The organism is Actinosynnema sp. NPDC037264, from assembly GCF_055603705.1.
On record NZ_JBVJVK010000009.1, the window covers coordinates 1 to 55,075 of the forward strand.

Below are 55,075 nucleotides of genomic sequence, written 5' to 3' on the forward strand. Positions count from 1 at the left end.
GAAGCTCCTCAAACGCCCCCACCACGTCACGAAGCGCCATGCCGGCCCGCCCCACCTGCACATCTTCACCAACACCGCCTAACTAAACGGCATTGGTATCGGCGGGAGGGGTTCAAGAGCCAGCACAACACGTTCGTGCGGTCGGTCGCGGTTCTGCGGACCTCGTTGTCCTACTCGCGTTCGCAGCTCGAACCGCCGTCCGTTCGTCGGCGTCGGCGGGGCAGTCCGCGCAAGTAGCGCATCTCCATGTCACGGCAACGGCCGATCACTGCTTCCCGGTGGTCGGCCGTTGCCGTGCCTGACAGAAGGGAACGAAGTATGTCGCACACGGCTACGGGCGCGGCTCGTCGTTCAGTTGGGTGGGAGTTCCGCACGGCGCGGTGGTTCGTCCGCCATCCCGGTGCGGTGGTTGGTCCGGGCGCGCTCGGAGCCTCGGCGGTCGAGTTCGGGCCTGAGGCGACCGGTGGCGTTGTCGGCGGCCTGGCGGTGGGCACGGCGGTTTGGTACCGGGCGCATCCGGACACGTTCGACACGTGGGCCGCGCCGGTGCTGCGGGCGTGGCGGCGTCGGTGGGCCGGTGCCTACACCGGTCGCCGTTGGGTGAACCTGATGGGCTCCTGCGGCTTGACCACTGTGCACTACCGGACCGGGGAAGTCCTGGTGCCGCGCGTGCTGCGGGTGCGGTCCTGGTCCCCGTCCATTGACGTGGTGCGGGTGCGGTTGGTGCCCGGTCAGGCGTTGCGGGCGTTCACGGCGGTGTTGCCGGAGCTGGCGGCGACGCTCAAGGCCGAACGGGTCGCGGTCGAGCAAGGCAAGCCCGGTGAGGTCGTGCTGATCGTCCAGCGAGATGAGCCGTTCGACCGGGTCATCCCTGCACCTGCCATGCCGGAGTCTTCGGACGCCGTCGACCTGCGGTCGCTGTGCCTGGGGGAGACGGAGCTGGGCGGGGAGTGGCGTGAGCCGCTGACCGGGACGCATCACCTGACGGCCGGTGCCACCGGTGCGGGCAAGAACTCGGTCGTCATGGCGAAGCTGCGGGCCGTCGCACCCATGATCCGTGACGGACTGGTGCGGCCGTGGGTGTGTGACCCGAAGTTGTTCGAGTTCGTGGCGCTCAAGCCGATCCTCGATGGCCGGTACGCGGACAGCCCGGAGGACTGCGCCGAGTTGATCGAGCGATTCGTCGACAACATGCAGCGGAAGCAGAAGCGGTTGCAGCGCAAGGGGAAGCGTTCGGTTCCGGTGTCGCGTGAGCATCCGGTGGACTGGCTGATCCTCGATGAGGTCGGCTTCCTGATGTCCTACAACTCTGAGTACGCACACGAGATCACCAACGCCTGCGCCGTCATCTCCTCCATGGGCCGCGCCACCAACGACGTGTTGGACGTGTACGTACAGGAGCCGTCCAAGGACGTGCTCCCGATCCGCGACCTGCTCCCGCACCGGGTCTGCCTGCGCGTGACCTCCGAGCGGCACCCGGACATGGTGCTCGGCGAGGGTGCCCGTGAACGTGGCGCGATCGCCGACGAGATCCCAGCCGACCCCTCCAGCGCCGGTATCGGCTACCGCGTCGACCCGCGTTCCCGCACTCCCCGCCGGGTACGCGCGGCCTACACCGGCGACCACGAGATTGACGAGCTGGTCGCGTTCGTCAAGGCGGGTCCGGCTGACTCCGGGTCGGGCCTGCGCGTCGTCGCCTGACCTCATCACCTACTGACTTATGGAGCTTCGCCATGCCTTCAGATAGCTCTCGTTCGCTCGACCGGATCATCCGCACGCTGCGGTCGTTCATGCGGTCCACGGGCCTGCCGCGCCCGGACCGGGTGTTCATTTCGACCGTGACCCGTTCGGTTCAGGTCGAGTTCGACTCCGGCACCGCGCCTGACCGATTGGGCTCGCTGCTGCTGTGGGTGACCCGCCTGGACGGTGTGGCGCTTACCTGGTCCCTGTATGCGGATCGCACCCTGATCGTGAAGGCCGCAGCCCGGAACGCGGCGGGCTTGAGGTTCGATCTGACCGCCCTGGCGGCCGTCTCGGACTTCGATGGAGTCCCCGGTCGTGGCGGCTCGGTGGTTCTCGCCGGGACGTTCCACCTGACGCACTCGGTGGTCGAGCCGGTCACATTCGAAGAGGTCGCCCGCCTGGTCCACCTCGGCCGCGCGGTGGCAGCTCGTCGCCGCGTGGCCGGGGCAACGGCTGCGTGAGCGGGCGACCATGCCGCACACGATCAAGTTACGGCGCGACGTGTTCGCCAAAGCCGCTCGGCTTGCCGGTTTCCGGTCGGCGTACGCCCTCGCCAAGGCAATGGACGTCAACCGCTCCACGGTGGCCCGCGTGCTGACCGGCGAATTACAGCCCGGACCCGCGTTCATCGCTGGGGCGCTGCTGGCGCTCGCCCCGATGGAGTTTCACGACCTGTTCGACGTCGTCCTGGACCAGCGGCGGAGCCCTGAGGAGGTGAGCCGTGTTCCGCAAGCACAGGACCGATGACCAGGGCGAAACGCGCACCGTGCAGAAGCTGCGCGCCCGTCTCGCCGAGTCCCACCAGCTGCACGACCTGACCTCGGATCCTCTCCTGCACGCCGTCCGGCTGGAGCGCTTCCGCGTCTCCGTCACCCGGTCCATGTGGTTCTTCCTCGCGCTGGGCCTGGGCTTCACCACCACCGGAGTGCACGAGTTCCTAGCCGGACACCTGACGCCAGTCGACGCCCTGTGGTGGGGCGCATGGCTGGTCGAACCGGCCTTGGCGGGCATCCTCGTCACGCTGCTGCGCTGGGAAGCCGAGATGCTGACCCACGGCCTGGCCGTCGACGCCGCCCCGGTCCTCTGGCTCAAACGGCTTCTGCTCGGCGCAACCCTGATCACCAACGTGTGGTCACCACTGCGCCCGCCGTCCGGCCAGGTCGAGTACGGCGTGGTCTTCCTTCACATCGTCGTGCCGCTGGTCGTGTTCCTGATTGCCGAAGTCATGCCGGTCATCCAGCACCGCTGCAACGCCGCCCGTGACCGCGTGATGGCCACTGCGGTACCCATGCCAACCACCGGCGCTACGGCCCTCAGCGCGCCGCGTCCGGCGCTCAAGCTCCCGCCCCACCTGCAAGCCGTCCTCGGCACCAAAGCCGCTGAAGTCCGCCAACAGGGCCGCGCGATCACTCCGGCCGACGTGCAGGCCGCGGTGAACGTGCCCGACGCCTTCGCGGTCCAGCTCGCCGACCAGCTCAACGCTGCCTGACTACGGAAAGGAGGAGCCTTTGGTCCTCGCACTCGAAGATCGCATCGCCGACCGGGTCCAACGGGCCGACTACCGGGACTGGCGCGACAAGGTCACCGCCACCGGCGGATGCCTCGCACCGATCCGCCTGTTCGGAGCCTGGCAACTCCACAACCTCGACAGCACCAAAGTCCTCGCCCACCTCGGCGGCGACGTCATGGTCCCCTGCGGCAACCGCCGCGCCTCCGTCTGCCCCTCGTGCTCCGACCGGTACGCGGCCGACGCCTTCCACCTCATGCGCGCGGGCCTGTCCGGTGGCAGCAAAGGTGTACCGGAGACTGTCGCCGAGAAGCCGCGCGTGTTCGCCACCCTGACCGCCCCGTCCTTCGGCGCGGTTCACAACCGGCGTGAGACCGGCGGCGGCAAGGTACGACCGTGTACGGGGTGCGGAGCCTTTCACCATCCCGATGACCCTCGCATCGGCGGTGCGGTCGACCCGGACACCTATGACTACGTCGGTGCGGTGCTGTGGCAGGCGCACGCGGGCAAGCTGTGGCACCGGTTCACGATCGCGCTGCGGCGGGCGCTGGCTCGTGCTGCTGGGCTCACGGTGCGGGCTTTCAAGGACCATGCGCGGCTTTCGTACGCCAAGGTCGCCGAGTACCAGCGGCGCGGCCTGGTCCACTTCCACGCCGTCATCCGCATCGACGGACCCGACGGCTCACACGACCCGGCGCCCTCGTGGGCGACCGTGGACCTGGTCGACCACGCGGTTCGGGCTGCGGCTCGCTCCGTGGTGGTCGAGTCCTTCCGGCCCGATGGCACGGTGATCGACCTGGTTTGGGGTGAACAGGTCGACGTGCGCCCCATCCGGGCTGCCTCGGCGCACCAGGTCGAGGACGACGCCGGGGCGGTCAGTGACGGCAAGCTCGCCGCCTACGTCGCCAAGTACGCGACCAAGGGCACAGGAGCGCGTGACACGCCTGACCGGCCGATCCGGTCGCAGCTCGATATCGATCACCTGAGGGTCTCCGACCACCACCGACGCATGATCCAGACCGCCTGGGACCTCGGTGACCTGCACTTCTACGACGAACTGAACCTGCGGAAGTGGGCTCACATGCTCGCCTTCCGGGGCCACTTCCTGACCAAGTCCAAGCACTACTCGACCACCTTCAAGCGCATTCGCGAGGACCGGTGGGCCTTCCGGGCGGCGGAAACCCTCGAACGGCTCGGCCTGGCCGCCGAAGAGGTGATCGTCGTCAACGACTGGGCCTATGCGGGCTCCGGCTACGCCAACGACGCAGAGCGCGAACTGGCCTCCGGCATCGCCGAACGCCTCCGCGCACAACGCCAACGCCAATACACAGAGGAGGACGCAGCGTGAACGAAATCTGGGACATCGAGCAGGTGGCGGCCTACCTCCGCATCCCGGTCAACACCATCTACCAGTGGCGGACCCGGAAGTACGGCCCTCCCGGCCGACGGGTCGGCAAGCACCTGCGCTTCAACGCCGCCGACGTCAAGGCGTGGTTCGAGTCGCTGCCGACCGAGGCGGCCTGATGGGCAGAAGACCGATGCCGGTCGGCACCTACGGGAAGATCAGGGTCGAGACCCTCGGGCCGAAGCGGTACCGGGCTCGTTGTCGGTACCGAGACTTCAACGGCAAGGTCTACGACGTCGAGCGCATGGGCACCAGCCGCACGAACGCCGAGAACAACCTCAAGGCGGCTATCCGTGACTGGGTGACACCCGTCGCGGGGGCGACCGTCACAGCAAGCACCAAGTTCCGCGACGTTGCCGCGAGGTGGCTGGCCGAGCTGGTTCGCGACGCCGAACGGGAGTTCCGCTCCTGGGGCACGGTGGACACGTACCGCAACCGGCTCGAAGGGCTCGTGCTCCCGGCCGTGGGTGACCTGCGGATGAACGAGTTGTCCACGCCGATCCTCGACGCCCTGTGCAAGAAGGTCCGGGACAACTCCAGCGCAAGTTCGGCGAAGACGGTCAGGGCCGTGCTGAGCGGCGTCTGTGCCTACGCGGTGCGGCATGGGGCGCTTGAGGCCAACCCGGCGCGGGAGATCACCCGTCTGGAGAGCAAGCGGGCGAAGAACCGGCCGCAGAAGTCGCGGGCGCTGACCGCCGCCGAAGTGCTCGATCTGCTCAAGAAGCTGGACCAGGACGAGCGGGCCGTGAAGGACGATCTGCCGGACCTGGTCCGGTTCTTCCTGAGCACAGGAGAGCGGACCGGCGAGGCGTTGGGCGCGCACTGGCCGGACTTCAACGAAGAGGCACGAGAGCTGGCAATGTCCGGGAACGTCATCCGGGCCCGTGGGCGGGGCAGGATCGTGAATCGGGGCAAGACGGAGAACGCCGAACGACCGATTCCGCTCCCGGACTGGTGCGTGGCCATGCTCGTGGAAAGGCGCTCGGAGGCGGCCGACCTCGACGGTCCGATCTTCCCCAGTTCGACCGGAACGATCCGTGAGGCAACCAACGTCCGCAATCGCGCGTGGAAGCCGTTCATCGCCCGAGCGGGCTACGAATGGGTGACTTTCCGAACCTTTCGGAGGACCGTCGCGACACTGCTCGATGAGGCCGGCTTGACGGCGAGGCAGATCGCCGACCTGCTCGGTCACTCCCGGCCGTCGATGACGCAGGACGTGTACATGGGCCGCCGGTCACCCGGTCGTGCGGTGGCGGACGCGCTCGGGGCGGTCATCCGGGTAAGTGAGGGGTAAATGGGGGCTTCGAGGTTGCTCGGCCCCCGACAGATCGTCGTGACCTGCGAGTCTGGTGGGCCGCCAGGGACTCGAACCCTGAACCCGAAGATTAAAAGTCTCCTGCTCTGCCAATTGAGCTAGCAGCCCGTGGCCGACAGCTTACCGAGACCGGGGCTCCCGGTGAGCGAGGTGGTCGACCGGGTGGTGTGGGTGGCGTCACGTTCGGTCGCACGGCGTACGGAGCAGTGCAGGTCAGGGGGTTGACGCTGCGTCCCGGAGGCGCATGCGGACTACGGTGGGGGTCGTGCGGGTGGCTACTTGGAACGTGAACTCGGTCAAGCAGCGGGTGCCGCGGTTGTTGCCGTGGCTCGACCAGAGGCAGCCCGATGTCGTCTGCCTGCAGGAGACGAAACTCGCGGACGACGCGTTCGCGGCCCTGCTCGGTGACGAGTTGTCCGCCCGCGGCTACGAGGTGGCGGCGCACGGCGAGAGCCGGTGGAACGGCGTGGCGATCCTGTCGAGGGTCGGGCTGGACGACGTGGTCGACGGGCTCGCGGACGGGCCCGGGTTTCCGCACCCCGAGGCGCGGGCGGTGGCGGCCACCTGCGGTGGGGTGCGGGTGCACTCCGTCTACGTGCCCAACGGGCGGACGCCGGACTCCGACCACTACCACTACAAGCTGGCCTGGCTGGCGGCGTTGCGGGACGTGGTGGCGGCCGGGCCGGCGGACGCCCTGGTCTGCGGCGACGTCAACATCGCGCCCACCGACGCGGACGTGTTCGACCCGGCGGCCTACGTCGGCCACACGCACGTGACCGGGCCCGAGCGGGAGGCGCTGGCGGCGCTGCGGGCGGTCGGGCTGCACGACGTGGTCCGCGACCGGTGGCCGGACGAACGCGTCTTCACCTACTGGGACTACCGCGCCGGCATGTTCCACCAGGACCTCGGCATGCGCATCGACCTCGTCCTGGCGTCCGGCCCGGTCGCCGCACGGGTCGAGGCCGCCTGGGTCGACCGGCACGCCCGCAAGGGCACCGGGCCGAGCGACCACGCCCCCGTGATCGTCGACCTGGACGAGGCGCCCGACGGCGACATCGGCCCGGTCGTGCCGCCGCCGTCCGCGCCGCGCACCCGCAAGTCGGTGAAGCTCCCGCAGTCCTAGCCCGCCAACTCGTCGGGCTCCAGGTCCGCGCTCCACGACGGCTGCGGCGCCAAGGCCAGCGCCACCCGCAGACCCGCGTCGCGCACCCCGGTGAACCGGCGCATCCGGGCCAGCCGGTTGAGCTGGAGCGACCGCGCGGCCAGCCGTTGCGTCACCCGGCGGCGCTCCGAGTCGTACCGACGCAACCCCGCGTCGACGTCGTCACCCGCCAGGCACTCCGCCAGCACGACGCCGTCGACGATCGCCTGGCACGCGCCCTGCCCGAGGTCCGGTGTCATGGCGTGCGCGGCGTCACCGAGCAGCGCCACCCGCCCGGAGACGTAGCTCGGCAACGGCGACAGGAACAGCAGCTCGTGCCGCAGCACGTCGGTGGCCGAGGCGAGCACGCGCGGGATCGGGTCGTGCCAGTCCGCGAACAACGAGAGGTCGGGCCCCATCGCGTACCAGTTGGTGCGCCCGTCGGCCTGCGGCGTGAGGCCGAACTTGCCGCCACGGCCCCACGTCTCACCGCCCGCGTCGACCGGGACGTCCACCGTGCCGCGCCACCCGACCGCCCCCGACCGGCGGACCGACGCGTCGAACAGCTCGCCGCGCACCGCGCTGTGGATGCCGTCCGCCCCGATGACGACGTCGTACCCGGCGCAGTCCGCCAAGCCCGCCGCCGTGCCGAACCGGACCACCCCGTCCGGCAACGCCCCCGCGAGCACGCCCAGCAACGCCGGCCGGGTGAGCAGGTGCACCGAGCTCGCCGCGATGGTCCCGATCACCGTCCCGTCCGGCTTGCGCACCACCCCGTCCGCCTGCCGCCGCCCGACCCGCCGGGCCGCGTCGCCCACCCCCAGCCGGTCCAACGCCGCGAACGCGTCGGGCCAGATCCCGAGCCCCGTGCCGACGTCGGGCAACGCCGCCGAGCGCTCGAAGACGTCCACCGCCCACCCGTGCCGTCGCATCCCGATGGCCGCGGCCAGGCCGCCGACCCCTCCACCGATCACCGCTGCGCGCCGAAGTCCCATGCGGCACACCGTACTACAGCTGTAGTGATCAACACTACGGGTGTAGTGTCCGTGCCGATGACCAGGCAACAGCAGGTACTCGACGCCGCGATCCGCGTCCTCGGCACGGGCGGCATGCGCCAGCTCACCCACCGCGCCGTCGACACCGAAGCCGGCCTGCCGCAGGGCTCGACGTCCAACCACTTCCGCACCCGCGACGCGTTGATCGGCGCCGTCCTGGGCCGCCTGCTCGAACACGAGACCGCGCTGTGGGCGAGCGTGGCCGGCGACGTCACCACCCCCGAGGCCCTCGCCGACGCCGTCGGCGCCCTGGTCGAGCGACTGGCCGAGGACCGCGTCCTCACGCTCGCCCGCCACGCGCTGTTCGTCGAAGTCGCCCAACGCACCGAACTGCGCGGCCACGTGGACCGGGCCCACCGCGAGATCGGGTCCTGGGCGCTACCCCTGATCGCCGGCCTCGGCTCGACGAACCCTCCCGCCGACCTGGCGCTGCTCCTCGCCGTGATCGACGGTCTGCTGGCCAACGAGCTGGCGAACCCGAGCCCTCGCTTCGATCCCACCGCGGCGCTGCGCACGGTCCTCCGGGGGATGCTCGTGCACTGACCGGGGTGGTCCGACCGCGTTGCGTCATTCCCCTCAGTTCTCCGCCGAAAACGGGTTAGGGTCCCGCGAAAGGGGGGTACATGGGGGAGTTCTTCGCGGCATCGCTGGGATTCCCGGTGGCCGTGCTCAGCGTCCTGCTGGTGATCGTGGTGGCCTACTGGCTGCTCGTCGCCTTCGGCGCGGCGGACGCGGACTGGGTCGAGCTGGACATCGGCGGCGTGCCCGCGACCCTCGGCATCTCCTTGCTGATCGCGGTGTCCTGGTTCGCCTGCCTGTCCGGCGTCGTCCTCCTCGAACCGGCCTCGGTGCTCGCGGGCACCGGCGTGCTCGGCGGGTCGCTCGCCGTCGGCCTGGTGCTGACCCGGCTGGCGATGACGCCGTTGAAGCGGCTGTTCCCGGCCGACCCGCCCGCGTCGCGCCTGGACTTCATCGGTCGCACCTGCGTCATCCGCACGGGCCGCGTGACCCAGACGTTCGGCCAGGCGGAGGTCACCGCCGCGGACGGCTCCTCGGCCGTCGTGCAGGTGCGCCAACCGGGCGCGGACGCGCTCACCGCGGGCACCACCGCACTCATCTTCGACTACGACGTGGACGGCGAGTTCTTCTGGGTCGCGTCCCTCGAAATCGGACACGACCCGACTCTCACACGGGGGGACCACTGATGGACGTCATCACCACCGGCTTCGGCATTCTCGTCGCCGTCGTCCTGGTCGTCGTCATCGGCCTGCTGATCCTGATCAGCCGCCTGTTCCGCAAGATCGACCAAGGCAAGGCGCTGATCATCTCCAAGGTGCGCAAGGTGGACGTCACGTTCACCGGCGCCGTGGTGCTGCCGGTGCTGCACCGCGCGGAGATCATGGACATCTCGGTGAAGACCATCGAGATCCGCCGCGCCGGGCAGGAAGGCCTGATCTGCCAGGACAACATCCGCGCCGACATCCGGATCACGTTCTTCGTGCGGGTCAACAAGACCGTCGAGGACGTCATCAAGGTCGCCCAGGCCATCGGCACCGCGCGGGCGAGCGACGAGCAGACGCTCCAGGAGCTGTTCAACGCCAAGTTCTCCGAGGCGTTGAAGACGGTCGGCAAGCAGCTCGACTTCATCGACCTCTACACCAAGCGCGACGAGTTCCGCGACCGGATCATCCAGGTCATCGGCACCGACCTCAACGGCTACAGCCTCGAGGACGCGGCGATCGACTACCTCGAGCAGACGCCGATGGCGCAGCTCAACCCGTCGAACATCCTCGACGCGCAGGGCATCCGCAAGATCACCGAGCTGACCGCGATCGAGCACGTGCGGACCAACGAGTTCACCCGGCACGAGGAGAAGGAGATCACGCGCCAGAACGTCGAGGCGCGCGAGGCGATCCTGGAGCTGGAGCGCCGCCAGGCGGACGCGGAGATCAAGCAGAAGCGCGAAGTGGAGACGATGCGGGCCCGCGAGGAGGCGGAGATCGCCAAGGTGCAGGCCGAGGAGCGCCTCAAGTCGAACACCGCGCACATCCGCACGGACGAGCAGCTGGGCATCCAGAGCGAGAACAAGGCGCGCGAGATCGCGGTGGCGGAGAAGAACCGCGAGCGCGTGATCGCGATCGAGACCGAGCGCATCGAGAAGGACCGGATGCTGGAGGTCATCGGCCGGGAGCGGGAGACCGAGCTGTCCCGCATCGCCGCGGACAAGGAGCTGGAGGCCGAGAAGCGGTCCATCGCCGAGGTGGTGCGCGAGCGCATCGCGGTGGAGAAGACCGTGGCCGAGCAGGAGGAGATCATCAAGCGGCTGCGCGCGGTCGAGGAGGCCGAGCGGCACCGCCAGACCGTGGTGATCCGGGCCGAGGCCGAGGCGCAGGAGGGCCTGGTCAAGGACATCAAGGCGGCCGAGGCCGCGGAGCAGGCCGCGAAGTTCAAGGCCCGCGAGGAACTGCTGCTCGCCGAGACGCGGCAGCAGGCCGCCGAGCTGGACACCCGCGCCATGATCCGGCTCGCCGAGGGCAAGCAGGCGGAGGCGGCCGCGGTTGGCCTCGCCGACGTGCAGGTGCGCGAGCGCGACGCGGAGGCGATCGAGAAGGTCGGCCGCGCCGAGGCCGTGGTGGGCAAGGAGAAGGCGCTGGTCGAGGCGCTCGCGATCCGCGAGAAGCTGAAGGGCGAGGCCGAGGGCCTGGCCGACAAGGCGGGCGCGATGGCCGCGCTGGACGACGCCACCCGCGAGCACGAGGAGTACCGGCTGCGGCTGGAGACGGAGAAGGAAGTCCGGCTCGCCGGGATCGATGTGCAGCGGCAGGTGGCCGAGTCGCAGGCGCTGGTGCTGGCGGCGGGCCTGGAGAAGGCCGACATCGACATCGTCGGCGGCGACAGCATGTTCTTCGACCGGATCGTCGGCGCCATCACGATGGGCAAGCAGGTCGACGGGTTCGTGGAGCACTCCGACGTCGCGCAGACCCTCGCCGGGCCGTGGCTGAACGGGACGGCGAGCTTCACCGACGACATCGGCAGGCTGCTCGGCTCGATCAGCACCGGTGACGTGAAGAACCTGACGGTGTCCGCGCTGCTGCTCAAGCTCATCAACTCCGGTGGGCCCGACGAGGGCAAGCTGCGCGAGCTGCTGGCCGCCGCGCAGCGCCTGGGCGTGGCCGAGCGGCCGGTCGCCTCGCTGTCGTGACCGCGCCAGTGGAGGCGTCGCCGGCGCCGGTGACGTTGGAGGCGGGCACCTACGAGGTGCTGCGGGCCCGGCTGGCCGAGCAGGCGGCCGGGCTCGCCCGCCGGGCGCAAGCGCTCAACGCGCGCCGGCTGGAGGCGTTCGGCAGCGCCGAGCTGACGTTGCTCGGCACCGAGCGCATCCGCACCGAGCACAACTGCGTGCCGCGCGACGTGGTGCAGGTGGCCGGGCTGATGCTGTTCGGCTACAACGTCTTCATCGGCCTCAAGCCGGAGACGACGGTCGACGACGTGTTCTCGCTGCACCGCTTCACCCGCGACGGCGACGCGTTCCGGTTCGAGGACGCGGGTGACGACGAGCTGCCCGGCCTGCTGCGCGACCCGCGGTTCGAGCGCGACTTCGCCGAGCTGTACCGGTACTACCGCGACACCAGGCTGATCCAGCTGCGCCGGGTCGAGGGCCGGTTGCTCGCGGTGTTCCAGACCGGCGCCCGCATCGGGGACATCCGGGTGCTGCGCTGGCAGGTCGGCGTCGACGGCACGGTCGAGTACCTGGACAACCGGGGCGAGCGCGACCACGTGTTCCCGCCCTCGCACGACTTCGAGTGGGTCGTGACCGGCCGCGAGCACCACGTGCTCGGCAGGCACCCGCACATCTCGATCGAGGACGAGGTGTTCGTCGAGACCATCGGCGGCGACCTCACGATCAAGGTGGAGAACAACACCGAGACCGGCGAGGGCGTCTACACCGAGCCGGTGGACGAGCCGCTGCAGTCGCTGGCCGACGGCGAGGTGCAGTACGCGCGGGTCGGCTCGCTGATCCTGCTGCGCATCCGCCCGTACAACGAGACCGCGTGGCGTCACCTGGTGTTCAACACGCGCACCCGGTCCGTGGTGCGGCTCGACGGCATCGGCCAGGCGTGCCAGCGGCTGCCCGAGGACCAGGGCCTGATCTTCCCGGGCGGCTACTACCTGGCCACGGGCGTGAACAAGACCTTCGACACCCCGGTGGACGAGCTGGAGTTCGAGCGGGTCATCCGCTCCACCAACGGCGAGGACGTGCTCTACGTCTTCCACGCCCGCCGCGACGGCCGGTCGCTGCTGCTGCCGTACAACGTGATCCGCAAGGAAGTGGCGAACCCGCTGTCGTGCCACGGGTACTCGCTGTTCGACGACGGCACGCTGGTCGTCTTCCGCGCGATGAGCGACGAGCCGACCCGCGTGCACCCCATGCAGGTGTGGCAGACGCCGTACGTGTCCGACGCCTACGCCGCCGCGCAGCCGGTCGGCACGGGACCGCTGGAGCGGGTCGGGAACGCCGACCTGGTGCGCGGCATCTCCGACTGCCTGTCGGTGAGCCGGATGGTCGGCGAGATGGCGCCGTCCGTGCCGGTGTTCGAGGACCTGATCTCCTCGTGCACCAGGGTGTTCGACGCCTACCACTGGCTGGGCGACGCGGAGCTGGAGGACCTGCGCACGCCGTTGACGCAGGTCCGGGCGACGGCCGAGCAGGTGCTGGACGAGTTCGAGGCCGTGCAGGAGCTGACCGACCAGGCGGCGACGGCGGTGGCCGAGGCGGACGCGGGGATCGCGTCGATCCTGCGCCGGGTGCGCGGCGAGGTGCCGACGACCGCCGACGCCTGGGTGCGGCAGCTGGCCGACCTGCGGCAGGCGCAGGGGCACCTGGTGACGTTGAAGGAGATGCGGTACGCCGACGTGGCGCGCATCGACGCCCTGGTGTCGTCGCTGGACGACGAGCTGGGCGGCACGGCGCGGCGCGCGGTCGAGCACCTGCGGCGCGACGACGCGTTCACCGGCTACCACGAGCAGGTCGAAGCGCTGGTCGGCGCGGCGGACGCGATCGGCACGGTCGCCGAGGCCGAGCCGGTGGTCGAGGAGCTGGCGCAGCGGCAGCGCGGCCTGGAGGTGCTGACCGAGGTCGTCGGCTCGCTCGACATCGCCGACGCCACCGTGCGCACGTCGATCCTGGAGCGCATCGGCGAGGTGCTCGGCGGGCTGAACCGGGCACGGGCCACTGTGGACGGTCGCAGGCGCGCCCTGCTGGCCACCGAGGGCCGGGCCGAGTTCGCCGCCGAGTTCGCGCTGCTCGGCCAGGCGATCACCGGCGCGCTGGCGGTGGCGGACACGCCGCAGCGGTGCGACGAGCAGCTGGGCCGGCTGCTGCTGCAGCTGGAGAACCTGGAGTCGCGGTTCGGCGAGTTCGACGACTTCCTGACCCGGCTCGGCGACAAGCGGACCGACGTCTACGAGGCGTTCTCCTCGCGCAAGCAGGCGTTGCTGGACGACCGGGCCCGGCGCGCCGACCGGCTCGCCTCCTCCGCCGACCGGATCCTCGTCAGCGTCACGAGGCGGGTGGCGTCACTGGGGTCGTTGGACGAGGTCAACACGTACTTCGCGTCCGACCCGATGGTGGCGAAGGTCCGCTCGGTGGCCGAGGAGCTGCGCTCGCTCGGCGACCAGGTGCGGGCCGAGGAGCTGGACGGCCGGGTGCTGGCCGCGCGGCAGGAGGCGGGCCGCTCGCTGCGCGACCGGCTGGACCTGTTCGACGGCGAGACGATCCGGCTCGGCAGGCACCGGTTCGCGGTGAACACCCAGCCGGTGGACCTGACCCTGGTGCCGAAGGACGGCGAGCTCGCGTTCGCCATCACCGGCACCGACTTCCGCTCGCCCGTGCGCGATCCCGCGTTCGCGGACACCAGGCCGTTCTGGGACCAGCTGCTGGTGTCGGAGACGGCCGAGGTGTACCGGGCCGAGCACCTGGCCACCTCGATCCTGGCCACGCACCCGTTGGACGGGCTGCACGCCGCCGTCACCGAGGACCGGTTGCCCGACCTCGTGCGGCAGGTGGCGGAGTCGCGGTTGGACGAGGGCTACGAGCGCGGCGTGCACGACCACGACGCGGCGCGGATCCTCGACGTGGTGCTGCGGCTGCACGCGGGCGCGGGCGTGCTCCGGTACCCGCCGTCCGCGCGTGCGGCGGCGCAGCTGTTCTGGGCTTCGGCGGACGAGGCCGACCGGGCCCTGTTCGAGCGGCGTGCGGCGTCGCTGGGCCGGGCGCGGGCGGCGTTCGGGCACACGGCGGCGATCGACGAGCTGTGCGCCGAGCTGTCCGAGGCGGCCGGTGACCCGTTGGCGGGCGAGTACCTCTTCGAGGAGCTGTGCAGCGCGCCGTTCGGGTTCGCGACGAGCGCCGGAGCGCGCGCTCTGGTGGACGCGTTCCACCGGGCGCTGGGCGGGCGCAAGGAGTTCGACGAAGACCTGCGCGCGGTCGGCGACCTGGACGTGCGGCGGCGGTTGGTGCAGGGCTGGTACGAGGCGTTCCTCGGCGGCCGCGTCGAACCCGACCTGCCAGAGGCGGTGGCGCTGGAGCTGTGCCGGGACCTGCCGCGGCACGAGTCGTCTGCGCAGCTGACGGCCACCGCGGACGGCCTGCTCGGCACGCACCCGCGGATCGCCGACCGCGCGCTGGAGATCCGGCTGGACGAGCTGCTGACCCGCACGCGCCGGTTCCGCGAGGAGCGCGTGCCCGCCTACCGGGCCTACCAGCGCCGGCGCAACGAGGTCGTGGCCGCCGAGCGCGCGCGCCTGCGCCTGGACGAGTTCCAGCCGAAGGTGATGAGCGCGTTCGTGCGCAACCGGTTGCTGGACGAGGTGTACCTGCCCCTGATCGGCGACAACCTGGCCAAGCAGCTCGGCGCGGCGGGCGACGGCAAGCGCACCGACCAGATGGGCCTGCTGCTGCTCATCTCACCGCCCGGCTACGGCAAGACGACGTTGATGGAGTACGTGGCCAACCGGCTCGGGCTGGTGTTCGTCAAGGTCAACGGCCCGTCGCTGGGCCACGACGTGACGTCGGTCGACCCGGCGGACGCGCCGAACGCCACCGCGCGGCAGGAGGTCGAGAAGATCTCGTTCGCGCTGGAGGCGGGCAACAACGTGCTGCTGTACCTGGACGACATCCAGCACACGTCGCCGGAGCTGCTGCAGAAGTTCATCTCGCTGTGCGACGCGCAGCGGCGGATGGAAGGCGTGTGGGACGGCGGCACGCGCACCTACGACCTGCGCGGCAAGCGGTTCGCGGTGTGCATGGCCGGCAACCCCTACACCGAGTCGGGGCAGCGGTTCCGGATCCCCGACATGCTCGCCAACCGCGCCGACGTGTGGAACCTGGGCGACGTGCTGTCCGGGCGCGAGGACCTGTTCGCGTTGAGCTACATCGAGAACGCGCTGACGTCGAACCCGGTGCTCGCGCCGCTGTCCACCCGCGACCGCGGTGACGTGGAGCTGCTCGTGCGGATGGCGCGCGGCGAGGACGTGCGGGCCGACCGGCTCGCGCACCCGTACTCGTCGGTCGAGCTGGAGCAGGTGCTTTCGGTGCTGCGCAAGCTGGTGCGCGTGCAGGAGGTCGTGCTGGCGAACAACCAGGCCTACATCGCCTCGGCCGCCCAGTCCGACGCCTCGCGCGTCGAGCCGCCGTTCCAGCTCCAGGGCTCCTACCGGAACATGAACAAGCTGGCGGAGAAGGTCGTGCCGGTGATGAACGACGCCGAGCTGGCCGCCGTGATCGACGACCACTACGCGGGCGAGGCCCAGACGCTGACCTCGGGCGCCGAGGCGAACCTGCTGAAGCTGGCCGAACTGCGCGGCACCCTGACGCCGGCCCAGGCCACCCGCTGGTCGGAGGTCAAGCAGTCCTACGTCCGCGCCCAAGCCCTGGGAGGCTCCACCGACGACCCGACCACCCGCACGGTCGGCGCCCTCTCGCTCCTGACGGACCGCGTCGGCACCGCCCTCGACCGCCTGGCCGACCGCTGAACGCGCGTGTCCCACGTCCAGGTCCCTTGAGTTCAACGCCCAGGTCGGCGCGGACCGTCAGTCGGCACGTTCGCAGGCGATGCCGTCCCGGTCCCGGTCGAGGTAGTGGCGGTCCCAGCCGATGACCTCGATCCGCGTGATGCCCTGCTCGTACAGCCACTCGCACGGCCGCGACACACCGCGCGGGAACCGCCACGGCACGCACGGGCCGTCGGTCACGTACGAGTGGTCGCAGTTGTCGCCCCACGACGGACGCGTGGACGTCGTGCTCGACGTCGTGCTGGACGACGGAGGCGGCTCGGACGTCGTCGTCACGGGGACGGTGCTGACCGTGGTGATCGGCGGCGCGGGCCGCTGCGCGGGCGGCGGGACCACCACGGGGACCGTCGTCGGCCGCGCGATCTCCAGCGTGGTCGTGTAAGTGGCGCTGAGCACACCGGGCTCCACCGGGCTCAGGTGCACCTGGCGCGCGTCGACCGGTCGGGGCTCGTTCACCGTGAGCGCCAGCGTCACGAGAGCGCCGGTCGCCAGTAACAGCGCCACGCCGGCGAAGGCGACACTCCTGCCACTGCTCATCCCAACACCCGTTCCAGGCTCCACGGTGTCACGTGGAATCGTCCACGCCGCGGAAGGCGTTACGCCCCAGCCTGTTCCGGCAGGTCGCGAGGGGTGACGAGAACGGCCTGGCGTGACACGATCGGGTGGTGGACGTCGGGATGCTCGGACCGGGAACCGTCACCTGGCAGCTGCACGCCGACCCCGCGATGTGGGTCGCCGGCATCACCAGCCTCTACCTCCAGGCGCTGCACCCGCGCGCCGTCGCGGCCGTCGTGCAGAACTCCACCTTCCAGCAGGACCCGCTCGGCCGCCTCCTGCGGACCGCGGACTTCGTCGGCACGGTCAGCTACGGCTCCACCGAAGAGGTCGAACGGGCCGCGGCACGCGTCCGGGGCGTGCACCGCACCCTGCGCGCGAAGGACGCCACCGGCAAGAGCTTCCGCATCGACGACCCCGAACTGCTGCTCTGGGTGCACTGCGCCGAGGTGCACAGCTTCCTCACCGTCCTGCGGCGCGCCGGCTACCGCCTCACCGACGCCCAGGCCGACCGCTACTACACCGAGCAACGCCGCACCGCCGCCCTCGTCGGCCTGCACGAGGACGAGGTGCCCGGCAGCGCCGCGGAGATGGCCGACTACTTCGCCGCCACGCTGCCCGAGCTGAAGCGCACGTCGGACTCCGAAGTCGTGTACCGGTTCCTGCACCGCCCGCCCCTGGACGGCGTGCTGCGGCTCAGCCTGGACGCCTACGAGCCGCTGCTCGGCCACCTCGCGTACTCCGTGCTGCCGCCGTGGGCCATCGCCCTGCACGGCCACCGCTCGTACGCCGAACCCGCCGCCACGGCCTTGCTGCGGGCCGTCCGGGCCGCCGCGCTCATGGTGCCCGCGCCGATCCGCTGGGGCGTGCCCGAAGGCCACGTGAACAAAGCGATACGGCGGCTCGGCCTGCGGGTTGCGCCCCGGCGCGCGCTCCTCCCGTCCTAGCCAGGAGTAGGCGGACTCACAGCGCCGATTGCTCCGTACGGCGTAGTGGCATGGACCACTGCGACTTTTATCGCATCTAGAGGACCGCTCGGTTTGCTTAGCATGGCCAACGTCCGGCGCGTCGATCCGCGCCGCTTCCCGAGCACCCCGAGAGGTTCGCACCTCATGCTGTTCCGACGACTGCTGCCCGCGACCGCCCTGGTCACGGCCCTCTCCCTGATCGCCGCGTGCGGCGGCGCGAGCGACGACACCCTGGCCGGCAAGGCCGACGACGGCGAGCTGACCATCGGCATCCGGTTCGACCAGCCGGGCCTCGGTCAGCGCAGGCTCGACGGCAAGTTCGTCGGCTTCGACGTGGACGTCGCCAAGTACGTCGCCGCCCAGCTCGGCGTCGACGAATCCGGCATCACCTGGCGCGAAGCGCGCTCCGCCGACCGCGAGAAGCTGATCGAGAACGGCGAGGTGGACTTCGTCGTCGCCACCTACTCGATCACCGACAAGCGCAAGGAGCACGTGTCCTTCGCCGGCCCGTACTTCGAGACCGGCCAGGGCGTGCTCGTCCGCTTCAGCGACGACGAGATCAGCGGCCCCGAGACGCTCAACGGCAAGAAGCTGTGCTCGGTCACCGGCTCGACGTCCGCGCAGAAGGTGAAGGAGCAGTTCGCCCAGGACGTGCAGCTGGTGGAGTACGGCCAGTACTCCGACTGCGTCGTCGCCCTGCTCGCGGCCAACGTCGACGCGGTCACCACCGACGAGGTGATCCTCGCCGGGTACGTGGCGGAGAACCCCGAGCTGCTCAAGCTGGTCGGCACCCCGTTCACCACCGAGCGCTACGGCATCGGCCTGGCCAAGGACGACGCCAAGGGCCGGTCGGACGTCAGCGCGGCCATCGAGAAGATGGTCGGCTCCGGCGAGTGGCGGTCCGCGTTGGAGCGCAACATCGGGCAGGCCGACGTGCAGCTGCCGGAACCACCCAAGGTGACGGAGAAGTAGCTGTCCGGTGGACCAATGACTTCGGGGGTGTAGTGCTGGGCGTCACCAACCGATACGCTCAGCCACGCAGGCCGTGGTTTCTGTGTTCGTGTCTCACGCTCGCGGAACGACACGCGGGCGTGCCGTCCCCACCCTGAGCGGTGGGGGAAACGCCCCGGGACGGCCGGGGCTGCACGGTGCAGCCCCAAGCTTTCCTGCGATGGAGGCAGGTACATGGCACTGGGCACTGTCAAGTGGTTCAACTCCGAGAAGGGCTTCGGCTTCATCGCCCAGGAGAACGGCGGGCCGGACGTCTTCGTGCACTACTCGGAAATCCAGGGCCAGGGGTTCCGCACCCTGGAGGAGAACCAGCGGGTCGAGTTCGAGATCGGCCAGGGCACCAAGGGTCCGCAGGCCCAGAACGTGCGCAAGGTCTGATCGCGGCAGATCGTTTCCGATCCACGTCTTTTCGCACCAACGGCGCAGGCCCCCGACCGGGACGGTCGGGGGCCTGTTCGCGTTCGGGCCCGGCTTCGGGTGCCGGGGCGTTCGGTGTCGGCGGGCGGTGCTAGTAGCCGCGCTGGCGGGCTTCCCACTCCAACCGCTGCATGACCCACTCGGTGGCCAGCGCCTGGGGGGACGTCTGCCGCTCGGCGGCCAGTTCCTTCAGCTGCTCGTTCGCCATCAGCTGGAGGCGGAGCTGGTAGACCTGCGCGGTCCCGAAGCTCGTGCCGGCCGTCGTCTCCGCGTCCGTCGTCTCCGGGGCGAGGGCGGCCAGGTACGACTCCAGCTCCTCGTCGGCGGGCACGGCTTCTTCCTGTTCACGCGCGGGCGGGCGATGCCGGCCCGACTTCGACCGTCCAAGGGATCCAAGAGGCACGGCGACACGATAACGGTTGGATTGCGGAACCGGCGACACTGTGGCCTGGGTCACAGATGTGTGCATGGAGAGGCCCCCGCGCCAGGGGGAGGAACGCGGGGGCCGGAGGGGATCTCCACAGGCGCTGACCGGGGGTGTGTCAGCAATTCGGATTGTTGCACGCGCACGTGGGCCTGGGGAGTGGGTTGGACCGAAATCTTCAGGTAGTCGATGCGTCGAACCCTGTGCTCAGCCCGTTTTCGTCCGTTGGGCGCGCCCGGGGTGCTACCCCTTGGGGGTATCGGACTCGTCCGGTGGCGGCTCGAGGTTGGTGATCTCGCCCTCCAGCCGGTGCACCAGGTCCTCCAGGCCCGCGAGCATCCCGTCGAGCTGCTTCATCTTGTCGCTCATCAGCCGGTCGATGTCCGCCTCGATCGCGGACAGCGACAGGCTGCCGAACAGTTCCTGCGGGTTCGCCGCCGGTGGCGGCCCGGCGGCTGCGGCGGTGTCGGCGTTCTGGGCGGTTTCGGGCTCGGCCGCCGCGGTGGGCTCCGGCGCCGTGGCCTCGGGCTCTGCGGTCTGGGGCTCTGCGGTTTGGGGCTCTGCGGTTTCGGGCTCGCCTGCGGGCGGCGGCGTGGCGGTCGCGTCGTCCGCCACCGCTGGTTCCGGCGTCTGCCCCGGTACCGGTTCAGTCATGGGTTGCACCCTCCTCGTTCGCGACAAGCACATCACGCGCCGCTTGACACCAAGTGGCCTACACGGAAAGTGACGCTGCGTCGCCCCTGAATCACTCTCCGGGGGGCTGCGGTGGTTCGATGGGCTCGCTTAGCCTCGCGCCAACCTCAAGTCGGGGAGGCGTCATGAGCGGGTCTCTAGAAGTGCGTCAGTTCCTGTGGAACCAGGACGAGACGATGTCCAGGCCGGGCGGCGGTGGGGTGCCTGCCCAGCGAACCGGTGAGCCGTCGAGGATCTCGGACGAGCAGGTGCACCGGGCTCGGCTGTCGGTGGCGCGCGGCGCCACCAGCGCCGAGGACTGCCGGTTGCTGCTCGACATGCTCGGGCTGTCGCCGGGCGAGGACGGGGGCGTGCCGCCCGTGCAGCGGTAGGACGCCGAAGTCGCGGCCCCTTCGGGACTCGTCCACGAAGGGGCCGCCGTCACCTGGACACCCTCGAAACCCGGCCTCATCGCGGCGCCGAACCGAAGCCGCGCACTTCGCGCTGCCCGCGCATTGCCGGCCGCCGGAGTTTTGTGACAGTGTTACAAAATGCTCTCCACCGCTCGGCTGACCAGGGAACCGCTGGTCGAGATCGCCGGCTCGTTCATGACCTCGCCCGAACTCGCCGCCCGCGAGGAAGCCGCCGGCCTGCCGCCGCGCACCCTCTACTTCCGCGGCCGCACGGCGGTGCTCGGCAACCCGTCGCCCGGCGTGGTGGCCTCCGTGCTCGGCATCTTCCCCGAGTGGCTGGTCGAGAAGGCGCTCGTGCGCGCGTTCCCCGCCGACCGCGCGATCGAGGCCTACCTCGGCGGGTGCTGGGACTGGTCCCGCAACCACCTCGCCGGGACGCCCGAGCCCGCCCGCTTCGCCGAGCTCGCGTTCGCGGTGGTCGACGGCGTGGAGGCGTCCGCCTTGCCGCTGTTCCGCGGCTGGCGCGAGGCAGCACGTCCCGACGACGGCCCGGCCGCGCTCGGTCACGCCCTGATGGTGCTGCGCGAGCTGCGCGGCGGGCTGCACTTCGCCGCGCTGCGCGCCGTCGGGCTCGACGTGACCCAGGCCGTCGCGCTGGACCCCGGTGGCGGTCGCGGGCGGCTCCTGCGCACGGGGTGGCGCCCGGAGGACGCGGAGGCGCTGCTGGCGTCCGTGGCGGACCGGCCGGACCTCGCGGCGCGGTGGCGGCGGGCCGAGCAGCTGACCGACGACCGGTTCGACGACGCGCTGGCCGTGCTGTCCGACGCGGAACGGGCGGAGTTCGCCGACCGACTGCTCGCCCCGGTGACCCCGACGCGCGGGTGAACCGCCGCGAACGGGGGTGGAATCGCAGGTCAACACCGTGTGCCACCCCCGTTTTGGAGGTGTGGACCCTCGTGCCCTATGCTTACGATGCTTCCACCGGACAGCGTGGAGGGCCTGGGAAAGAAGGTGGCCCAAGGGCTGCCGGAGGAACTAGGTCCCCATCGTCTAGCGGCCTAGGACCCCGCCCTTTCAAGGCGGTAGCGCGGGTTCGAATCCCGTTGGGGGCACGCAGTACCGCAAGTGGAGTACAGTGACGATCGACAAGATGAAGTAGTGCGCAAGGCCCAGTGGCGCAGTTGGTTAGCGCGTCGCCCTGTCACGGCGAAGGTCGCGGGTTCGAGTCCCGTCTGGGTCGCAAGGCAGTTCGGCCGGTTGGTCGATCCGCTACCTGGCCAGGTAGCTCAGTTGGTACGAGCGACCGCCTGAAAAGCGGTAGGTCGGCGGTTCGACCCCGCCCCTGGCCACCAGAACGTCAGAGAAAAGCCCCTCCGCTCTCCGCGAGGGGCTTTTCTCATTTCCCGGTGTCGAATCGGATGACCGCCAGCGCCTGATCGTCGTGCACTTTCGGCCGGGGCCACTTCGTGCGATCCGCGTCACCCTCTTCGGCCGCGCGGATCTCGTCCAGCACGGCTTCCGGCCCCAATTCCGACGTGATGTGCAACACGGTTTGCCAGTCCGCGAACAAGCCGTAGTCGTCCACGCCGCAGGACACGCCGTCGGTCGCCATCAGCACCGCGCGGACCCGGTCACGCGGCCACCTCGCCCGCACGGCCCGGTGCGCGGCGGCCGGGTCCGCCTCCGCCACCCACCAGCCGTGCTCGCGGTTGCGCCAGTCGGTGATCCGGTCGACCCGGCCGCGCAGGTCGCGCAGCCGGTGGTCGGCGACGACCTCGACGCCGGCGTCGGTGAACACCACGACCGGGCTGTCCGCGAGCACCAGGACGTCGACGGCGGTGGCGGTCCAGCGCGTGATCGCGACCGTGCTGGACGGTGAGTCCCCCGGCGTGAGGCCGTGCGTGGCCGCCAGTCGTGCGATGGCGCGGGCGAGCTGGTCGGCCAGGTCTTGGTCATCGGTGACGTGGGTCAGCTCGGCGGCCAGGTGGCGGGAGTGCCAGCCGCCGTCGCGCTCACGAGGGGTCGGCGAGGTCGCGCCGTCCAGCAGCACCACGGCGTTCGGCAGTCGGACGATCCGGTCCTCGGTCGGGCGCGGCAGGCCGTCGCGGCCCACTCCGGCCCGTTCGGCGGTGGTGATCTCCGGCATCGTCACCGAGCCTAGTGTGTCAACCTGGGTTGACAACCCGGCCCGTGTCAACCAAAGTTGACGGCATGACGGAAGCGACCGAGCTCGCCTCGGCGGCGGGCGACCAAGACCCCAGGGTCGGGCTGCGAGCGGTCAGCGCGCTGCGCCGCCTACTGGAAACACTCGAAGCCGTGCAGGTGCGCAACGCCCGCGCCCGCGGCTGGTCCTGGCAGGAGATCGCGGCCGAACTCGGGGTCACCCGACAGGCCGTCCACAAGAAGCACGGGGGAGACCGATGATCGGGGAACGGTTCACCAGGGCCGCCCGCCAAGCCGTCCACGACGCCGTCGTGCAGGCCGAACGCCTCGACGCGCCGGAGATCGGGCCCGAGCACCTGGCGCTGGCGCTGCTCGACGCGCCGGTCCTGGCCGAGTTCGAGCTCGCACGTGACGAGGTGGTCGACGCGTTCGCCGCCGCGCGCCGCAAGGGCGGGCTCAGCGACGCCGACACCGAGGCGTTGCGGCGGCTCGGCATCGACGTCGACCAGATCGTGGCGTCGGTCGAGCGCAGCCACGGCGAAGGCGCGCTGGCCGGGGCGCCGACCCGTCGGCGGCGGCGGTTCTTCGGCAACCACCTGCCGTTCACCGCGGCGGCCAAGAAGACGTTGGAGCGCAGCCTGGTCGAAGCGCGCGACCTCGGCCACGGCACGCTCGGCCAGGAGCACCTGCTGCTGGCGCTGCTGGCGCAGGGAGGGCTGGTGGCCGAGGTGCTGGAGGCGCGTGGCGTGAACTACGTGGAGGTCAGGAAGCGGGTCGCTCGCTCACCCAGGTGACCAGCGGGAGGAACAGTTGCGTCAGCGGGCCGATGGTGAAGGCGTACAGGACGGTGCCGACGCCGATCGTGCCGCCGAGCAGCCAGCCGATGCCGAGCACGGCCACCTCGACCACCGTGCGCACCAGGCGCAACGAGATCCCGGTCCGCGCGCAGAAACCGGTCGTCAGGCCGTCGCGCGGGCCGGGGCCGAGGCGGGCGCCGATGTAGGTGGCGGCGGCCAGGCCGTTCAGCACGATGCCGGCGGTGAGGAACAGGATGCGGGGCAGGAGCCCGGTCGGGGTCGGCAGGAGGAACAGCGTGACGTCCACCGCCAGGCCGATGACGACCACGTTGGCGACCGTGCCGACGCCCGGCTTCTGCCTGAGCGGGATCCAGCAGAGCAGGACCACGGCGCCGACGATGGCGGTGATCAGGCCGAAGGACAGCCCGGTGATCTTGGTCAGGCCCTCGTGCAGCACGTCCCACGGGTCGAGGCCGAGGGTGGCGCGGATCTGCAGCGCCATGCTCGCGCCGTAGAGCCACAGCCCCACCAGCAGTTGCGGGACGCGGCGGACGGGCGAGACGGAGACCGGGACCTGGGTGAGTGCGGCGAGCATGTGGCCATCCTTCGTCCAGATTGGCCTTGTATTCCAGAGCCAATCCGCAATAATTGGCCTCATGAACTCCGACGTCCCACCAGGTGGACGTATATCCGGCTTCCGCCTGGCCCGACTGCTCGGCGAGTGGCGCCGCCGTGGTGCACGTCACGGCTCGGCGGACCTGGCGGCGGCGATCCGGATGCTGGTGCTGGACGGCCGGCTGCCCGCCGGTACCCGGCTGCCCGCGGAACGCGAGCTGGCCGAGGTGCTGCCGGTGAGCCGGACGATGATCACGGCGGCGTTGGACCAGCTGCGGTCGGAAGGACTGGTCGCGAGCCGGCGCGGGGCGGGGTCGTGGATCAGCCTGCCGACGGGGACGTTGGGCGTCACGCCGGACACCCCGTTGGTGGGGCACAGCATGGTCGACTTCGCGCGGGCCGCTCCGCCGGCGCTGCCGGGCGTGCTGGCGGCGTTCGACCAGGTCCGGCGATACCTGCCCGAGCACCTCGCGGATCACGGGTACTACGAGCACGGGGTGCCCGGGCTGCGGGAGCGCATCGCGGCCCGGTACGCGGCGCGGGGTCTGCCGACGTCGCCGGAGCAGATCGTGGTGACCAGCGGCGCGCAGCACGCGTTGGCGTTGACCCTGCGCCTGTTCACCGGTCCGGGTGACCGGGTGCTGGTGGAGCAGCCGAGCTACCCAAACGCGCTGGACGCGATCAAGGCTGTCTCCGCGATCCCGGTGCCGGTCGCGATGACGGAGACCGGCTGGGACCTGCCCGGGATCGCCGCCGCCCTCCGCCAAGCCGCACCGCGCATGGCGTACGTCGTGGTGGACTTCCACAACCCCACCGCGCACCGCCTGGACGCCGAGGGTCGCGCCGAACTGGCCGACACCGCCCGCCGGGCGCGCACGCCGTTGGTGGTGGACGAGACCGTCGTCGAACTGGACCTGGACGGCGACCCACTGGCCGGCCCGCCGCCGCTGGCGAAGTTCGCGGACGACCTGGTCGTGACCCTGGGCTCGGCCAGCAAGTCCCACTGGGGCGGCCTGCGGATCGGCTGGATCCGCGCGTCGACCGAAGTGGTCCACCGCCTGATCTCGACGCGGACCGCCCTCGACCTGGGCTCGGCGGTGGTCGACCAGCTGGTGCTGGCCGAGCTGCTGGCCGATCCCGAACCCGCGCTGCGCGACCGGCGGGCCCAGCTGGCGGCCCAGCGCGACGTGCTCATGGAGGGCCTGCGCGAACACTGCCCGACCTGGCGTTTCCGCAGGCCGGAGGGCGGTCTCAGCGTGTGGTGCGAACTGGACGCGCCGGTGAGCACGCGCATCGCCGTCGTGGCCCAGAACCACGGCATCCGCCTCGCACCGGGCTCGCGCTTCGGCGCCCACGGCGGCTTCGAACGCTGGCTGCGCCTGCCGTTCGTGCAATCACCGGACGTCCTGCGCGACGCCGCCCGCCGCCTGGGCCTGGTCGCCGCCTCCGTCACGGGCTCCACGATGCCGACCGACGCCGACCTCGCCGTGCCGGTCGCCTAGCGGGCCAGGGGTTGCCGGGCAACGGATCTGCGGTTCGGCAGGGGCGGCGGGCCAGAGGGGCGGCGGGCCACTCGTTCCGCGACCTCCGATCCCGGATCCGCGGATCCGCGGATCCGGGGGTTCGGGGGTTCGGGGTGGGGCGGTGGTGGTCGGTGGCGGGGCGGGGGGTGGGGATGGTTGAGCGGTGGTTGGGGTGGCTGCGGGGACGTGGTGGGTGGTTGGCGGGGGTCCTCATGGTTTAACCGAGGGGCGGTAACGGTGTTTCCGTACATTTTCTGGTGGTGATCACTCGATCGTGTTAGGCGGCCGTCGGCCGTCGGGCTCCGGCGCAGCCCCTCGTTGAGCCGGAGCCCGACGGCGGTTCGTGGACCTGCGGCGGGGACGCTCCAGGGATTGGCGTCCCCTGCCGCAGGTTCCCGTTCGGTCCCAGCGCTCGCGGGGGCAGCGCGGCGACGGGACCTGGCCCGTCCTGCCAGGGCGCGGTTGGCAGGACGGGAACCCTTGGGTGTGGTGCGACAGCCGTCGACAAACGTGATGTGCGCGAAATGACCAGGTCAGGCAGTGTGTGGTCGCGCGTGCTCAGGGCACACGGATCCCGTCTGACCTCAGTCGGGTGATGTGCTGGGCAGCCCCGGGACGCTGCCCGGCGACCTGCCGTCGTCCCACCGCTCGGCCGACCACGCGACCAACGGCTTCAGGTCCGCCTGCCCGGTCAACGACGCGTTCACGCCGCCCCGGTGGCCACCGCCGCCGCTGTCCGCGCCGCCCGAGGACGCCGTCGGCGCGCTCGGCGCGGGCGCCTGCTTCGGCGTCGGCGCGGGAGCGCTCGGCTCCGGCACCTCCCAGATCACCTCGGCGTTCGGGGTGACCGGGGAGACGTCCGGTGACGGTTCGGCGGTCGGTGCGAGCAGGACGTTCACGCGGACCGGTGCGGCCAGCGCGACGGGCTGCGGCGCCGGCGACACCGGGGCCTCGACGACCGCCGCACGCGCGGCGGCCTTCTGGGCGATCTTCGCCTCGTACAGCGGCGCGGGCATCGTGTTCGACGCCGTGCCCGAGTGGCTGTAGCCACTCGCGTAACCGCTCGAGTAGCTGTAACCGCCGGTGCTGGACGACTCCGGGTACGGCTCCTGGTCGGCTTCCGGTTCCGGCGCGGGCCCGTCGGTCATCACGGCCAGGGGTCGGGACTCGACCGCGGCCAGTTCCACCCCACCGAGGGACGGTGACGCGAGCGACGATGACCCGGACGACGGTGACCCGAAAGGCTGAGCCGCGACCCCGACGGCCGCGAACGGCGCGACGCCGGCGGGCACGACCGACGTGACCAGGTCGGCGGCTGCGGTCTGCTGCTCGTCGATCGCCACGTTCACCGCGTCGAGCGTCTTCGCCGCCTCGTCCGGGTGGTCTTCGCCCGCCGCCGCGACCCCGCCGCACACGAGCCACGCCGCGGCCGCCAACCCGCTCACGGCGAGCGTCCGGAGCAGCAGGGATCCACCCCGGCGCACCGCGTTGGGAGCTGCCACTGTGGATCACCACCGTTCCGGGTACGGCGAACGGGACGGACCGTTCGAGGTCGACGTTCTGCTATGTCTAGCACTGGGAACCGCATTTTCGAACGTTCTCCGGCGGAACCCACTCGGAAGGGCGGTGCCGTGCGGCTGTCCGTGTCGCCCCACCCATCCGTGAACACAGTCCGTCGTGTCCACCTGATGGTGTGATGGCGTGAATTGTCCGTTGTGGACGCCCGCGCGGTGTCCCTTGTGGACCGGTCATGAAGGGCCTGACCGGCGACTTCAGTACCACGGGTCCAAATCACCTATTCGGGCGTCACTCAAATAGGTGACACAAGGCCATGCGGTCACCCCGCGCCAACGCAGACGAAGCCGAGGTCACCGTGCCGGACCTGCGCATCGGCAAGCGCTTGCGCCGGGTGGGCCAGGTTCGCGTGCAGGTCGACCATCAGGTCCACCACCCGCTCGTCCGCGACCGGCCGCACGCTCTCCACGACGACCCGCGCGCCCCGCCTCAACAACACCCGCGCCAATCCCGACCCGCACGCCGAGAGCACCACCACCGAAGGCGCACGCGCCAAGCCGTCGAGATCGTGCCCGTGCAACGGCCCGTCACCCAATTGCAGATACGAAAACAATTCGTCTTGACGCACGCCGTCCGCCGCGAAGTGCACGACGTCCGCCTCCGCCATTCCCCGCAACGCCTCGTCCACAGTGGACCGGACCGGCCCGCCGTGCGCCCGCCGCAACGCCTCGACCTCCCGACGCGCGTGCGGACGCGACGGCCCGACCACCCACAGCCGGTTCGCCAGTGCCAACGGCCGCGCGTGGGCCCTGAACCAGCAACTCACCGACGGCGCGACCGACAGCGCCCGCCCCCGGGCCGACGGCAGCGCCGCCCACGGCACCCGCGCCAGCTCCGGACTGGGCACCACGACCAGCGGACGGTCGCCCGCCGGCCGCAGGAGGCGGTCCAGCCCCGCCACCGCGTCCGCCGACGGCAGCGAGCGGACGTGCCGCGCGGCGGTCCGGGCCTCGCCGAAGTCGTGCAGCCCGACCCGCCGACCGGTGACGGACACGCCGACCAACCGCTCCCGGTGGCTGATGAAGACCAGCAGCGCCCGGTCGCCCAACGCGTCGACCACGTCGTTGAGCGGCACGGCCGGCCGACCCACCGCCGCCGAACGCGACAGCACGCGGATCTCCCGTTCCAGCCGCGTGATCCGGTCCCGGTCCATCATGCGACGAACCACGGCGTGGCGTGATCACGGCCCGAGGCGTCCACGCCGCGCAGCACGAACCTGACCGGCCCGAACGGCACCCGTTCGAGGTGGAACCGGCCCGCCTGGTCGACCACCGCCGTCACCCGACCTCCCGGCCACCGCGCGACCACGACGGCCCCCGCCCGCGCCGACCCGGTGACCCGCAGACCACCGGCCACCCGGTCCAGCCGCAGGTCGAGCCCGGCGAACACCACCCGGCGGGGCAGCCCGGGATCGACGTGCACCGAGTCGGACAACAACCGCGAGGTGACCGCGTCGGCGCGTTCGACCAGCGCGGACCGCGCCCGGGCGAGCAGGGGGCCCGGCATCGGGTCGAGGTCGTCCACCACCAGGGCGAGGGCGTCCAGCAGCTCCCGGTCGGTCATCGTGAGCGTCGGTCCGGTCACCGCGGCACCTCCGCCCCGAGTCGGCGCCGCAGCACGGCCAGGCACCGGCCGCGGGTGGCGCCCAGGCTGTTGACCGGGATCCCGACCGCCTCGGCGACCTGCGTGAACGACAGCTCCGGCGCGAACGCCGCCAACCGCAGGATCTCCCGGCAACGGTCGGTCAACGTCGCGTACGCGCGCCACAGCCCGGCGTCACGGGCCAGCGCGCGCTCCTCCGGCGTCGGCCCGGCGTCGGCCGCTTCCCACCGGTCGAGCGGCACCTCCCGGCCGCGCAGCCGCAGCACGGTCAGCGTCTCGCGCCGGGTGGTCGTGACCAGCCACGCGCCCAGCCGCTCGGGGTGTCGGATGCCCGACAGGTTCTCGGCCAGCGCGAGCCAGGTGGCCTGGCAGACGTCGGCCGCGTCCTCGGGGCTCAGCCGGTGCGACCGCGGCACGGCCCACACCAGGCGCGCGTACCGGCGGACGATCTCGTGCCACGCGTCGGCGTCGCCGAAGCGGGCGCGCAGGAGCAGCTCACTGTTGTTCCGATCATGCATGCTCCTTGAGAGCACCCGGTCTGACCTGGGGATACCGCCGCCGCTCGATGGTGTGGCAAGCGGAACCGAGGATCGCTCGCGTGCGTCGCTACTCGGTTCGCAGGCCGGCCGGGCGGATCGCCGAGCGCAGCGCGGGCAACGTGCACAGCGACACCACGAGCACGACGACCGCCGCGGCGGCGACCGTGGTGGCGATCTCGGTCCAGTCGACCCGGAACCGCCCGCCCGGCGCGACGAGCCATGCCGTGCCCAGGCCGATCGGGATGGCCAGCGCGATGCCGAGCGCCGCGGGTATCGCCGACTGCCACAGCGCGGACACCGCCAGGACCTTCGGCGGCACGCCGTTCGCGGCCAGCACCGCGGTGGGACGGCGGCGTTCGAAGACCTGGTCGACGGCCGCCGCCGCGAGGCCGATCACGGCCAGCAGCGTGAGCAGCACCGACCCGCCGATGACGCCGCTGCGCAGGGACGCGAACAGCTCGACCTGCCCGGCCTCGAACTGGCGGCGCAGCGTGACGCCCCGGTCGGCGCGGCCGGTGGCGGCCATCAGGCGGTCGCCGAACGACTCGTCCGGGTCGCCGCGCACGACGAGCTCGGTCGGTGGCACGGAGGCCAGCACGGGATCGGCGCCGCCCGCCACGACCAGCCCCCACAGGTCGCCGTCGACCTTCTCGTACTGCGGCACGACCCATTCCTGCCCGTTGATCCTGAGCCTGGCGCCGGGTTCCGGGCCGTCACCGACCAGGTACGCGGCGCCGTTCACGCAGTCCGCGACGTCGAGGCGCTCGGCGATCTCGACGCAGTCGGTGCTGGTGACGGTGCCGCCGCCGGCGGTCGGGTGCGCGCGCACCTCGCTGACCTGCCGCACGCCGCCGACCAGCGCGATCGCCTCTTCCAGCGACCGGACCGAGGCGTGCGGGGGCAGGTCGAGCACCCAGCGGTCCGGGGTGTCCGTCGGCGGTCCGGCGGTGAACTGGGCCGCCACGCCGAGCAGGACCTGCAACGTCAGCGAGCCGGTCAGCACCACCACGACGCCGGACAGCACGCGTGGCGTGCCCGCGTCGAAGCGGAGGGTCCGCAGGGCGAGCAGCGGGGCGACGCCGTCCGGTTCGAGGCGGTGGGCGACCTGGCCGACCAGCCACGGCAGCACCGCGCCCGTGCCCGCGAGGACCAGCGCGATGCCGACGCCGAGCCCGACGGCCAGGCGCGCGTCGGCCACCACCTGCCAGTAGCTGCCGATCGCCGAGATCACCACGATCAGCGCGGCGCCCGCGCCGATCAGCCCGAACCGCCACCACGCGCGGTGCCGCGGCAGTTCGACGGCGCGGGACAGGCCGAGCGGCCCGACGTCCTCCGTGCGCAGGGCGAGCAGCGCCGACACGACGGCCACCACCGGCACGCCCAGCGCGATCAGGGCGCCGAGCAGCGGGTCGGGCAGCAGGTCGGTCGGGAAGAAGCCCACCCCTTCCACCTCGATGAACCGGGCGAGCGGCCGTGCGGCGAAGAACAGCGCCACGCCGACGAACAGCCCGAGCACCGCGCCGGTCAACGTCTCGCCGCTCGCGATCCAGCGGATCTGCGTGCGCGACGCGCCGACCAGCCGGATCGCGGCCAGGCGCTGGGCGCGGCCGGTCGTGCCGAGGCGGGTGGCGACCAGGACGAAGATGCCGAGCGGGACGAGCAGCGCGCTGATCGCGGCGACCATCAGCAGCCGGTAGATCGGCAGCAGGGTGGCGGGCGGCTGGTCGCTGCCGAAGCCCGCGGCCGGGTGGGCGCTGTCGTGGTGGGCTTCGGGCAGGCCCGCGTAGAAGATCAGGGACTTCGGCCTCGGCAGGCCCGCGTCGGCGATCACGCCGATCACGCTCTCCGGGAACCGGGCGCGGACCGAGTCGTCGGTGCGCATGAGGTCGAGCAGTTCGGGTGAGACGACCAGCTCGCCCGGGCCCGGGATGCGGCCGACACCGGGCGGCACGGGCGCGTCGGGCGCGGTGGCGGCCAGTTCCACGCCGGTGATGAGCCGCCCTTGCCAGGAAACGCTGACGTGGCGGGCTTTCAGCTTCGCGTCACCCGTCGTGGAGTCGACCGACGCGGCCTGCACGCGGTGCGACTTGGCCTCCCGCGCGGGGCCGATCGAGGCGGCCAGCAGCAGGACGGTGACGCCGAGGCCGACGCCGGCGGCGGTGAGCGCCAACCTCGCCCAGGACGTCCGGCTGCCCCCGACGGCCAGTCGGATGCCGAGGACGAGGTCGGCGGCCCACCTCATCGGAGCACGCTCCGACCGCCCGCGTCGGAGAGCTGGTGGGGGTGCTGGGGAATGAGGGTCACATCTCCTCAGACGTCCCGGAGCGCCGGAACGTGGCTTCGGTGTGCCGACCGAGTTGGCGTCGCCGCCCCGGGCTTGGGGGGCGTCAGGGGCGGCGACGCCCGCCTCGGACCTACTCGGAGCGCAGGCCGAGGGCGCCGGTGGCCCGCCGCAGCGACGGCAGCGATAGCAGCGTCACGACGACGACCAGCAGTGCGGCGGCGGCGCTGAGCACCCCGATCCCGGACCAGTCGAGCAGGATCGGCTGGGAGATGATCCGCAGCAGCAGGACCGCCAGACCGCTGCCCACGCTCACGGCCACGACCAGCGCCAACAGCAGCGGCACGGCGTTCTGCCAGAGCAGGGACCGGCTCAGCGCGCCGCGCGGCACACCGCTCGCGGCAAGCACGGCCAGCGGCCGCCTGCGCTCGCGGACCTGCTCCAGCGCCAGCACGAGCAGGCTCGCGCCCGCCAGCAGCAACGTGACCAGCGAACCGGCCAGCAGGGCTTGGCGGATGCTCTGGAACTCCTTCACGCGTTCGGCCACGTCCACCTGGCCGAAGTACGACGTGTAGGCGCGCCACGTCAGCGGGGCCAGGGCGTTGCGGACGTGCTCGGCGATGTCCGGCCGGTCCGGGTCCACCTGCACCAGCACGCTGGAGTCGTCGGGGTCGGCGGGGAGCTCCCGCGCCGCCGACGGCGTGACCAGCAGGCCCGCCCGGTACATGCCGGTGTCGTCCGGTGGCTGGACCACGGTGAACGGGGGAACCGTCCACTCCTGTCCCGGCACCGGGTTGCCCTCGGAGTCCACGCGCGTCGAAACCCGTTGGCCCGCCACGAGCTTCTCGTAGCCGGAACGGTGCGAGGAGCCGGGGTCGACGTAGAAGGTGTCGCCGTCCTGGCAGTCGGGCAGCACCGCCTGCGTCCGCAACGCCTCGCAGCTGCCGATCGTCGCCATGTGGTACTGGTCCGCGCCCGACCTGAGCGACGCGCTCCGCATCGGGTGCGCCTGCCGCACGCCGGCCGACCGGGCCAGCTCCACGGCGATCTTCTCGGTCGCCTCGGGCGGCGAGTCCTGCAGGCTGACCACCATCTTGCCCTTGTCCGCCTCGGGGGTCGGCCGCTCCACGATCCTGGTCTCCGCGCTGGCCATCACGGACTGCAAAGCGATCCCGCCCGCCAGGACCACGGCCACGCCGCCGACCACGCGCGCCGCCGTGCCGCTCTCCAGCTGGAGCCTGCGGATCGCCAGCTGCCACGACGGCGCGCCGCCGCGCATCCGGCCCACCGCGCGTTCGACCACCCACGGCAGCAGCACCGGGATGCCGAGCAGCAGCAGGATGATCCCGCCGATCACGATCACGTCGGAACCCTGGACCGCCTCGCCGCCGAACGCGCCCGCCTGGCTGAGCAGCGCGGCCACGCCGAGGGCGATCGGCACCACGCGCCACCACAGCACCCGTCGCACGGGCTTCGTGCGGCGCACCACGCCCAGCGGCTCGACCACCGTGCGGCGCATGGCGACCACCGACGTCACCACCGCCATCACGGGCACCAGCACCGCGATCAGCGCCGCCAGCGGCGGCCACGGCGTCAGGTCGCCGACGAACACGCTGATCCCGAGCAGCCGGACGTCCTCGACGAACTGGCGTGCGGTGAAGAACAGCGCCGCGCCGACGGCCAGCCCGACGACCGCGCCGAGCAACGCCTCGCCGGCCGCGATCCGGCGGACCCGGTGCGCGCCCGCGCCGACCAGCCGCAAGGCCGCCAGCCTGCGGTCCCGTTCGGCGCCCGCCAGGCGGGTGGTGATGCCGACGAACACCAGCACCGGGAACAGCAGCGCGACCGAGCCGACCATGACCAGCAGGATCAGCACCGGCTCGAGCTCGCGCTCGGTCACCTCGCCGCCGAAGCCGGTGATCGCGTTCTCCCCGTCCGCCCCGACGGACGCGTCACCCGCGTAGAACTTCAGGTCGTGCGGCGCGACGAGACCGGCCTGGCCGATCGTGCCGACGACCTCCTGCGGGAACCGCGCCCGCAGCAGCTCGCCGTCCGGCGCGGCCAGCAGGTCCGCCAACGCGGGCGACACGAGGATCTCGCCGTCGCCGGGCACCCTCGACGTGCCCGGCGGCACCGGCGCGCCGGGCCCGGTGCCGCGGACGAAGTGCCCGGTGATCGCCACGCCGCGGTAGTCGGTGTTCCAGAACGTCATGTAGAGCACGTCGCCCGACACCGCCTCGGCGTACACGGGCCCGGCCGCGGACTGCCGCTCGGCGCGTTCGGTCAGCACGCTCGTCACCGACGACGCGGCCAGCAGCACGGCCACGCCGAGGCCGATGCCCGCGCCGGTCAGCGCCAGCCGGACCCACGACGTGCGCCCGCCGCCGAGGGCCAGCCGGACGCCGAGCGCGAGGTCGGCGAACCACTGCTTCACGTGACGGGCTCCATCTCGCGGGACTTGCCGTCGCGCACCACGACCTCGCGGTCGGAGTAGGCGGCCACCCGCGCCTCGTGCGTCACCAGCACCACCGCCGCGTTGGTCTCCTTCGCCGCGGTGACCAGCAGCTGCATCACGCGCTCGCCGTTGAGCGAGTCCAGCGCGCCGGTCGGCTCGTCGGCGAACACCACGCGCGGTCCGGTGACCAGGGCGCGTGCCACGGCGACCCGCTGGCCCTGGCCGCCGGAGGTCTCGCCGGGGCGCTTGTCCGCGACGTCGGCGACCTCCAGCCGCTCCAGCCACTCGCGGGCGCGGGACTCGGCCTCCTTGCGCTTCACCGAACCCAGCCGCAGGGGCAGCGCCACGTTCTCCAGGCAGGTCAGCTCCGGCACCAGCTGGCCGAACTGGAACACGAACCCGAAGTCGGTGCGCCGCAACTCGCTGCGCGGGCCGTCGCCCATCGCGCTGAGCTCCACGTCGCGGTAGCGCACGGTGCCCTTGTCGGGCGTGAGGATGCCGGCCAGGCAGTGCAGCAGGGTGGACTTGCCGGAGCCGGACGGGCCCATCACGGCCACCACCTCGCCCGCGCGCACGCTCAGGCCGGCGCCGTCCAACGCGGGCGTGGGGCCGAACGACTTGTGCAGGTCCACGGCCTCCAGCAGGGTCCGCGCGCCCGCGCCGTCGATCAGGTCGCCGCCCGTCGGGCCGCCGTTGGTCGGGTCGACGCTCATGTGGTCACCGCCGTCTTGAGCTTGCCGAGGCGCGCGGCGGTGAGCTCCAGCCAGCGCAGGTCGGCTTCGAGGTGGAACAGGGCGTGGTCGCAGATCAGCTGGTCGGCGAGGTCGCCCTCGGCCTTGCGCTTGGTCAGCTCGCGCATCGTGGTCAGGTGGGCGGCGCGCTGGACGTCGAGCACGTCGTCCGCGCTGCGACCGGACAGCAGGGCCAGCACGACCTTCGCGTAGAGCGTGTTCTGCAGGTAGGGCTCCGGGCTCTCGGGCGTGCCCAGCCAGTGCTCCACGTCCGTCACGCCGGCGTCCGTGATCGCGTACCGCTTGCGGTCGGGGCCGTCGCCCGACTCGACGCCCGCCTCCTCGACCAGGCCGTTGCGGAGCAGGCGCGAGAGCGTGGTGTAGACCTGCCCGTAGTGCAGCGGCCGGCCTTGCCCGAAGCGCTCGTCGTAGGCCTTCTTGAGGTCGTAGCCGTGCCGTGGACCCTTTTCGAGCAGCCCCAGCAGGGTGTGTCCGATCGACATGGCAGGCACTATACACACGATGTATACACACGGTTCATAGCCCGATCGGCGCAGGGTGGCCGCTGGTCCGACCGGGCTGTGGGAGTAACCGATCGTGATGGTTTGACGGTTACTTCGCCACATCGCGTGGCTCCGACGCCTACAGTGGAGGGGTGACTGGTCTGGCGGCCGGCTGGGACCACGCGGCTTTCACGCAGGGTCGAGCCGGCGATGCGGAACACGATGTGGAGCTGCTGCTCGCTTTCCTGAACACCCGAGACCTCGAACTCGGCACGGACGTGCTGGACAGCGCCGCCGCCTGGCGCGCGTGGGTCACCGAACGCGGCCTCGGCCGGGCGGGTGATCCGCACGAGGTCCGCGCCGTCCGCGCCTCGCTGCGGGCCTCGTTGGGTGAACGGCACGACGGCCCCGATCCGACCCCCGTCGCGGGCTTGATCCGCGTCGACCTCAGCCACGGCGTGCCGACCATGTCCAGCACCGACGCGCTCGGCGCGGTGCTCGGGGCGGCGGCGCGGCTGGCCGTGCTCGGGTCGTGGGAGCGGTTCAAGATCTGCCAGGCGGACGACTGCCGGTGGGCGTTCTTCGACCGCTCGCGCAACCGCTCGCGCACCTGGTGCTCGATGCAGACGTGCGGCAACCGGGAGAAGGCCCGCAACTGGCGGGAACGGCGCGCCCTGAGCGTGACCTGAAACGGGGAACCCGGGGTGCCGGAACGCGCGTGTCCCGCGTCCAGGTACCCCGGGTCGAACGCTCAGGTCACGTCACCAGTTGGCTGACGGTGTAGATCGCCAGGCCCGCGAGCGCGCCGACGACCGTGCCGTTGATCCGGATGAACTGCAGGTCGCGGCCGACCTGCAGCTCGATCTTGCGCGAGGTCTCCTCGGCGTCCCAGCGCTCGACGGTGTCGGTGATCAGCGTGGTGATCTCGTCGCGGTAGTTGGTCACCACGTACCCCGCCGCGCCCTCGAGCCACCCGTCGACCTTCTCGCGCAGCGACTCGTCCTCCACCATCCGGCGGCCGAAGGTCATCAGGCCCTCGCGCACGCGCTTGCGCAGCTCCGACGACGGGTCCTCGGCCGCGTCGAGCAGCATCTTCTTCGCCGTGCCCCAGGCCGACCCGATGAGCCGCTGCACGTCCGGGTGCGTCACGAGCTGCTGCTTGACCTGCTCGGCCCGCTGCATGGTCGCCGGGTCGGTCCGCAGGTCGCCCGCGAACTCGATCAGGAACTGGTCCACCGCCAGCCGCATCGGGTGGTTGACGTCGGTCTTCACCGCCCACGCGAAGTTCAGCAGCTCGTTGTAGACCTTGTCGCCGAGCAGCGAGTCGACGAACTTCGGCGACCACGTCGGCGCCCGGTCCGACACCACGCCCATGACCTTGTCGTAGTTGTCGCGCACCCAGTCGTACGCCCGGTCGCACACCAGGTCCACGAGCTTGTGGTGCGCGCCGTCGGTGAGCACCTGGCCGAGCAGCCTGCCGAGCGGCGGACCCCACGGCTGGTCGACCAACCGCCGCACCAGCGCCTGCTCGACCACGGCCTGCACGTCGTCGTCGCGCAGCACGGTCACGGCGCCCTTCACGACGTTGGCCAGCTCGGACGTGACCCGCTCGGCGTGCTCGGGCCGCGCGACCCACTCGCCGAGCCGCCGGCCGATGCCCGCCCGCCGCAGCTTGTCCCGCACCACCGCCTCGGACAGGAAGTTCGTCCCGACGAACGACCCCAGCGCGTCGCCGAAGCTGTCCTTGCGGGTCGGGATGATCGCGGTGTGCGGGATCGGCAGTCCGAGCGGCCTGCGGAACAGCGCGGTCACGGCGAACCAGTCGGCCAGCGCGCCGACCATGCCCGCCTCGGCCGCCGCGCGGACGTAGCCGAGCCACGCCGGGCCGCCGTCCTCGAACAGCAGTGCCACGACGAAGATCAGGGTCGCGGCCAGGAAGAAGCCGGTCGCGACGAGCTTCATCCGGCGCAGGCCCTGGCGCTTGAGCTGGTCAGCGGGGGTCAGTTGCTCCACGGCGCCATTGTCCGTGAAGATTCGGCCTTGTGCGGGCACCAGCGCTAGTCACCAGGATGAGGCCGTTCACCTCGACGATCTTCGCCGAGATGACGGCGTTGGCCACGCGGACCGGGGCGGTGAACCTCGGGCAGGGCTTCCCGGACACCGACGGCCCGGCCGGGATGCTCGCGGCCGCCAAGGCCGCCATCGACGGCGGTCTCAACCAGTACCCGCCCGGTCCGGGCATGCCGGAGCTGCGCCAGGCGATCGCCGAGCACCGCGCGCGCTACGGCACGCACTACGACCCCGACACCGAGATCCTGGTGACGGTCGGCGCCACGGAGGCCATCGCGGCGACGTTGCTGGCGCTGGTGGAGCCCGGTGACGAGGTCGTGCTCATCGAGCCCTACTACGACTCCTACGCGGCGTCCGTGGCGCTGGCCGGCGCGACCCGCCGCACGGTGGGGCTGGTCGAGGAGCCGGGCACGGGCCGGCTCGGGCTCGACGTCGACGCGCTGCGCGCCGCCATCGGCCCGAAGACCAGGGCGTTGCTGCTCAACTCGCCGCACAACCCGACCGGGACCGTGCTCAACTACGTGGAGCTGGCCGCCGTCGCCGCGCTGTGCGTCGAGCACGACCTCGTGGCGATCACCGACGAGGTGTACGAGCACCTGGTGTTCGACGGCCTCGCGCACGTGCCGCTGGCCACGTTCCCCGGCATGGCCGAGCGGACCGTGACGATCTCCGGCGCGGGCAAGTCGTTCAACTGCACGGGCTGGAAGATCGGCTGGGCGTGCGGCCCCGCCGAGCTGGTCGGCGCGGCGCGCGCGGCCAAGCAGTTCCTGACCTTCGTCGGCGGCGCGCCGTTCCAGCCGGCCGTGGCGCACGCGCTGCGGCACGAGCTGGAGTGGGTCGAGGGCCTGCGCACGTCGCTGCAGGACAAGCGGTCGCGGCTGTCCGCCGGCCTGGCCGACGCCGGGTTCGCGGTGCGGCCCAGCGAGGGCACCTACTTCATCACCGCGGACGTCCGGCCGCTCGGCTTCACCGACGGCGCGCAGCTGTGCCGCGAGCTGCCGGGCCGGATCGGCGTGGCGGCCGTGCCGGTGCAGGTGTTCACCGACCACCCGGACGACTGGCGGCACCTGGTGCGGTTCGCGTTCTGCAAGCGTGACGAGGTGCTGGACGAGGCGATCGGCCGGCTGCGGAAGCTAAGCGTCTGACGTGACCTGGGAGGGGCGCGCGCCCGCCAGCCGGTCCTGCACCAGCGCGTGCCGGAACTGGTAGACGGCGCCCGCCTGGCGCAGCACGCCGAGCTTGCGCGCGTCCTCCAGGAACACCATCAGCTCCCACGGCAGCTTGCCGCGCGCCGCCAGCCAGATCCGCGCCACGGTGAACCACCACCAGCGCAGGTGCAGCACGGACAGCGTGAAGCCGAGCATCAGCCCGCACGCCAGGCCCAGCCCGACCATGCCCGACTGGGCCGGCCCGAACACCAGCCCGGCGGCCGCGCCGAACACCACGGCCAGCACCAGCGACCCGGTCCACACCGCGACCCGGTCCCGCGCCATCGTCCACTTCGGACTGGACGGGTGGCTCAGCTCGGCCGTGCTGCCCAACCCGAACCGCAGCGCCACCGCCACCGCGATGCCGAGGCCGACGACCAGGCCCGCGGACAGCCCGTACAGCGCGCCGAACACCAGGCCCGCCGCCGTGCCCAGCACACCGCTGACCACGACCAGGCTGCGCCACACGCCGAGCCGGGGTTTCGGCGCGCGGTGCCCGGACGCGTACAGCGCGGCCACCGCGACCGCGAGCCCAGCGGCCAGCCCGGTGATCGGCGCCAGCTTCGGCGTGCTCGCGTAGGCCATCAGCCAGGCGACGCCGAAGCCGCCGATCAGGCCGAGCGCGACCGCGCCGAGCAGCGCCAGCCACGTGCCGGCGACCGAGCGGCGCAGGTCCCACCAGCCGAGCTCGCGCACGCCGCGCCGCCGCATCTCGCCGGCCAGGAACGCCAGCCAGCGGGCCGCCTTGTCCTTGGGCCAGACCTGGCTGGCCCTGACCTGGTGCGCCACCCCGCGGTCGCCGAACGCGCCGTCGACCAGCAGGTCCGCCAGGTGGTTCTCGATGGCGGCGCGGTCGGGGAACCGGACCCGGTCCAGCAGCTCGCTCGGCTCGCCGTACCCGTAGACGACGCCCGCCAGCCACACCGCCAGCGGCGTGGAGAGCGCGTCGGCCAGCCGGCCGTCCGGCTCGTCGCGCAGGTGCAGGAAGACCGGCTCCCAGCGGGCGGCGGACACCGGGTCCGCCACCGACCGCAGGTAGCCCGCGACCTCCTCCAGGTCCAACGGCTGCAACTGCACGACCTGCGCGCCGGCCACGGTGCCGTTCACCTCGGCGAACTCCTCGGTGCGGCTGGTCAGCACCAGCGGGTGCGAGCCGGGGAACGCGCGGTTGATGCGGTCCAGCGCGTCGGCGCGGCGCGCGGGCGGGAGCTGGTCGAGGCCGTCGAGGACCGGGAACACGCGGCGTTGCTCGACCAGCAGGTCGCCCGCGTAGCTGCCGTACAGCTCGGTGTTGCGCAGCGCCGGGTGGTCCTCGTACAGCCGCCGGGTCATCCAGGTGCGGACGTCCTCCGCCTCCGGGTTCCACGTGGACAGGGGCAGCAGGACCGGCACCGGACCGTCCACGTGGCGGTCGAGCAGGCCGATCGCGAGCAGCATCGCGGTCGTGCTCTTGCCCGCGCCGGGCTCGCCGAGGAACACCATGCGCCGGTTGCGCTGGAACGCGCGGACGACGGCGTCGCTGTGCCCGGGTTCGCCCTGCGTGGCGCTCCAGTGCAGGTCGAGGGCTTGATCGTCCAGGCCGCGGGCGCGGCACTCCTCGTTCCACTGGGCGTGCAGGGCGCGGGCCAGGGCGCTCGTGGCGGCGTCGAGGTTGTCGTCGGTGGACAGGCCGGCGGCCCGCCTGCGGTGCAGCCACGGGTCCAGCGCCGCGAGCAGCGCGAGGAAGCCGAGGGCGAGGCCGGACAGCCACAGCTCGGGGTCGATGCCGTAGTCGGTGACGAACAGGCCGGCCGCGGCGAGCACGGCGGCCAGCACGCACCCCGTGAGCACGGCCCGTTGGCGGAATCTGGACACCAACGCATCATGACTGAACGATCACGGATGGTGGTGACGCGGTGACCCTTGTGTCGTGCGTACCCTCAAAGGCGTGATCTGTCCGAAATGCCAGGACCTCATGCGGACCATCAGCCGTGGCTCCGTGCACATCGAGCAGTGCGAGAACTGCAAGGGCGTTTTCCTGGACGGCGGCGAGCTGGAGCAGATCATCGCCGCCGAGCGGGCGCACTACGCGCAGCCGTACCGGCCGGAGGGCGTGCCCGTGTCGGTACCCGTGCCCGTCCCGGTGGCGGCGCCGGCCGCCGAGCCGACGGCGGTCGTGCCGATCGAGGGGACGTTGCCGGCCGACGGCGACGTCCCGGTCGAGGGCGGGCAGCAGCCGGCCGCCGTGCCGCCCGCGCCCGCCGCCGGTCCACCGCCGCCCTACCAGCCGCCTCCCGGCACGCCGACCGGTCCACCCCCGCCGTACCAGCCGCCGCCGGGCACCGCGCCCGCCGTGCCGCCGCCCGCCGCCTACCCGGGCGGGTACTACGCGCCGCAGCCGCACTACCCGCGCCGCAAGCGCAGCTTCCTGGAGGAACTGCTCGACTGAACGGCCCGCCGGCCCGGTCCGGGCGTCGACTCCGGGTGTTCCGAACGCGGGACGCGCGGGTGGGCTTACGGGAGTGGCCAGGTCAGGTCGGTGCCGTCCAGGGCGAAGTACTGGGAGGTCGGCGTCGCGGTGAAGGTGAACTGGTGGCGGCGCGGCCTGCCCAGCGCGCGCCACTGCCGGTAGGCGGCTTCGGCGACGTCCCACAGCGCCCGCGGACCGCCCTGGTCCACGACGGCGCCGCGGTGCCGGACCCACGAGCCGTCGGGGTGCACGAGGCGGATCGGGTCGGCCGCCACCGCCACCTCGGCCAGCGCCAGCCCGGCGAAGAACTCGAAGCCGCCGGCCGGGTCCAGCACGCTGCGCGAGGACAGCAGGGTCGTGCGGGACGTCGTCGGCTCCTCGGTCAGGGCCTCCAGCAGCGCCTCGTCCGCCCACTCCTGCCGGTGCGCGCGCAACGGCATGAACCGGCCGTCCTCCGGCAGCACGCGACCGGTGGCTTGCCCGTCGCGCACGGTCAGCCGCACCAGACCGGCGCCGATGGCCCGGTTGAACGTGGTCACGATCGCCCCGCCGGGCGCGGTCTGCTCCAGCCACGCCGTCGGGATGCGGGACACGGCGCACGTGCCGAGGATCCGGTCGTAGGGAGCGCGCGGCGCGTGCCCCTGCTCGCCGTCGCCCAGCACGCACGTCGGGTGGTAGCCGGCGGCGGCCAGCCGGGCCTCGGCGCGCACCAGCACGCCGGGGTCGACGTCGATCGAGGTCACCCGGTCCCCGCCGAGCACGTGGCAGAGCAGGGCGGCGTTGTAGCCGGTGCCGGTGCCGATCTCCAGCACCCGGTCGCCCGGCGCGACGGCCAGGGCCTCCAGCATGACCGCCATGATCGTCGGCATGCTCGACGAACTGGTGGGTACCCCCGTCACGGCTCCGGTGACGAGTGCTTGCTCCCACGCCCGGTCGTCGTTGTCGAGCTGGGTCACGCACACGTCGTTGCGGTAGGCGAGCGCGAGGTGGTCGGGGTGCTCCGCGGTCACCGGCTCCCACGCGCCGTCGGGGCGCTGGACGAAGAACCCCGGCAGGAACGCGTGCCTCGGGACCTGGCGAAACGCCTCCGCCCACCGCCGGTCGCGCAACACGCCCGCGGCCAGCAGCGAGTCGGTCAGCCGGGCTCGCAGGTTCGCCGCAACGTCCACGCGCTCCACCGTAGCGCTGTGGGCGAGCACACGTCCCGATCGCTAGCAGAGCGCTTGCAGCAGCTAGCACCTCCGCGTACCGTCGACGGTGGATCGAGGAGGTGCCGCGAAGTTGGACAAGTCCATCGACGAGGCGGTGGCCGATCTCGGCCGCGACATCGGCGAGTACATCCGCCAGCAGCGCAACACGGCCAAGATCTCGTTGCGGCAGCTGGCCAAGCTCGCCGGGGTCTCCAACCCGTACCTGAGCCAGATCGAACGCGGCCTGCGCAAGCCGAGCGCGGAGATCCTGCAGCAGATCGCCAAGGGGCTGAGGATCTCGGCGGAGGCGCTGTACGTCGAGGCCGGGATCCTGGAGCAGCGCGAGGGCGGGGCCCTCGCGGACGCCATCGTCACCGCCCCCGACCTGACCGAGCGGCAGAAACAGGTGTTGCTCGACGTCTACGAGTCGTTCCGGCGGGAGAACGCCGCCGGCCGAGCCGGCAATCAGATGACTGCCGGTCGAGCCGGTGACCAGACGACTGCCGGTCGCGGAGGCGATCGGACGACTGCCGGTCGAGCCGGCGATCAGACCACCGGCGGTCGCGCCGGCGACCAGGCGACCGCCGAGGCGGAGAACACCGCAGGCGGAGCCGGCGCACCGGCCACCGCCACCCAGACCAACGAGGAGTGATCTCCATGCCGAACCTGCCCACCACCGAAGAGCTCCGCAAGGCCGGCGAGCAGGCCGTCGCCGCCGCCCGCACGCCGCTGCTGGCCGCCCTCGGCGCCGGCGACCTGGCCGCGAAGGCGGTCATCGACGCGTTGAACAAGGCCCGCGAGCGCGCCGAGTCGGCGAAGACCGCGGCCGAGTCCGCCGACCTGAAGAAGGACCTGCGCGACCGGCTGGACCCGGCCGAGCTGCGCAAGGTCGTGGACGCCTACACGCAGTCCGCGCTGAACCTCTACCAGTTCTTCGCCCAGCACGGCGAGGAGGCGCTGGAGAAGCTGAAGACCCAGCCGGGCCTGCAGAAGGCGCTGCACCAGGTCGAGGAGGCCGTCGGCACCGCGCAGAAGCGCACCGAGGCCGCCGCCGCGGACGCCCGCGTGCTGGCCGACGACGTGCTCGGCAAGGTGTCCCGCCGCACCCGCGCGGTCGGCGAGAAGGTCGCCGACGACCTGGACGACGCGAGCGAGAAGCTGGCCGAGACCGTGGTCGAGGTCGGCGGTGACGTCGCCGCCGAGGTGCGCGAGACGAGCCGCAAGGCCGCGCCGCGCAAGCCGGCCGCGACGAAGCCGGTCACCACGACCAAGCCCGCGGGCGTCGCGAAGCCCGCGAGCCCGACCAAGACCGCGGCCACCCGCTCGACCACGGCGAAGAAGCCGACCGACAGCGGCAAGTGACCCGACCGTGACGGGGCGTCCCACCAAGGGCGCCCCGTTTCGGCTGTACCACGACAGCGCCACGCACGTAGGCTGGAGACGTGTTGCCACCATTCCCGCCGTTCAGTCCTCTCTTCCTGGACTTCTGGGTCATGTTCGCGGCGTACTACGCCGCGTTGGTCATGGGCGTGTTCGCCTTCGCGCACGCGCTCTCGCAGCGGGCCGACGCCTTCACGGCGGCCGAGCGCATGACCAAGCCCGCGTGGCTCGGCATCACCGGCGGTGGCGCGTTCGCGCTGCTGCTGTTCCACCCGTTCTCCGCCGGCGGCATGTTCTGGCTCGCCGGGCTGGTCGCGGTCACGGTGTACGTGGTCGACGTCCGGCCCCGGCTGATCGAGGTCCAGCGCGGCCCGCGGTGGTGACGCACCGGAGCTTCGGCTCCGGCGCGCCCGTCACGCTCGTCGGCCACGGCCTGGGCGCGACACCCGGCGAAGCCCGCCTGCCCACCTCCGGGCTGCCGGGCACGAAAGTGGTGGTCACCCTCCCCTCGCACGGCGACGCGCCGGACGCGCCCGAGGGCTACTGGACCTACCGGCGCATCGCCGCCGACCTGCGTGGAGCGGCACGGGAGACCGGCGCGACCCGGGCGGTCGGCGTGTCGTTGACCGCGGGCGCGCTGCTGGCCCTGCTCGCCGACGAACCCGACGCGTTCGACCGCGTCGCCCTCCTGCTGCCCGCCGTGCTGGACGAGCCGAGGCGCCTGCTCGACCGCGAGGAGGCGATCACCGCCGTCGGCGGACCACCCGGCTACCAGGCCGAACGGCGACAGGCGTTCGCGCGGCTCGACGGCGCGCTGGCCGAGCTGCCCGGCCAGGTCGCGGTCACCGACCGCGCGGCGCTGGCCCGCGTCACGGCCCCCGTGCTGGTGGTCGGCGCGACGGACGACCCGCTGCACCCCGAGGACGTGGCGAAGCAGGTGGCCGCCGCGTTCCCGAACGGCCGGGTGGAGCTCGTGCCGTCGTGGTCGACCCACCGCGCCGACGTCCGCGGGTGGTTGGTCGACTTCCTGCGGGGGTAGCCGAACCGCATGGCCGAACAGAAGAGGATCGCATTCCTGGTCGACACGGAGGGCATCGAGCAGGTCGAGCTGACCGAGCCCTGGCAGCACGTGGAGAAGGCCGGTGCCGTGCCGAGGCTGCTCGCGCCCAAGCTCGGCACGGTGCAGGCGTACGACCACCTCACGCCCGCCGACACGTTCGACGTGGACGTGCCGTTCGCGCACGCGGACCCGATGGACTACGACGCCGTGGTGATCCCGGGTGGCGTGGCCAACGCCGACAACCTCAGGCTCGACCGCGACGCGGTGAAGTTCGTCAAGCAGCACGTCGCCGCGGGCAAGCCGGTCGCGGCGATCTGCCACGGGCCGTGGCTGCTGGTCGAGGCGGACGTGGTGCGCGGCAAGCAGCTGACCTCGTTCCCGAGCCTGGCCACCGACCTCCGCAACGCGGGCGCCGACTGGGCGGACGTGGAGGTGCGGGTCTGCGACGTGGCCGGGTGGACCCTGGTCACCAGCCGCAAGCCCGACGACCTGCCGGCGTTCAACCGCGAGGCGCTCAAGGCCTTCGGGCTCCAGGACCTCTGACGCGCCCCGGACCGGGTCCACGGGGATGTGCACCTCCCCGTGGCCGGGCTAGAGCCTGGCCGTCGCGTACACCGCGATCGCGTCGCGGACGTACTCGGCGAAGCCCTCGGCGTGCGCGTCGAACTGCGCCTTGAACTCCGGCGAGTCCACGTACAGCTCACCGAGCCCGGTGTAGGACTCCCGGTTCGGCGTCCAGCTCAGGCAGATCCACCGGTAGTGCCGGTCGGTCACGTCCAGCGCGCGCGGCGCGTCGGCCGGGACGCCGGCGTCGAACAGCTCGGCGTAGGCCTTCCCGATGGCCTGCCACTCCGCCTTGAACCCCTCGGCGTCGGCCTTGGTCCAGCCCTTCATCCGGCGCTTGCTCTCGTCGACGTGCTCCTGGACGCCCTCGCCGTAGCGCTCCACCAGTTCCGCCTCGTAGCGGGCCTGGCGGTCGGCGTCGAAGCCGTCGAACAGCTCTTCCAGTGCCACTTCGTCACCCCCTTCCAGTTCCTCGATCGTGCGGGAGACGGTCCGGGCCAGCTTCGCCAGCCGCTCCTGCTCGGTGGCCAGCCACCGCGCGTGGTTGCGCAGCACGTCGACCGCCCGGTGCCGCCCGTCCAGGACCTCGGCCACGGTGTCGAGGCCGAGTCCCAGGTCGCGCAGCAGCAGGATGCGCTGGAGCCGGTGCAACTGCTCGCGCTCGTAGTAGCGGTAGCCGTTGTCGCCGACCCACGCCGGTTCGAGCAGGCCGATCGCGTCGTAGTGCCGCAACGTCCGCGAAGTCACCTTCGACATCCGCGCGACCTGTGCGATCGACCAGGCCATGACCGTGCTCCCTCCCTGTGCCGACCACGGTAGGGGTTGACGTAGCGTCAACGTCAAGCGCGGCCGGCAGGATGGCCGGTGTGTGGACCATCGCGGGAACCCTGACCCCCTTGCCCGTGCTCGACCGGCTCGACCTGGTCGCGGACCCGGTCGCCGCGGCGTTGAGGTCGATGGCGGACGGCGCGCGGCTCGCGGTCGCGGAGATCGACCCCGGGCTGGCGGACACGGCCGAGTTCTGCGCGCACTACGGCTCGCCGTTGGCGGCGTCGGCGAACTGCGTCGTCGTCGCGGGCAAGCGCGGCGAGACCGTCCGGTACGCGGCGTGCGTCGTGCTCGCGACCACCCGCGCGGACGTGAACGGCGTCGTCCGGCGGCGGCTGGACGCGCGCAAGGCGTCGTTCGCGCCGATGGACGACGCGGTGTCGCTCAGCGGCATGGAGTACGGCGGCATCACGCCGATCGGCCTGCCCGAGGACTGGCCCGTGCTGCTGTCGCCCGAGGTGGCGGCGGCGCCGGAACTGGTCATCGGCAGCGGCATCCGGGGCAGCAAGGTCCTGGTGCCGGGCGAGGTGCTGGCCAAGCTGCCGAACGCCGAGGTCGTCGAGGGCCTGGCCCGCTAGCCCGCCAGGTGCCGGTCGAGCACTTCGCGCGCCTGGTCGTGCGTGAGGTGCCCGATGAGCACGTGCGTGGTGAGGCCGTCGGCCAGCGCCAGCACCGTGCGCGCCCGCCAGCGGTCGCCGAGGAGCCTGGTGAACATGTCCTCGAGGTCGGCGTAGCTCGCGCGCAGGACGGGCGCGAGCGCCGGGCTGACGGCCGCCTGCGCGACGAACGCGAGCCACACCCTGGCTTCGGCGCGCTCGGGCAGCGCGACGGCACGTGCCGCCTCGGCCGCGGTGCCGCCGGCCCGGCCCAGGACGCGCTTGCCGACCTCTTCCAGCGCGAACCGCAGCATCTCGTCCTTGGTGCGGAAACACCGCTGCACCGCCCCCATCGAGACGTCAGCGCGCGCTGCGACGTCCCTCAGGGTCACGCCTTCGAGGCCGCGTTCGTCGGCGAGCAGGAACACCGCGTCGGTGATCTGCCGGCGCCGGGATTCGTATTCGACCTGCTTGGGCACCCGTGGATACTATTCGATGCACTTGCATCGGAACAGGGGGCGTCATGTGGGACTGGACGGCGGCGGAGCAGGCCGCCGCGGTGCGCTCGGGCCGCGTCACGGCGGTCGCGCTGGTGGAGAGCCACCTGGAGCGGATCGCGGCGGTGAACCCGGTGGTCAACGCGATCACGCGGCTGGTGGCCGAGCAGGCGCTGGCCGAGGCGGCGGAGCTCGACCGGGACGGTGCGCGCGGGCCGCTGGCCGGTGTGCCGTTCACGGTGAAGGAGAGCATCGCGATCGGCGGCGTGCCGACGACCCACGGCGCGGTGCGGTTCAAGGACTTCGTGACGCCGCTGGACGCGCCGCCGGTGGCGCGGCTGCGCGCGGCGGGCGCGATCCCGATCGGGCACTCGAACATGCCGACGCTCACGTTGGCCGGCGTGCACACGCGCAGCGAGCTGTTCGGCGACACGGTCAACCCGTGGGACCCGGCCGTCACGCCCGGCGGGTCCAGCGGCGGCGACGGGGTGGCGGTGGCGACCGGGATGGCGGGGTTGGGGCTGGGCAACGACGCCGGCGGCTCGGTGCGCATCCCGGCGGCGTTCTGCGGCGTGGCCGGGTTGAAGCCGACCTACGGGCGGTTCCCGGCCGACCACCGGCTCGGTCCGGACGACCCGCCGCTGGGCGCGCAGCTGTTCGTGGTGGACGGGCCGCTCGCCCGCACCGTCGGTGACCTGCGGCTCGCGTTCGAGGCGTTGGCCGGCACGTCGCCGCGCGACCCGAGGGCGGTGCCCGTGCCGCTGACCGGGCCGCCGGTGCCGCGTCGGGTCGCGGTGGTCGCCGATCCCGGCGGCACGGGGGTCGACCCGGTGGTGCGGGCCGCGGTCGAGGACGCCGCGGGCGTGCTGTCGGACGCCGGGTACGAGGTGGTCGAGGCGGACGTGCCGGTGCTGGACGAGGCGCTGGCGGCGTACGGGGGCATGCTGATGACGGAGTTCGCGCCGAGCTGGCCGGTGGTGCGGACGTTGCTCGGCGCGGAAGGCCACCGGTACATCGAGATGTCGATGGCGAAGACCGCGCCGGTGGACGTCGCGGAGTACGTGCGGCTCACGGGCGTGCTGCTGGGCGTGAAGCGGGCGTGGGCGCAGTTCCTGGACCGGTTCCCGCTGGTGCTCGGGCCGGTGTTCACCGCCCGTCCGCCCGAGCCCGGGGTGGAGTCGCGCTCGATCGAGGGGCACGACCTGGTGACCGGCGCGATGCGGCTGTGCACCGCGACGACCTTCGTCGGCCTGCCGGCGGTGGCCGTGCCGACCGGGGTGGTCGACGGGCTGCCCGTCGGCGTGCAGCTGGTCGGTCGGGCCTACCGCGAGGACGTGTGCCTGGACGCGGCCGAGGTGGTGCAGCGGGTGATCACCCCGCGTACTCCCGCAGGAAGCTGACGGCCTCGTCCGCGTCGTCGGTGACGAGGATCCAGCGCTCGGCCTCCCGGCCGCGGGCCAGGCGTCGCACCAGCGGCGCGGCCGGCACCTCGTCGACCCAGAAGTCCTCGCCCAGGAACACCATCGGCGCGGCCGGGCCGACCGAGCCGTAGTGGTTCTGGCAGTAGTCCTGGAAGACCTCCTGCACGGTGCCCGCGCTGCCCGGCGTGTAGATGATGCCGCCGGTGGCGACGGTGAGCAGGCCCTCCTCGCGGACGGAGTTGGCGAAGTACTTGGCGTGCAGCTCGCACGCCGGGTTCGGCGGCTCGTGGCCGTAGAACCAGGTCGGGATGCCGATCGTGCGCGGTCGGTCGGAGGTGGGCAGGTCGGTGGGGCACGCGGCGATCCAGCGGCCGATGGACTCCGCGTCCCCGCCGAACGCGGGCGCCTTCGACAGGTCCTTCAACGTCGGCTCGTCCACGCCGACCCGCACGCCCAGCGGCACGGCCTCCATCACGCCCGGACCGCCGCCGGTCAGCACGGTGAACCCGGCGTCGCCGAGCGCCGCGCCCAGCCCGACGGCCCGCCGGTAGCCGTCGGTGTCGCGGCCGAGCGCGTGCCCGCCCATCACGGCGACCGGGCGTTCGGCGAGCGCGTCGTCCAGCGCCTCGGTGATCGCGTGGTCGTGCAGGCGTTCGGCGAGGGCGTGCAGCGGGTCCGGGTTGTGGCCCCTGGCGCGGGTGTGCCGGTAGATGACGGCGTCCGGGGTGTCGGCGTAGGACAGCGGGTCGCCCGGGTCGAAACCGGCGAACAGCTCGGCCGGCGTGTAGAGCCGCGACCGGTACACGTCGTAGGGCAGGTCGGGGATGGTCGGGAACACCAGCGCCCCGGCCGCCGCCGCGCGCCGTTGGGCGAGCGGCGAGAGCGTGCAGCCGAGGAACAGCGCGCCGTCCATCGGCACGCGCAGCTCTTCCCCGCTCAGGTCGAGCCCGACGAGGACGGCGTTCCGCAGCTCGGACGCCGCGCGGACCTGGTCGAGGTCGGTGTACTCGGTGCGCACCGGCGCAGCCTACGTGCGGGCCGCCACCCCGGATCGGGGTTTCCTCAGAAGATGACGGTCTGGTTGCCGTGCACCAGGACGCGGTCCTCCAGGTGCCACCGCAGACCGCGCGACAGCACGACCTTCTCGATGTCGCGCCCCTTGCGCACCATGTCGTTGACGGAGTCGGTGTGGTCCACCCGGATCACGTCCTGCTCCACGATCGGGCCCTGGTCGAGGTCCGCGGTCACGTAGTGGCACGTGGCGCCGACCAGCTTCACGCCCCGGCTGTGCGCCTGGTGGTACGGCCGCGCCCCGATGAACGACGGCAGGAAGCTGTGGTGGATGTTCAACGCCCGCCCGGCCCAGTCCGCGCACAGCTCGGCGGGCAGGATCTGCATGAACCGCGCCAGCACCACCGCGTGCGGCCGGTGGGCGTCGACGAGCTGCCGCAGCTGCGCGAACGCTGCCGCCTTGCCCTCCGGGTCGTTCGCCGGGAACGGCACGTGGTGGAACGGGATGCCGTGCGCCCTGGTGATCCCGGCCAGGTCGGCGTGGTTGCCGATGACCGCGGACACGTCGACGTCCAGCTCGTGCGACGCCACCCGGCCCAGCAGGTCGTACAGGCAGTGGCCCTCCTTGGACACCAGGATCACCACCCGCCTGCGCTCGCCGGAGTCGGCGACCCGCCACGAGCCGGGGTGCGCACCCAGCTCGCGGGCCACTTCCGCGAACCGGACCCGCAGCTCCTCCACGTCGAACGGCAGCGAGTCGGCCCGGACCTCCTGGCGGGTGAAGAACCAGTTGGTGGTCGGGTCGGTGTGGTAGGCCGCCTCGACGATCCAGCCACCGTGCTCGGCCAGGAACGAGGAGATCCGGGCCACGATGCCGGTGCGGTCGGGGCAGCCGAAGGTGATCACGTAGCGTCGTTCAGGCAGAGGCACGACCGGAAGTATCTACGGTCGCGGCAGCCCGTCCAGCAGTGACCTGTCACCCGATGTGATGGCGCCGCTCGGCCTGCCCCACGCCGCCCGGTAGACCGCGTCGGCGGTGCCGGCCACGGTGGCGTCCTCGTCGGTGCCGGAGTCGGTGATCGGACCCACCTCGGGCGGCTGACCGGGCGTGAGCCGCACCTCCCAGGCACGGCTCGCGTCGGCGGCGTGGAACAGCACCCGCCCCGTCCGCGCGATCGGCCTGCGCCGGGCGCCGGTCAGCAGCATCCGGGTGAGGAACTCGTCCACCCCGTCGGCCGCGAACTCGACGTCGAACAGCAGGGACGGCACGTCCGCGCCGTGCCGGGCGTGCTCGGCGTCGAGCCGGTGGATCGCGGTCTCGTGCGCCTGCCGGCGTGACCAGAAGCCGAAGGTCTTGGGCCCGACGAACGTCCACGCGGGCGTGTTCGACGTGGAGCCGAGCAGGGTGTCGGTCAGCTCGGTGACCTTCTTGTCCCACCAGGCGAACAGCTCGTCCCAGTCGGCGGGGCGCTCTTCGGGCTTGACCCAGTCCGCGTCCACCGGCGTGTGCAGCGCCCGCAGCGCCCAGGAGTGGACCATCGCCACGTGGTCGACGAGCCCGCGCACCGTCCAGCCGGGGCAGGTGGACACCTGCGCCTCCGGCCCGGCGGCCAGGGCGGCGGCACGCAGTGCGGCGTACTGGGTCCTGATGTGCTGGACGAAATCGGCGTGGTCCACTCCGCACAGCCTAGGGACTCACCACGTCCCAGGACAGGGTGATCTCGCCGAGCCGCCAGCGCTTCCGGTCGTCCAGCACCGGCCAGCCGCGGTCGGCCAGCAGCCGCACGGACTCCACCCACCGCGCCCGCGGGCCGTAGGGCGCGAACGGCGCGCACGTCGCCCAGCACGCGTCCAGTTCGCAGAGCAGGGCGTGCACCTTCTCGCCGGGCACGTTGTGGTGGATCAACGCCTTCGGCAGCCGCTCGGCGAGGTCACCAGGGGTCTCCAGGTCGGCGGGCAGGCAGGACAGCGTGAACGTTTGCGGCCCGTCCGCGGTCAACGCGACCCAGCAGCAACGGCGGCCGATCTCGTCGCACGTGCCCTCGACCAGCACGCCGCCGGGCGCGAGGCGGCCGACCATGGTGTCCCACGCCTCGGCCGCCTGCTCCTCGGTGTACTGCCGGAGCACGTTGAACGCGCGCAGCAGCAGCGGGCGCGCGCCGGCCAGCTCGAACCCGCCGCGCCGGAAGTCGAGGCCGGGCGGGTCGGCGACCTCCTTGCCCGCGGCGACCCGGTCGGCGTCGAGCTCCAGGCCGAGCACGCGGACGGCCGGGTTCACGGCGCGCAGCCGTGCCGCCATCTCGACGGTGGTGATCGGCGAGGAGCCGTAGCCGAGGTCGACCACCAGCGGTTCGGGCGCGGAGAGCAGGTCGCGGTAGGTGTGCGCGACCCACCGGTCGACCCGGCGCAGGCGGTTCGGGTTGGTGGTGCCCCTCGTGGGCAGGCCGAGCGCGCGCGCCCGGCCCGCGGCTAGGCGCGGCGTGCGAGCCATTCGGCGGTGAACTCGGATTCCTTGTCGAGCAGCAGCGAGACCTGTTCGGCGATCATCGCCTCCAACTTGCCGCCCATGATCGGGATGCCCACCTTGACCTGACCCGTGAGGGTGAGTTCGCTCCCACTCGCGGTGTCGGCGAGCGTGATCGTGCCGTCCAGCCGGCCCGGGACGCCGTTCAGCGTCACCTCGACCGTGCCCGCGTAACCGGCCTCGGTCCACGACTCGGCGCGGTCGATGACGAGGTCGCCGCCGAGCAGGCCGCGGGCCACCGACGGCAGCTTGTCGGCGGGCACACCCTGCTTGAGCTGGTAGGACGTGCTCTGGTCGGTGGTGGTGAAGGCGACCAGCTCCGGGTTCGTGCCACCCAGTTCGGCGAGCCGGTCGCGCAGGTACGTCTGGTCGACCAACGCTGCGTACACGTCCCGTGCCGGCCAGCGGGACGTGGTTCGGTGCTCGATGCGGCGTGCCATGTCGCGGAGGCTACCGTTCACGGTCGTGACCACCCCGCCCTCCAGTGCCCGTGTGCCGCTGGCCGAGTGCACCACGCTGCGGCTCGGTGGCCCTGCGACGAGGTTCACGCGCGCCGCCACAGCCGCCGAGCTGGTCGAGACCGTCCGCGCGCTGGACGCGGCCGGCGAGCCGTTGTTGCTGCTCGGCGGCGGTTCGAACCTGGTGGTGTCCGATGCCGGGTTCGCCGGCACGGTGGTGGCCGTCGGCACGTCCGGCCGTCGGCTCGACCCGTTGGGCGACGGCCTCGTGCAGCTGACCGTGGAGGCGGGCGAGGACTGGGACTCGGTCGTCGCGGAGGCCGTGGCGCAGGGGTTGGGCGGGCTGGAGTGCCTGTCCGGCATCCCGGGCCTGGTCGGCGCGACGCCTGTGCAGAACGTCGGCGCGTACGGCGTCGAGGTGGCGCAGGTGCTGACCTCGGTGGACCTGCTGGACCGGCGCACGGGTCGCGTGCACCAGGTGCCGGCGGACGGCCTGGGCCTGGCCTACCGGACCAGCGTGCTGAAGGGCACCGACCACGCGGTGGTGCTGCGGGCGAGGTTCGCGCTGACCGCGGGCGGGCAGTCCGCGCCCATCCGGTACGGCGAGCTGGCCAGGGTGCTCGGCGTCGCGCCGGGCGACCGGGTGCCCGCCGACGCGGCCCGCAAGGCGGTGCTGGAGCTGCGGCGCGGCAAGGGCATGGTCCTGGACGCGACGGATCACGACACGTGGAGCGCGGGCTCGTTCTTCACCAACCCGCTGCTGGACGACTCGACGTTGGCCGGGGTGCTGATCCGGATCGCCGAGCGGCTCGGGCCGCAGGTGGAGGTGCCGACGTACCCGGCGGGGGCCGGGTACTCGAAGCTGTCGGCGGCGTGGCTGATCGAGCGGGCCGGGTTCGGGCGCGGGCACCGCGGGCCGGGTGGCCGGGTGGCGTTGTCGGGCAAGCACACGCTGGCGCTGACCAACCGGGGCGGCGCGTCGACGGAGGACCTGCTGGACCTGGCGCGCGAGGTGCGGGACGGGGTGCGGGCGGCGTTCGGGGTGGAGCTGCTCCCGGAGCCGGTGTTGGTGGGCTGCGAGCTCGGGTGAGGCGGGCCGGCCGTCGGCTCCGGCACGCCCTCGGGCGGCGTGGGCGTCGCCGGGCGGTGGACGGGTGTGGCTCTGCGTCGCCGGACGCCGCCGACCGTTGAACCGCCGAACGGGTGACTGGGTGTGACGAATCCTCACTCCACGCGTTTCATGGAGGTAGGGGCACCTGTTGGAGGTCGTCATGGCCTACCCCGACGATCGCGCGAACGTCAGGCCGATCAAGAAGCTGGTTGAGGACGATTTCCTGAGCCGGCCCGGCGTGGTGGGTGTCGACCTCGGCGAGAAGACCGTCGGCGGCCGGGCGACCGGCCGGCTGGCGATCGTCGTGTTCGTCCGCCGCAAGGGCGACGCCGCGCAGTTCGCCATCCCGCCGGACGTGCTGGGCGTGCCGACGGACGTGGTCGAGGACACGTTCTGGCCGCACCACACCATCGCGTCGCCCGAGGGCGTGAGCGGTGCGGAGCGGCACGAGTCGCTGGCCGGTGGCATCGGGATCGGGCCGAGCCGGGCGATCCGGTTCGTGCCGCCGGACGTGCCGGAGGTGGACGACTACGTGGTGGCCGGGACGCTGGGCGCGCTGGTCACGCCGAGGTGCCGGAACACCGTGATGGCGTTGACGTCGTTCCACGTGGCCTGCGTGGACGACGCCTGGGCGGTCGGCGACCCGATGGTGCACCCGTCCCGGGTCGACGGCGGGCACCCGGTGCACGACCGGGTCGGCGTGCTGGCGCGGGCGGCGTTGTCGGCGCGCGTGGACGCCGCCGCGATCACGTTGACGACACCCCGCGTGCGGCCCGAGGTGGTGGGGTTGGGCGCGGTGACAGGTGGTGCGCGGGCGCGGGTCGGCGACCGGGTGCGCAAGCGCGGCCGGACGACGGCGGTCACGGAGGGCGTGGTGGCGTCGACGGACGCGGCGATCACGCTCGACTTCGGGGTGCAGCTGGGCGTGCGGACGCTGTACGACCAGATCCGGATCGAGACGCCCCGGTTCGCCGATCACGGCGACTCGGGCGCGGTGCTGCTCGACGACGCGAACCGCGTGGTCGGGTTGTACTGCGGCGGGAGCCCGGACCGGGGGTTCGCGAACCCCATCGGTCCGGTGCTCGACCAGCTGGACGTGGAGCTGCTGACGTCGGGGTGATGCCGTTCGACGCCGTTCGGTGGTCCTGTGCGGTTTGGTCGGGTCTGATCCGGTCAGGCCCGGTGCACCCGCGAAGCGGAGGCCTGTGCGCGGGGCTTGAGGACG

Annotated in this window: 56 protein-coding genes, 4 tRNA genes and 1 pseudogene (1 of these 61 cut by a window edge); 35 read left to right on the top strand and 26 right to left on the bottom strand. The window is 72.2% G+C overall.

Annotated elements, in window-relative coordinates; all coding sequences use genetic code 11:
• Positions 1-318 precede the first annotated feature (318 nt).
• From ACZ7GX_RS13160 to ACZ7GX_RS13190, 7 genes are read left to right on the top strand one after another with little or no spacing between them, the layout of a single operon-like run.
• Positions 319-1,701, top strand: a complete 1,383-nt coding sequence (locus tag ACZ7GX_RS13160; RefSeq protein WP_498776585.1) for an FtsK/SpoIIIE domain-containing protein — start codon at positions 319-321, stop codon at positions 1,699-1,701.
• Between the two features lie 32 nt (positions 1,702-1,733).
• Positions 1,734-2,204, top strand: a complete 471-nt coding sequence (locus tag ACZ7GX_RS13165; protein ID WP_498776143.1) for a hypothetical protein — start codon at positions 1,734-1,736, stop codon at positions 2,202-2,204.
• Between the two features lie 10 nt (positions 2,205-2,214).
• On the top strand, positions 2,215-2,490 hold the full coding sequence (locus ACZ7GX_RS13170; RefSeq protein WP_498776145.1) for a transcriptional regulator: 276 nt from the start codon (positions 2,215-2,217) through the stop codon (positions 2,488-2,490).
• Entirely contained in the window at positions 2,465-3,232 is a 768-nt protein-coding gene (locus ACZ7GX_RS13175) for a hypothetical protein (protein WP_498776147.1), read from the top strand. The genes ACZ7GX_RS13170 and ACZ7GX_RS13175 overlap by 26 nt, the downstream gene beginning before the upstream one ends.
• Positions 3,233-3,251: 19 nt before the next feature.
• Positions 3,252-4,598, top strand: a complete 1,347-nt coding sequence (locus ACZ7GX_RS13180) for a replication initiator (protein ID WP_498776151.1) — start codon at positions 3,252-3,254, stop codon at positions 4,596-4,598.
• Positions 4,595-4,774 carry a helix-turn-helix domain-containing protein gene (locus tag ACZ7GX_RS13185; RefSeq protein WP_360791443.1) on the top strand — a complete coding sequence of 60 codons (180 nt, stop codon included), beginning with the start codon at positions 4,595-4,597 and terminating at the stop codon, positions 4,772-4,774. Before ACZ7GX_RS13180 ends, ACZ7GX_RS13185 begins: the two co-directional genes overlap by 4 nt.
• A gap of 14 nt (positions 4,775-4,788) precedes the next feature.
• Entirely contained in the window at positions 4,789-5,949 is a 1,161-nt protein-coding gene (locus ACZ7GX_RS13190) for a tyrosine-type recombinase/integrase (protein WP_498776155.1), read from the top strand.
• 53 nt (positions 5,950-6,002) lie between these two features.
• Here the strand turns inward: ACZ7GX_RS13190 and ACZ7GX_RS13195 are convergent.
• A tRNA-Lys gene (locus tag ACZ7GX_RS13195) sits at positions 6,003-6,078 on the bottom strand.
• 148 nt (positions 6,079-6,226) lie between these two features.
• Here ACZ7GX_RS13195 and ACZ7GX_RS13200 point away from each other — a divergent pair.
• Positions 6,227-7,093, top strand: a complete 867-nt coding sequence (locus ACZ7GX_RS13200; protein ID WP_498776587.1) for an exodeoxyribonuclease III — start codon at positions 6,227-6,229, stop codon at positions 7,091-7,093.
• On the opposite strand, the gene ACZ7GX_RS13205 is transcribed toward ACZ7GX_RS13200, so the two are convergent.
• A complete protein-coding gene (locus tag ACZ7GX_RS13205) occupies positions 7,090-8,106 on the bottom strand; it encodes an FAD-dependent monooxygenase (protein ID WP_498776157.1) in 1,017 nt (338 codons plus the stop codon). The two genes, ACZ7GX_RS13200 and ACZ7GX_RS13205, sit on opposite strands and share 4 nt — an antisense overlap.
• A 57-nt stretch (positions 8,107-8,163) precedes the next feature.
• Between ACZ7GX_RS13205 and ACZ7GX_RS13210 the strand changes: the two genes are divergently transcribed.
• The 4 genes from ACZ7GX_RS13210 (at position 8,164) to ACZ7GX_RS13225 (ending at position 16,200) form a co-directional block, all read left to right on the top strand.
• Positions 8,164-8,709: a TetR/AcrR family transcriptional regulator gene (locus ACZ7GX_RS13210; protein ID WP_498776161.1), complete on the top strand. Its 546-nt coding sequence runs from the start codon at positions 8,164-8,166 to the stop codon at positions 8,707-8,709.
• Positions 8,710-8,789: 80 nt separating this feature from the next.
• Entirely contained in the window at positions 8,790-9,371 is a 582-nt protein-coding gene (locus ACZ7GX_RS13215; protein ID WP_498776163.1) for a hypothetical protein, read from the top strand.
• Entirely contained in the window at positions 9,371-11,368 is a 1,998-nt protein-coding gene (locus tag ACZ7GX_RS13220) for a flotillin family protein (protein ID WP_498776165.1), read from the top strand. The genes ACZ7GX_RS13215 and ACZ7GX_RS13220 overlap by 1 nt, the downstream gene beginning before the upstream one ends.
• The gene (locus ACZ7GX_RS13225; RefSeq protein ID WP_498776168.1) at positions 11,365-16,200 is read left to right on the top strand and encodes a DNA repair ATPase; all 4,836 of its coding nucleotides are present in this window, start codon (positions 11,365-11,367) and stop codon (positions 16,198-16,200) included. The genes ACZ7GX_RS13220 and ACZ7GX_RS13225 overlap by 4 nt, the downstream gene beginning before the upstream one ends.
• A 57-nt stretch (positions 16,201-16,257) precedes the next feature.
• Here ACZ7GX_RS13225 and ACZ7GX_RS13230 read toward each other — a convergent pair whose 3' ends face one another.
• Positions 16,258-16,776, bottom strand: coding sequence for an excalibur calcium-binding domain-containing protein (locus ACZ7GX_RS13230; RefSeq protein WP_498776170.1), 519 nt, complete (start codon positions 16,774-16,776; stop codon positions 16,258-16,260).
• A gap of 128 nt (positions 16,777-16,904) precedes the next feature.
• Here ACZ7GX_RS13230 and ACZ7GX_RS13235 point away from each other — a divergent pair, with 128 nt between their 5' ends.
• From ACZ7GX_RS13235 to ACZ7GX_RS13245, 3 genes are all read left to right on the top strand, one after another.
• Entirely contained in the window at positions 16,905-17,741 is an 837-nt protein-coding gene (locus ACZ7GX_RS13235; protein ID WP_498776173.1) for an oxygenase MpaB family protein, read from the top strand.
• 165 nt (positions 17,742-17,906) lie between these two features.
• Positions 17,907-18,734, top strand: coding sequence for a glutamate ABC transporter substrate-binding protein (locus ACZ7GX_RS13240; RefSeq protein WP_498776177.1), 828 nt, complete (start codon positions 17,907-17,909; stop codon positions 18,732-18,734).
• 213 nt (positions 18,735-18,947) lie between these two features.
• On the top strand, positions 18,948-19,151 hold the full coding sequence (locus ACZ7GX_RS13245) for a cold-shock protein (RefSeq protein WP_015105489.1): 204 nt from the start codon (positions 18,948-18,950) through the stop codon (positions 19,149-19,151).
• 130 nt (positions 19,152-19,281) lie between these two features.
• Here the strand turns inward: ACZ7GX_RS13245 and ACZ7GX_RS13250 are convergent, their stop codons facing one another.
• Both ACZ7GX_RS13250 and ACZ7GX_RS13255 read right to left on the bottom strand, forming a co-directional pair.
• Positions 19,282-19,521 (bottom strand): hypothetical protein, encoded by a 240-nt coding sequence (locus ACZ7GX_RS13250; protein WP_498776179.1) that lies wholly within the window; start codon positions 19,519-19,521, stop codon positions 19,282-19,284.
• Between the two features lie 336 nt (positions 19,522-19,857).
• Positions 19,858-20,268: a hypothetical protein gene (locus ACZ7GX_RS13255; RefSeq protein WP_498776181.1), complete on the bottom strand. Its 411-nt coding sequence runs from the start codon at positions 20,266-20,268 to the stop codon at positions 19,858-19,860.
• A gap of 164 nt (positions 20,269-20,432) precedes the next feature.
• Between ACZ7GX_RS13255 and ACZ7GX_RS13260 the strand changes: the two genes are divergently transcribed.
• From ACZ7GX_RS13260 to ACZ7GX_RS13280, 5 genes are all read left to right on the top strand, one after another.
• Entirely contained in the window at positions 20,433-20,678 is a 246-nt protein-coding gene (locus ACZ7GX_RS13260) for a hypothetical protein (protein ID WP_123745109.1), read from the top strand.
• 159 nt (positions 20,679-20,837) lie between these two features.
• Positions 20,838-21,584 carry an SCO6745 family protein gene (locus ACZ7GX_RS13265; protein ID WP_498776183.1) on the top strand — a complete coding sequence of 249 codons (747 nt, stop codon included), beginning with the start codon at positions 20,838-20,840 and terminating at the stop codon, positions 21,582-21,584.
• Positions 21,585-21,738: 154 nt separating this feature from the next.
• Positions 21,739-21,811: transfer RNA gene (locus ACZ7GX_RS13270), tRNA-Glu, on the top strand.
• Positions 21,812-21,865: 54 nt separating this feature from the next.
• Positions 21,866-21,939: transfer RNA gene (locus ACZ7GX_RS13275), tRNA-Asp, on the top strand.
• 35 nt (positions 21,940-21,974) lie between these two features.
• Positions 21,975-22,051, top strand: a tRNA-Phe gene (locus tag ACZ7GX_RS13280).
• Between the two features lie 44 nt (positions 22,052-22,095).
• Here the strand turns inward: ACZ7GX_RS13280 and ACZ7GX_RS13285 are convergent.
• A complete protein-coding gene (locus tag ACZ7GX_RS13285) occupies positions 22,096-22,845 on the bottom strand; it encodes a protein phosphatase 2C domain-containing protein (protein ID WP_498776589.1) in 750 nt (249 codons plus the stop codon).
• 65 nt (positions 22,846-22,910) lie between these two features.
• On the opposite strand from ACZ7GX_RS13285, the gene ACZ7GX_RS13290 reads away from it, so the two are divergent.
• Complete coding sequence (locus ACZ7GX_RS13290) at positions 22,911-23,123, top strand: helix-turn-helix domain-containing protein (protein ID WP_077010893.1); 213 nt, start codon at positions 22,911-22,913, stop codon at positions 23,121-23,123.
• On the top strand, positions 23,120-23,656 hold the full coding sequence (locus ACZ7GX_RS13295; protein WP_498776185.1) for a Clp protease N-terminal domain-containing protein: 537 nt from the start codon (positions 23,120-23,122) through the stop codon (positions 23,654-23,656). The genes ACZ7GX_RS13290 and ACZ7GX_RS13295 overlap by 4 nt, the downstream gene beginning before the upstream one ends.
• Here ACZ7GX_RS13295 and yczE read toward each other — a convergent pair.
• Positions 23,625-24,254, bottom strand: a complete 630-nt coding sequence (yczE, locus tag ACZ7GX_RS13300; protein WP_498776187.1) for a membrane protein YczE — start codon at positions 24,252-24,254, stop codon at positions 23,625-23,627. The two genes, ACZ7GX_RS13295 and yczE, sit on opposite strands and share 32 nt — an antisense overlap.
• Positions 24,255-24,315: 61 nt before the next feature.
• Between yczE and yczR the strand changes: the two genes are divergently transcribed.
• Positions 24,316-25,776, top strand: a complete 1,461-nt coding sequence (gene yczR, locus ACZ7GX_RS13305) for a MocR-like transcription factor YczR (RefSeq protein ID WP_498776189.1) — start codon at positions 24,316-24,318, stop codon at positions 25,774-25,776.
• 605 nt (positions 25,777-26,381) lie between these two features.
• On the opposite strand, the gene ACZ7GX_RS13310 is transcribed toward yczR, so the two are convergent.
• From ACZ7GX_RS13310 to ACZ7GX_RS13345, 8 genes are all read right to left on the bottom strand, one after another.
• The gene (locus tag ACZ7GX_RS13310; protein ID WP_498776191.1) at positions 26,382-27,299 is read right to left on the bottom strand and encodes a hypothetical protein; all 918 of its coding nucleotides are present in this window, start codon (positions 27,297-27,299) and stop codon (positions 26,382-26,384) included.
• 335 nt (positions 27,300-27,634) lie between these two features.
• Positions 27,635-28,528: a CHAT domain-containing protein gene (locus tag ACZ7GX_RS13315; protein WP_498776194.1), complete on the bottom strand. Its 894-nt coding sequence runs from the start codon at positions 28,526-28,528 to the stop codon at positions 27,635-27,637.
• Positions 28,525-28,956, bottom strand: coding sequence for an Ig-like domain-containing protein (locus ACZ7GX_RS13320; protein WP_498776197.1), 432 nt, complete (start codon positions 28,954-28,956; stop codon positions 28,525-28,527). The genes ACZ7GX_RS13315 and ACZ7GX_RS13320 overlap by 4 nt, the downstream gene beginning before the upstream one ends.
• A complete protein-coding gene (locus ACZ7GX_RS13325) occupies positions 28,953-29,492 on the bottom strand; it encodes an RNA polymerase sigma factor (RefSeq protein WP_498776200.1) in 540 nt (179 codons plus the stop codon). Before ACZ7GX_RS13325 ends, ACZ7GX_RS13320 begins: the two co-directional genes overlap by 4 nt.
• An 88-nt stretch (positions 29,493-29,580) precedes the next feature.
• Positions 29,581-31,755 (bottom strand): FtsX-like permease family protein, encoded by a 2,175-nt coding sequence (locus ACZ7GX_RS13330; RefSeq protein ID WP_498776204.1) that lies wholly within the window; start codon positions 31,753-31,755, stop codon positions 29,581-29,583.
• A 172-nt stretch (positions 31,756-31,927) separates the two neighbouring features.
• Positions 31,928-34,228, bottom strand: coding sequence for an FtsX-like permease family protein (locus ACZ7GX_RS13335; protein WP_498776206.1), 2,301 nt, complete (start codon positions 34,226-34,228; stop codon positions 31,928-31,930).
• Positions 34,225-34,962 (bottom strand): ABC transporter ATP-binding protein, encoded by a 738-nt coding sequence (locus ACZ7GX_RS13340; RefSeq protein WP_498776208.1) that lies wholly within the window; start codon positions 34,960-34,962, stop codon positions 34,225-34,227. Before ACZ7GX_RS13340 ends, ACZ7GX_RS13335 begins: the two co-directional genes overlap by 4 nt.
• Complete coding sequence (locus ACZ7GX_RS13345) at positions 34,959-35,483, bottom strand: PadR family transcriptional regulator (protein WP_498776212.1); 525 nt, start codon at positions 35,481-35,483, stop codon at positions 34,959-34,961. The genes ACZ7GX_RS13340 and ACZ7GX_RS13345 overlap by 4 nt, the downstream gene beginning before the upstream one ends.
• A 152-nt stretch (positions 35,484-35,635) precedes the next feature.
• On the opposite strand from ACZ7GX_RS13345, the gene ACZ7GX_RS13350 reads away from it, so the two are divergent.
• Positions 35,636-36,172 (top strand): CGNR zinc finger domain-containing protein, encoded by a 537-nt coding sequence (locus tag ACZ7GX_RS13350; protein ID WP_498776214.1) that lies wholly within the window; start codon positions 35,636-35,638, stop codon positions 36,170-36,172.
• Positions 36,173-36,239: 67 nt separating this feature from the next.
• Here ACZ7GX_RS13350 and ACZ7GX_RS13355 read toward each other — a convergent pair whose 3' ends face one another.
• Positions 36,240-37,496: a DUF445 domain-containing protein gene (locus ACZ7GX_RS13355; RefSeq protein WP_498776216.1), complete on the bottom strand. Its 1,257-nt coding sequence runs from the start codon at positions 37,494-37,496 to the stop codon at positions 36,240-36,242.
• Positions 37,497-37,525: 29 nt separating this feature from the next.
• Here ACZ7GX_RS13355 and ACZ7GX_RS13360 point away from each other — a divergent pair, with 29 nt between their 5' ends.
• A complete protein-coding gene (locus tag ACZ7GX_RS13360; RefSeq protein ID WP_498776218.1) occupies positions 37,526-38,698 on the top strand; it encodes a pyridoxal phosphate-dependent aminotransferase in 1,173 nt (390 codons plus the stop codon).
• Here ACZ7GX_RS13360 and ACZ7GX_RS13365 read toward each other — a convergent pair.
• Positions 38,687-40,615: an NACHT domain-containing protein gene (locus ACZ7GX_RS13365; RefSeq protein WP_498776220.1), complete on the bottom strand. Its 1,929-nt coding sequence runs from the start codon at positions 40,613-40,615 to the stop codon at positions 38,687-38,689. The genes ACZ7GX_RS13360 and ACZ7GX_RS13365 overlap by 12 nt on opposite strands.
• Before the next feature lie 73 nt (positions 40,616-40,688).
• Here ACZ7GX_RS13365 and ACZ7GX_RS13370 point away from each other — a divergent pair, with 73 nt between their 5' ends.
• Complete coding sequence (locus ACZ7GX_RS13370; RefSeq protein ID WP_498776222.1) at positions 40,689-41,189, top strand: TFIIB-type zinc ribbon-containing protein; 501 nt, start codon at positions 40,689-40,691, stop codon at positions 41,187-41,189.
• Between the two features lie 65 nt (positions 41,190-41,254).
• Here the strand turns inward: ACZ7GX_RS13370 and tgmC are convergent, their stop codons facing one another.
• Complete coding sequence (tgmC, locus tag ACZ7GX_RS13375; protein ID WP_498776227.1) at positions 41,255-42,379, bottom strand: ATP-grasp peptide maturase system methyltransferase; 1,125 nt, start codon at positions 42,377-42,379, stop codon at positions 41,255-41,257.
• A 112-nt stretch (positions 42,380-42,491) separates the two neighbouring features.
• Here tgmC and ACZ7GX_RS13380 point away from each other — a divergent pair.
• The 5 genes and pseudogenes from ACZ7GX_RS13380 to ACZ7GX_RS13400 all read left to right on the top strand — a co-directional run.
• Positions 42,492-42,863, top strand: a pseudogene (locus tag ACZ7GX_RS13380) (helix-turn-helix domain-containing protein); the annotation flags it as partial.
• Between the two features lie 194 nt (positions 42,864-43,057).
• A complete protein-coding gene (locus tag ACZ7GX_RS13385) occupies positions 43,058-43,762 on the top strand; it encodes a hypothetical protein (protein ID WP_498776231.1) in 705 nt (234 codons plus the stop codon).
• Between the two features lie 116 nt (positions 43,763-43,878).
• A complete protein-coding gene (locus tag ACZ7GX_RS13390) occupies positions 43,879-44,163 on the top strand; it encodes a DUF2516 family protein (RefSeq protein WP_498776591.1) in 285 nt (94 codons plus the stop codon).
• Entirely contained in the window at positions 44,157-44,819 is a 663-nt protein-coding gene (locus tag ACZ7GX_RS13395; RefSeq protein WP_498776233.1) for an alpha/beta fold hydrolase, read from the top strand. The genes ACZ7GX_RS13390 and ACZ7GX_RS13395 overlap by 7 nt, the downstream gene beginning before the upstream one ends.
• Before the next feature lie 9 nt (positions 44,820-44,828).
• Positions 44,829-45,383, top strand: a complete 555-nt coding sequence (locus ACZ7GX_RS13400) for a type 1 glutamine amidotransferase domain-containing protein (RefSeq protein WP_498776236.1) — start codon at positions 44,829-44,831, stop codon at positions 45,381-45,383.
• A gap of 48 nt (positions 45,384-45,431) precedes the next feature.
• On the opposite strand, the gene ACZ7GX_RS13405 is transcribed toward ACZ7GX_RS13400, so the two are convergent.
• Entirely contained in the window at positions 45,432-46,190 is a 759-nt protein-coding gene (locus ACZ7GX_RS13405; RefSeq protein WP_498776238.1) for a MerR family transcriptional regulator, read from the bottom strand.
• A 71-nt stretch (positions 46,191-46,261) separates the two neighbouring features.
• Between ACZ7GX_RS13405 and ACZ7GX_RS13410 the strand changes: the two genes are divergently transcribed.
• Complete coding sequence (locus tag ACZ7GX_RS13410; RefSeq protein WP_498776240.1) at positions 46,262-46,810, top strand: YbaK/EbsC family protein; 549 nt, start codon at positions 46,262-46,264, stop codon at positions 46,808-46,810.
• On the opposite strand, the gene ACZ7GX_RS13415 is transcribed toward ACZ7GX_RS13410, so the two are convergent.
• On the bottom strand, positions 46,807-47,307 hold the full coding sequence (locus ACZ7GX_RS13415) for a TetR/AcrR family transcriptional regulator (RefSeq protein WP_498776242.1): 501 nt from the start codon (positions 47,305-47,307) through the stop codon (positions 46,807-46,809). The two genes, ACZ7GX_RS13410 and ACZ7GX_RS13415, sit on opposite strands and share 4 nt — an antisense overlap.
• A gap of 44 nt (positions 47,308-47,351) precedes the next feature.
• On the opposite strand from ACZ7GX_RS13415, the gene ACZ7GX_RS13420 reads away from it, so the two are divergent.
• Positions 47,352-48,725, top strand: coding sequence for an amidase (locus tag ACZ7GX_RS13420; protein WP_498776244.1), 1,374 nt, complete (start codon positions 47,352-47,354; stop codon positions 48,723-48,725).
• Here the strand turns inward: ACZ7GX_RS13420 and ACZ7GX_RS13425 are convergent.
• From ACZ7GX_RS13425 to ACZ7GX_RS13445, 5 genes are read right to left on the bottom strand one after another with little or no spacing between them, the layout of a single operon-like run.
• Complete coding sequence (locus ACZ7GX_RS13425) at positions 48,697-49,764, bottom strand: LOG family protein (protein ID WP_498776248.1); 1,068 nt, start codon at positions 49,762-49,764, stop codon at positions 48,697-48,699. The two genes, ACZ7GX_RS13420 and ACZ7GX_RS13425, sit on opposite strands and share 29 nt — an antisense overlap.
• 44 nt (positions 49,765-49,808) lie before the next feature.
• Positions 49,809-50,687 carry a formyltetrahydrofolate deformylase gene (gene purU / locus ACZ7GX_RS13430; RefSeq protein WP_498776250.1) on the bottom strand — a complete coding sequence of 293 codons (879 nt, stop codon included), beginning with the start codon at positions 50,685-50,687 and terminating at the stop codon, positions 49,809-49,811.
• 12 nt (positions 50,688-50,699) lie between these two features.
• Positions 50,700-51,434, bottom strand: coding sequence for a maleylpyruvate isomerase family mycothiol-dependent enzyme (locus tag ACZ7GX_RS13435; RefSeq protein WP_498776253.1), 735 nt, complete (start codon positions 51,432-51,434; stop codon positions 50,700-50,702).
• Between the two features lie 10 nt (positions 51,435-51,444).
• Positions 51,445-52,248, bottom strand: coding sequence for a class I SAM-dependent methyltransferase (locus ACZ7GX_RS13440; RefSeq protein ID WP_498776259.1), 804 nt, complete (start codon positions 52,246-52,248; stop codon positions 51,445-51,447).
• Complete coding sequence (locus tag ACZ7GX_RS13445) at positions 52,227-52,721, bottom strand: DUF2505 domain-containing protein (RefSeq protein WP_498776264.1); 495 nt, start codon at positions 52,719-52,721, stop codon at positions 52,227-52,229. The genes ACZ7GX_RS13440 and ACZ7GX_RS13445 overlap by 22 nt, the downstream gene beginning before the upstream one ends.
• Here ACZ7GX_RS13445 and ACZ7GX_RS13450 point away from each other — a divergent pair.
• Positions 52,720-53,829, top strand: a complete 1,110-nt coding sequence (locus tag ACZ7GX_RS13450; protein ID WP_498776267.1) for a UDP-N-acetylmuramate dehydrogenase — start codon at positions 52,720-52,722, stop codon at positions 53,827-53,829. The two genes, ACZ7GX_RS13445 and ACZ7GX_RS13450, sit on opposite strands and share 2 nt — an antisense overlap.
• A gap of 181 nt (positions 53,830-54,010) precedes the next feature.
• Positions 54,011-54,970, top strand: coding sequence for a chymotrypsin family serine protease (locus tag ACZ7GX_RS13455; protein WP_498776269.1), 960 nt, complete (start codon positions 54,011-54,013; stop codon positions 54,968-54,970).
• 53 nt (positions 54,971-55,023) lie between these two features.
• Here ACZ7GX_RS13455 and ACZ7GX_RS13460 read toward each other — a convergent pair whose 3' ends face one another.
• Positions 55,024-55,075, bottom strand: the final stretch of a protein-coding gene (locus tag ACZ7GX_RS13460; RefSeq protein WP_498776271.1) for an SDR family NAD(P)-dependent oxidoreductase. 680 nt of this gene lie beyond the right edge of the window; only the last 52 of its 732 coding nucleotides appear in the window; its start codon lies beyond the right edge, outside the window; the stop codon is at positions 55,024-55,026.

Bases quoted from the DNA above. Each gene is read 5' to 3' on its own strand.
- ACZ7GX_RS13160 (WP_498776585.1), top strand. From the start codon at position 319: ATGTCGCACACGGCTACGGGCGCGGCTCGTCGTTCAGTTGGGTGGGAG.
- ACZ7GX_RS13165 (WP_498776143.1), top strand. From the start codon at position 1,734: ATGCCTTCAGATAGCTCTCGTTCGCTCGACCGGATCATCCGCACGCTG.
- ACZ7GX_RS13170 (WP_498776145.1), top strand. From the start codon at position 2,215: ATGCCGCACACGATCAAGTTACGGCGCGACGTGTTCGCCAAAGCCGCT.
- ACZ7GX_RS13190 (WP_498776155.1), top strand. From the start codon at position 4,789: ATGCCGGTCGGCACCTACGGGAAGATCAGGGTCGAGACCCTCGGGCCG.
- ACZ7GX_RS13205 (WP_498776157.1), bottom strand. From the start codon at position 8,106: ATGGGACTTCGGCGCGCAGCGGTGATCGGTGGAGGGGTCGGCGGCCTG.
- ACZ7GX_RS13210 (WP_498776161.1), top strand. From the start codon at position 8,164: ATGACCAGGCAACAGCAGGTACTCGACGCCGCGATCCGCGTCCTCGGC.
- ACZ7GX_RS13215 (WP_498776163.1), top strand. From the start codon at position 8,790: ATGGGGGAGTTCTTCGCGGCATCGCTGGGATTCCCGGTGGCCGTGCTC.
- ACZ7GX_RS13220 (WP_498776165.1), top strand. From the start codon at position 9,371: ATGGACGTCATCACCACCGGCTTCGGCATTCTCGTCGCCGTCGTCCTG.
- ACZ7GX_RS13230 (WP_498776170.1), bottom strand. From the start codon at position 16,776: ATGAGCAGTGGCAGGAGTGTCGCCTTCGCCGGCGTGGCGCTGTTACTG.
- ACZ7GX_RS13240 (WP_498776177.1), top strand. From the start codon at position 17,907: ATGCTGTTCCGACGACTGCTGCCCGCGACCGCCCTGGTCACGGCCCTC.
- ACZ7GX_RS13245 (WP_015105489.1), top strand. From the start codon at position 18,948: ATGGCACTGGGCACTGTCAAGTGGTTCAACTCCGAGAAGGGCTTCGGC.
- ACZ7GX_RS13255 (WP_498776181.1), bottom strand. From the start codon at position 20,268: ATGACTGAACCGGTACCGGGGCAGACGCCGGAACCAGCGGTGGCGGAC.
- ACZ7GX_RS13260 (WP_123745109.1), top strand. From the start codon at position 20,433: ATGAGCGGGTCTCTAGAAGTGCGTCAGTTCCTGTGGAACCAGGACGAG.
- ACZ7GX_RS13265 (WP_498776183.1), top strand. From the start codon at position 20,838: ATGCTCTCCACCGCTCGGCTGACCAGGGAACCGCTGGTCGAGATCGCC.
- ACZ7GX_RS13285 (WP_498776589.1), bottom strand. From the start codon at position 22,845: ATGCCGGAGATCACCACCGCCGAACGGGCCGGAGTGGGCCGCGACGGC.
- ACZ7GX_RS13290 (WP_077010893.1), top strand. From the start codon at position 22,911: ATGACGGAAGCGACCGAGCTCGCCTCGGCGGCGGGCGACCAAGACCCC.
- ACZ7GX_RS13295 (WP_498776185.1), top strand. From the start codon at position 23,120: ATGATCGGGGAACGGTTCACCAGGGCCGCCCGCCAAGCCGTCCACGAC.
- yczE (WP_498776187.1), bottom strand. From the start codon at position 24,254: ATGCTCGCCGCACTCACCCAGGTCCCGGTCTCCGTCTCGCCCGTCCGC.
- yczR (WP_498776189.1), top strand. From the start codon at position 24,316: ATGAACTCCGACGTCCCACCAGGTGGACGTATATCCGGCTTCCGCCTG.
- ACZ7GX_RS13315 (WP_498776194.1), bottom strand. From the start codon at position 28,528: ATGATGGACCGGGACCGGATCACGCGGCTGGAACGGGAGATCCGCGTG.
- ACZ7GX_RS13325 (WP_498776200.1), bottom strand. From the start codon at position 29,492: ATGCATGATCGGAACAACAGTGAGCTGCTCCTGCGCGCCCGCTTCGGC.
- ACZ7GX_RS13330 (WP_498776204.1), bottom strand. From the start codon at position 31,755: ATGAGGTGGGCCGCCGACCTCGTCCTCGGCATCCGACTGGCCGTCGGG.
- ACZ7GX_RS13340 (WP_498776208.1), bottom strand. From the start codon at position 34,962: ATGAGCGTCGACCCGACCAACGGCGGCCCGACGGGCGGCGACCTGATC.
- ACZ7GX_RS13345 (WP_498776212.1), bottom strand. From the start codon at position 35,483: ATGTCGATCGGACACACCCTGCTGGGGCTGCTCGAAAAGGGTCCACGG.
- ACZ7GX_RS13385 (WP_498776231.1), top strand. From the start codon at position 43,058: ATGCCGAACCTGCCCACCACCGAAGAGCTCCGCAAGGCCGGCGAGCAG.
- ACZ7GX_RS13400 (WP_498776236.1), top strand. From the start codon at position 44,829: ATGGCCGAACAGAAGAGGATCGCATTCCTGGTCGACACGGAGGGCATC.
- ACZ7GX_RS13405 (WP_498776238.1), bottom strand. From the start codon at position 46,190: ATGGCCTGGTCGATCGCACAGGTCGCGCGGATGTCGAAGGTGACTTCG.
- ACZ7GX_RS13410 (WP_498776240.1), top strand. From the start codon at position 46,262: ATGGCCGGTGTGTGGACCATCGCGGGAACCCTGACCCCCTTGCCCGTG.
- ACZ7GX_RS13420 (WP_498776244.1), top strand. From the start codon at position 47,352: ATGTGGGACTGGACGGCGGCGGAGCAGGCCGCCGCGGTGCGCTCGGGC.
- ACZ7GX_RS13440 (WP_498776259.1), bottom strand. From the start codon at position 52,248: ATGGCTCGCACGCCGCGCCTAGCCGCGGGCCGGGCGCGCGCGCTCGGC.
- ACZ7GX_RS13450 (WP_498776267.1), top strand. From the start codon at position 52,720: ATGTCGCGGAGGCTACCGTTCACGGTCGTGACCACCCCGCCCTCCAGT.
- ACZ7GX_RS13445 (WP_498776264.1), bottom strand. From the start codon at position 52,721: ATGGCACGCCGCATCGAGCACCGAACCACGTCCCGCTGGCCGGCACGG.
- ACZ7GX_RS13455 (WP_498776269.1), top strand. From the start codon at position 54,011: ATGGCCTACCCCGACGATCGCGCGAACGTCAGGCCGATCAAGAAGCTG.